This window comes from Stenotrophomonas ginsengisoli, assembly GCF_001431485.1.
Lineage (GTDB): Bacteria > Pseudomonadota > Gammaproteobacteria > Xanthomonadales > Xanthomonadaceae > Stenotrophomonas > Stenotrophomonas ginsengisoli.
The window spans coordinates 56,643-97,290 of record NZ_LDJM01000026.1; the positions used below are offsets into that span (position 1 = coordinate 56,643).

A 40,648-nucleotide genomic window follows, 5' to 3' on the forward strand; every position below is an offset into this window, starting at 1 on the left:
CCAGCCACAGCCAGGTACTGGCCAGCCAGGCCTGGCCCTACGCCCCGTTCAACCTGCTGCTGGCCGATGCCACCGGTTGCCACTACCTGGGCAACCACCCGCTGCGGCAGGCATCCCTGCCGGCCGGGGTACACGGCCTGTCCAATGCCGGCCTCGGTGCACCCTGGCCGAAGAGCGAACACCTGCGTCTGGCCCTGCAGGATTGGCTGGCCAGCGGCAGCGATGACCACGACCCGCTGTGGCAGGCCCTGGCCGATGAGCACGTACCGGCCGATGCACAGCTGCCCGACACCGGCATCGGCCTGGACCTGGAACGCCAGCTCGGCCCGGTGTTCATCCGTGGCCAGCACTACGGCACCCGCGCCAGCACCGTGGTGGCCATCGACCAGGCCGGGGCCGGCTGGCTGATCGAACGCCGCTACGGCAGCGATGGCCTGTACCTGGGCCAGAGCCACTGGCATTTTGATGGCCACGGGGCATTCACCCAGGCCTGAGCCGGCACCGGCCAACAAAAAACGCCCCGGCAATGCCGGGGCGTTGGAAACAGGAGGCGGAGCCGGCCGATAAGCCGGGTTCTGTCGTGGACAGTCATTCCTCTAGGCGCCACGTCACCGTGACGCTCAAGCAACCTACCCGGATCCAGCGCGGGCCACGCCAATGGATCCCTATTTGGTCTTGCTCCAGGTGGGGTTTGCCGTACCGGTCTGTTGCCAGACTCGCGGTGCGCTCTTACCGCACCATTTCACCCTTGCCACGCCTCCTGCCTCAACCTTGCGGTTGTGCGGAAAACTTGGCCGGACATTCGTCCGGCAAGTACCCGCAGCGGCAGGAGCGTTCGGCGGTATCTTTCTGTTGCACTTTCCGTCGGCTTGCGCCGCCCAGGCGTTACCTGGCACCTTGCCCTGTGGAGCCCGGACTTTCCTCGGCACCCTTAGAAAGGATGACGCGACTGTCTGGCCGGCTCCGCCAGTGTGTATTGTCGCATGTCAGCAGCCGCTTTGACTGTCTGCCACTGCAATCAGCCGATCAGGCACGCTCGACCGCACGAGCACCATCGGCCTGCAGACTCCACACCACCTGGGGATGCACGATCGCCACCTGCTGCCAGTCGGCGAAGGCGTCCTGCGCCAGCAGCTGTTGATGCAACAGTGCCACCCGCTGTTGCCAGTGGCGTGCCGCACCCCCTTGGTCCAGCGGCGCACACGGCAGGGCCGGCAACGGCCAGTTGTCATGCAGCAGCAGGACATTGCGTGGCTGGCGGTTGAAACCCTCGCGGGCGATCACCTCGCGCTTCTTGGCCACTGCCCAGCGCATCACCGCCAGCCACAGGCCTTCGGGGTCCTCACTGTCATAGCCGGGGCGGCCACCACGCGGGGCGAGCAGGCGTTGCAGCATCGGGTTGGACCAGTCCCAGTCGTGTTCACCCGGGGCCAGCACCGGCCGCACCCAGCCGGAGTTGATCTCGCGCAGCTGGGTCTGCAGGCGCTTGAGCTCCTCCGGCACCACTTCCATGCACTCCACGCCAATGGCCAGGCCCGGCGCGGAGAGCAAAAAATCCGGACGTTCGCTGCTGTGCACCCGCAGCGGGTAGGCCAGCTGGCCGGCATTGACCGCCAGCCAGGCCGCCATCAACCAGCGCTCGCGCGGCTTCTTGTCCAGCAGCGCGGCCTGGGTGGCAGGCAGGCTTTCCAGCCCGAGCTGGGCCTGCAGGGCCAGGGCGCTGTCGGCGCGCCAGCTCAGCTCGGCCACCGTTTCCCGGCTCATGCGCCCTGATCAGCCGCCTGGCCATACAGGGCCTTGCGCGGGGCGCCGCTGAGTTCGGCGGCCAGCTTGGCCGCAGTGGAGGGCGGCAGGTGCTCATTGAGCTTGGCGTACAGGCGGCGGCCTTCGGCAATCTGCGCGGCCTGGTCATCGCCGGCGCCCTGCACCATCACCACAAACTCGCCCTTGCGCTGGTTGGGGTCGGCCTGCACCTGGGCCAGCAGGCCGGCCAGGTCACCGTCGAGCACGGTCTCGAACAACTTGGTCAACTCGCGCGCCAGCACCGCCGGGCGGTCAGCACCGAACACGGCCACCATGTCGGCCAGCGATTCCTCGATCCGGTGCGAGGATTCGTAGAACACCAGGGTCGCCGTGGCCCCGGCCAGACGCGACAGGCGCTCGCGGCGGCCACTGGACTTGGCCGGCAGGAAACCCTCGAAGGCAAACCGGTCGCTGGGCAGGCCGGCCACACTCAAGGCAGCAATCGCCGCACAGGCGCCGGGCACCGGGCTGACCTTGATCCCGGCCGCACGTGCCGCGCGCACCAGCTTGAAGCCCGGGTCGGACACCAGCGGGGTGCCGGCATCGGACACCAGGGCCAGCGATTCGCCGGCCAGCAGGCGGGCCACCACCTTGTCGGCGATGGCCTCCTCGTTGTGGTCATGCAGGGCGACCAAGGGCTTGTCGATGCCGTAATGGGCCAGCAACGGGCGGGTATGGCGGGTGTCTTCGGCACAGACCGCTGCAACCGCGCGCAGGGTGTCCCGGGCACGGTCAGACAGATCGGCCAGGTTGCCGATCGGGGTAGCGATCACATACAGCGTAGCGGTGGACATCTTGATAAGACGGCTTTGTCATGGTCAGGGTTAGAATCCTACCGCTTCCTTGCCTCCACCCTGCGGCGCATCCGCGCAATGGACCTCGAGATGAAAAACGCCACCCTGCGGTTGTCCGCCCTGTCCATCAGCCTGGCCCTGCTGGCCGGCTGTGCCACCACGGCCACCACCCCGTCGGCCAGCCCGGCCCAGAGTGCGGCCCTGGCACAGCTCGATGGTGGCCAGCCGCGCGAAGCGGCCATTGCCCTGGAGACCCTGGCCGGCAGCCTGCGCGGTGCGGCACGCAACCAGACCCTGGCCGATGCCGCATGGGGCTGGCACCTGGCCGGCGACAGCGCGCGCGCGCAGTCCCTGCTCACCCAGGTCAACCCGCGCCAGCTTGCCGGCGCCAGCCAGCAGCGCTACCAGCTGCTGCAGGCCATTGCCGCGCTGGCCGCCAACCAGCCGGCCCAGGCCCTGAGCCTGCTGGCCAGCCCCCAGGCCGTGCACGCCCCGCTGCAGGCACCGTGGCTGCAGACCAGCGCCGCCGCCCAGGAAGCGCAGGGCGACCTGTTTGCTGCCGCCGCCAGCCTGCACCGCGCCCTGCCCCTGCTCAGCGGCGCCGCGCGCGATACCGCCCAGGCCGATATCCAGCGCCTGCTGGCCCGCGTCGATGACACCACCCTGCGCAACCGCAGCGCCGCCCTGGCCGCCGATGACAGCTTCTACAACCTGGCTGGCCGCGCACTGATTGCGCGCGGCCTGAGCCTGCCGCGGCCGTTGCAGCTGGACCCGGCCAGCCTGCCCGATTTCAGCCAGCGCGCGGCGGCCGAACGCGACGGTTACCGGCCGCCGGCCCATATCGCCGTGCTGTTGCCGCTCAGTGGCCAGCTGGCCACTGCCGCCGGCCCGGTCCGTGACGGCCTGCTGGCCGGTTACTACGCCGAACACCGCCGCCGCCCGGAACTGCAGTTCATCGATACCGCCGGCACCGCCGCCGGCGCCCTGAGCGCCTATGACAAGGCCGTGGCTGCCGGCGCTGATTACGTGATCGGCCCACTGGGACGTGACGAGGTCGATGCCCTGTTCGCGCGCAGCCAGCTGCCGGTACCGGTGCAGGCGCTCAACCATGGCCGCACCCTGCCGCCGGCCGGCCACCTGGCCTTCTCCCTGGCGCCGGAAGATGACGGCCTGATGGCCGCCGAATACCTGCTGGCGCGCGAACGCCGCAATGTGGCGGTCATCCACAGCAGTGATGACAACGGCCGCCGCGCCGCGGCCGCTTTCGCCAACCAGTTCAAGCAGCGTGGTGGCCAGGTGGCCGCCAGCATCGCCGTCAGTGACAGCCCGACCAACATCGGCAGCCAGCTGCCGGCCGGGGTTGATGGCGTGTTCCTGGCCGTGCGTGGCCCGCAGGCGCGCGCCCTGGCCCCGCAGCTGGCCCTGGCCGGTCTGGGCGGCGCTACCCGCGTGGGCAGTTCGCAGCTGACCTCCGGCACCGGCAAAGCCGAAGAAGACCAGGCCCTGGACGGTATCGCCTTCCCTACCGAGCGCTGGGCCAGCCATGGCGTCGCCGGCCTGCCGGCCGCCAGCGAACTGGCCGGCCGCCTGCCTACCGCCCGCGGTGGCGCTGCGCGCCTGCTCGCCTTCGGCTTTGATGCCTGGAAGATCAGCGCCTACCTGCCGCACCTGGCCACCAGCACCGACCAGGGCCTGCCGGCCGCCACCGGCCTGCTGTACCTGGACGGCAGCGGCCAGGTGTTGCGCCGCCCTAGCTGGTCCACCTTCAGCGGCGGGCACAGCCAGCCGATCATGGATGGCCGCTGAGCACCTGCAACGTGGCGCGGCGGCCGAAACCACCGCGCTGAACCTGCTGCGCAGGGCCGGCCTGCAGCTGCTGGCGCGCAATGCGCGCAGCCGCGCCGGCGAACTGGACCTGGTCATGCTCGACGGCGACACCCTCGTCTTTGTCGAGGTCCGTCAGCGCAGCAGCGCCGCCTTTGGCGGCGCCCTGGATTCCATAGACGCCCACAAGTGCCGGCGTGTGGTCCGCGCCGCCACCGGCTGGCTGGCCGGCCATCCGCAGTACGCGCAAGCCCCTTGCCGCTTCGATGTGGTGCTGGCCGATGGCCAGCCGCCACAACTGCAGTGGCTGCGTGATGCCTTCCGCGCCGACGATTACTGAGCCCCGCCATGTCCGAGTTGCCCGCCGCCTTTCTTGCCGACCTGCATGCCGCCCTCGGCGATGCACTGGATTGCCGCCCGGCCAGCCTGCAGGCCCATGCCGGTGACAACTCCTGGCGCCAGCAGCTGCCGCTGGCGGTGATCAGCCCGACCAATATCGAACAGGTGCAGGCCGCCCTGCGCTGCTGTCAGCGCCACGGTGTGGCCGTGGTACCGCGCGGTACCGGCACCGGCACCACCGGCGCGGCCGTACCGACCCCGGGCAGCGTGGCCCTGTCGCTGGCACGCATGGACAGCATCCTGGCCATCCGCCCGGCCGACCGCTGCGCCATCGTCCAGCCCGGGGTACTCAACGGCACCCTGCAACAGGCACTGCAGGCACACGGCCTGTTCTGGGCACCGGACCCGTCCAGCTTCGAGATCTGCAGCATCGGCGGCAACCTGGCCACCAATGCCGGCGGCCCGCGGGCGGTGAAATACGGCACCACCCGTGACAACGTGCTCGGCCTGAAGGCCGTCACCGCCAACGGCGAGCTGATTGTCTGCGGCGGGCCATGGACCAAGGATGCCACCGGCTATGACCTGACCCACCTGCTGGTCGGCAGCGAAGGCACCCTGGCGGTGATCGTGGAAGCCACCCTGCGCCTGCAGCCACTGCCCGCCGACCGCGCCGGGCTGCGTGTGTTCTATGCCGATGCGGCCAGTGCCGCTGCCGCCGTGGCCCGCCTGATGGGCCAGCCGGTGGTACCCACCGTGTGCGAATTCCTCGACGCGCGCAGCCTTGAACTGCTGCGCGGCAATGGCGCCCAGGTGCCCGAGGCCGGCGCGATGCTGTTGCTGGATGTGGAAGGCGACAGCGACAGCCTGCCCGGCCTGCTCGCCGCCCTGGGCAAGGCCTGCGAGGGCGAGGGCCTGCTGGACATGGATGTGGCCACCGACGGGATCGCGCGTGAGCGCCTGTGGGCCGCACGCCGGGCCCTGTCGCCGGCCCTGAAGACCATTGCCCCGGGCAAGATCAACGAAGACGTGGTGGTGCCGGTCTCGCGCATCCCCGAGCTGGTGGCCGGGGTGCAGGCGCTGTCGGCACGCTTTGCGCTGCCCATCGTCACCTTCGGCCATGCCGGCAACGGCAACCTGCACGTCAACATCCTCTACCACCCCGACGATACCGAGGAGAACCAGCGCGCCCACGCCGCCCTGCCGGAGGTGTTTGCCCTGGTGCTGGCCCTGGGCGGCACCCTGTCCGGCGAGCACGGCATCGGCCTGGCCAAGCGCGACTTCATGGCCGATGCCTTCAACCCGGCCACCCTGGCCTTGATGCGGGCTATCAAGCAGGCCTTCGACCCGGCCGGCATCCTCAACCCGGGCAAGGTCCTGCCGCCGGCCTGAGCCGGCGGCAACCCACCGGAGTTATCGCATCGGCACCTTCAGTTGCGACGGGGCACTGGCCGGCGAGGAGAAGCTCACCGAGCCGAAGCTGCTGGTACGGTCGGCATAACGCGCATCGTTGGTGTCGATCACCAGCACCAGCTTGCGCCCGGCCGGGATCTCGGCCGCGGCCGCTTCCATTTCGATGTCCAGCGTCTGCGCGCGGCCGGCAGTGACATCACGCAGGGTCACCGGCTTGTAGCTGAGCAGCTCGCCCACGCCCAGCGCATTGACGCTGTACAGATAGGCAAACAGCGAGACATTGCGCTGGCTCGGGGTCACCGTGACGCGCAGGCTGGGCGCACCGCCAAGCACGCGCGCACTGGTCAGGGCAGGGGTGCTCCACACCGCCGCACCACTGCGGTTGACCAGCGGAATCGAGGCGGTGGTCGGCAGGCCCAGGCCCTGGAACAGGCCACTGATCATCACCACACCCGATTCGGACACCGTCCCCACATTGGTCAGGATGCCGTGGCTCCAGCCGGTGGCATTGGCGTTGGCCAGGTTGCCGGTCGGGCTGATCAGGCCGCTGGGCTTGGTCAGCCCGTACACCGTGGGGTTGGCCTGTACCGCCGCCCAGCTGGCATAGCCCAGCCACTGCCCACCGGTAGTGGACAGGCGTACCGGCTGCTCGGCCGGCACACCGTTGGCCGCACCCTTGAGGTGGTGGTCAAACCAGCGGGTGGCGGCGGTGTAGACCTGGTTGTCCAGGCCCAGCGCGCCGGTCAGTTCGGCGGTGGCATGGTCGCCTTGGCTGAACAGCATCTGCTTGGGACCGCGCAGGCCGCTGTAGAAGGCGGTCAGCTGGCTGGGCGGAAACAGCGCGTCGTTGTAGGCATTGGCCAGCAGCACGGCGGTGCCGTTGGCATTGATGTTGGCCAGTTCGCTGGCCGCGCCGCGCTCGGCGGCCACCGGCATCACCGCATCCACCGCGCCCTGGAAATCACCGACCAGGGACCTGCTGATCACCGCCGACAGCTCCGGGCCCGGGCGTCCGGTCAGGCCGCCGGCCCCACCCAGCAGCAGGATGCCCTGCCTGGACGGGGTCTGGTTGGCATACAGCGAGGCCTCCAGGTCAGCCCAGCCACTGAGCGCGGTGACCGCCTTGATGCGCGGATCGCGCCCTGCCGCCAGCAGGCTCACCCCGGCGCCGTAGGAAATGCCCGAGGCGCCGATCGCCTGCGGGTTGGAACGGGTGTTGGCCAGGGCCCAGTCGATCACCGAGGACACATCCTCCACCGTGGCCGCGCCGGCCACGTCGATCTTGCCGGCCGAATCCCAGAAGCCACGCGAGGTGTAGCTGACCACCACATAGCCGTCCTGGGCCATCTGGCTGGCCCGGCCCAGATATTCCAGGTTGGGCAGCGACCAGCTGGCCGGCATCACCACCAGCGGGAACGGGCCATTGCCCTGGTTCTTCGGCTCCAGCACCAGGGCGCCGAGTTCGGTGCCATCGAAGCTGGCGATGCGCTCGTAGCGCTTGCTGTACTCACCGGCCCAAGCGCCGGCACAGACGGAAAAGGTCACGGCGGCCATCAGCAACCGTTGCACGCTGCGTTTCATGCGGGTTTCTCCGAGGATCGTTGGCAGCCATCCCGGACGGGAGCTGCACGCCGTGGGGAACGCAGGCAAACCCTACCAAGCCGTACGGAGCCGCTCACGCCGCAATGCGGCAGAGTATGGAACGGCCCTCACACTCCGGAGAAATGGGTATAACCCGGCCGTGACGGATGCCAGGCCGCGCCCTTCCCATCGACCCAGTGCACCCCATGGCCTGCCTCTAGCCGGCCAATGCAGCTGACCGGGACAGCGGCCTGGGCGGCAGCGGCCAGCACTTGGGCGTGGGCGGCGGCCGGGGCGCAGAAGCACAATTCGTAGTCATCCCCACCGGCCGTCTGCAACGGCCACGCCGCCTCACCGGGAGCCAGCTGCTGCAGGGCCGGCGAGGACGGCAGATCGGCCAGCTGCAGATGCGCCGCCAACCCGCTGCGACGGCAGACATGGCCCAGGTCGGCACTCAGGCCGTCGGAGATGTCGATCGCAGCCGTGGCAATACCGCGCAGGGCCAGGCCCAGGGCATTGCGGGGAGCGGGCTGCAACAGGCGCAGGCGCACTGCTTCCAGATCGGCATCGGCCTGCACACTGGCCACATCCAGCTGCCCCTGTTGCCACAGGCGCAGGGCCAGCGCTGCCTCGCCGGGCACCCCGCTGACCCAGACTTCGTCACCGGCGCGGGCCAGGTCACGGCGCAGGGCCTGCCCGGCAGGCACCCAGCCCATTGCGGTGACCGACAGCGACAGCGGGCCACGCGTGGTATCGCCACCGACCAGGGTGATCCCGGCCCGGTCGGCCAGGGCGAACAGGCCGTCGGCAAAGGCGTCCAGCCAGGCCGCCTGACTGTGCGGCAAGGACACGGCCAGGGTGCACCAGGCCGGTTGCGCGCCCATTGCGGCCAGGTCGGACAGGTTCACCGCCAGGGTTTTCCAACCGATGTCGAAGGCTGGGGTTTCAGCCGGGAAATGCACCCCGGCATTGAGGGTGTCGGCGGTGACCGCCAGCACTTGGCCGGGCGGCGGGGCCAACAGGGCGCAGTCATCACCGATGCCCAGAAGCACGTCGGCGCGGGCGGCGGTACGCGCCGCGATGCGCTCAATCAGCGAAAACTCGTCCAGACTCATCGGCAGGCACCCATCGGCAGTACGGCAGATACAACAACGCCGGAACCATCACGGCCCCGGCGCTGCAAGGGCAATGCACCGCAAGGTGCCTGCCCGCACGGATCAACGGCCGGATTCGGCCTTGCGCCATTCCAGCGCGGCATGGTCCAGCACACCGTTGACATAGGTGTGGCCATGCTCGGAACCGAAACGCTTGGCGGTTTCGATCGCTTCGTTGATCACCACGCGGTACGGCACGTCCACGCGGTAGCGCAGCTCATAGGCAGCCACGCGCAGCACGGCGCGTTCGATCGCATCGACCGCTTCCATGTCACCACGGTCCACGAACGGGGCCAGGGCTTCATCGAGCTCACGACGGTTGTCCAGCACACCGTGGACCAGGGCCTCGAAATAGGCCAGGTCGGCCACTTCGTGAGCCTGCTCGTGGGCGAACTGGGCCAGCAGGGTCTGGGCGTTGCCGCCGGAAATCTGCCAGGCGTAGATCGCCTGCAGGGCACGACGGCGGGCGCGCGAACGCAGCACCGGGTCCACGCCATCGCGGCGTACCGGCTTGCCCGACGGCTTGCCGTTCTTGGGGGTGTTCATGGGAGCTTCTCCAGCAAATTGACCATTTCCAGCGCCGCCAGGGCGCACTCTTCTCCCTTGTTGCCATGGCTGCCGCCGGCGCGTGCCTCGGCATCCTCGTAGCGCTCCACCGCCAGCACCCCGTTGGTCACCGGCAGGCGGTGGTCCAGCTGGGTGCGCATCAGCGCTTCGGCACAACGGTCGGCCACATGCTCGTAGTGGCGGGTATCACCGCGCACCACGCAGCCCAGCGCGATCACCGCGGCATGGCTGCCGGCGCCGGCAACGCGCTCGGCGGCCAGGGCCACTTCCCATGCACCGGGAACACGGATCACATCCACCGCGGCGGCATCGATGCCGTTGGCGGCCAGACACTCACGCGCGCCGGTGACCAGCACGTCGGTAATACGGGCGTTCCAGCGCGCAGCGATGATCGCAAAGCGGGCATTGGCGGGGGCGCGAAGGTCGCCTTCGTAATGGCTCATGGGGTCTGGGGACACAAAAGGTGGGTAAGTTTAGCGCGGTCTTGCTGAGCGCCGGCCCTCACGGGGCCGGCAAAGCGACAGTTTCGACAATTTCCAGGCCATAACCGGCCAGACCGACCTGCCGGCGCGGGGTGCCCAGCACCCGCAGCTTGCCCAGACCGAGGTCGGCCAGGATCTGCGCGCCAGCACCATTGCGCCGCCACTGGCCCACATCCTTGCTGTTGCCGGCCGGGCCCGGCTCGGCGCGCAGGCGGGCCAGCAGGCTGGCCGAATCACGCGGCGCGCTGAGCACCACCATCACCCCGCTGCCGGCGGCGTCGATCGCACGCAGGGCATCGGTGGCGGCCACGCCGAAGTCATCCCGGCGCCAGTGCAGCAGGTCGGCCAGCGGGTTTTCCACCTGCACCCGGACCAGGGTCGGGGTGTCCTTGTCCGGGGTGCCACGGACCAGGGCGAAGTGCAGGTCGTGGGCAATGCGGTCACGGTAGGTGATCAGGTTGAAAGCACCGAACTCGGTATCGATGGCGCGCTCGTCCACCCGCTCCACGGTGTGCTCGTTGGCCAGGCGCCAGGCGATCAGGTCGGCGATGGAGCCCATCTTCAGGCCGTGCTCGCGGGCGAACACCTCCAGCTCCGGACGGCGCGCCATGGTGCCGTCGGCATTGAGGATTTCCACCAGCACACCGGCCGGCTCCAGCCCGGCCAGACGCGGCAGGTCACTGGCCGCCTCGGTATGCCCGGCGCGGGTCAGCACCCCGCCCGGCTGGGCGGTGAGCGGGAAGATATGGCCCGGCTGGGTCAGATCAGCCGGCTTGGCATCCGGGCGCACCGCAGTGCGGATGGTGTGGGCGCGGTCGTAGGCCGAAATGCCGGTGGTCACGCCTTCGGCAGCTTCAATGCTCACGGTGAAATTGGTATGGAACTGCGCGGTGTTGTTGCTCACCATCGGCGCCAGGCCAAGCTGGCCGGTGCGCTCGCGGGTGACCGACAGGCAGACCAGGCCACGGGCGTGGGTGACCATGAAATTGATGTCGGCCGGCTTGACCAGCTCGGCGGCCATGATCAGATCGCCTTCGTTCTCGCGGTCCTCGTCATCGACGATGACCACCATGCGGCCGAGACGGATTTCTTCCAGCAGTTCGGGGATCGGGGCGAAGTTCATGCGTTGTCTCCAGCGCCCATCAGGCGTTCGGCGTAGCGGGCGATCACATCGATTTCCAGGTTCACCGCATCACCGACACCGGTGTGGGCAAAAGCGGTGTGCGACACGGTGTGCGGGATCAGGGCGACCTCGAAACCGGCGTCATCCACGGCATTGACGGTCAGGCTGACGCCATCCACACAGATCGAGCCCTTCTTGGCCACATAGCGCAGCAGCGCGGCCGGGGCGGCAAAGCGCCAGCGCAGCGCGCGCGCGTCTTCGCTGATCGCTTCCACCGTGCCCACGCCATCGACATGGCCGCTGACGATATGCCCGCCAAAGCGGTCGGACGGGCGCATCGCCCGCTCCAGGTTGACCTGCGCGCCTTCGGCCAACTGGCCCAGGGTGGTCAGGCCCAGGGTTTCGGTGGAGGCATCGGCCTGGAAGCTGCTGCTGTCAAAGGCAATCACGGTCAGGCACACGCCGTTGACCGCGATGCTCTCGCCCAGGGCGACGGCATCAAACGGCAGGCTGCCGACATGGATGTGGAAGCGGACATCGCCGCCGATCGCTTCGCGCCGGGCAATGCTGCCGACGCCTTCAATGATTCCTGTAAACAAAACGTTCTCCGCAAAAAGTCGAGCGAAAAACGCCGCAAGGCAAACAGGCAAACCTCCCCATGCAGGGAGGAAAAGCCATCTTCTTTCATCCGGACTGTGACCGTCGGCTCCGGCATCGGACCGGATCTGCTGACCATCCGGCAGGCCGGATGCGCTCGCGGGCTCGGGTCTTGCGACCCCTACCGCCGGTGGGGAATTGCACCCCGCCCTGAAGACGTTTGTGTGGTGTCGGCCAGGCCAACACGCCGAAGTATAACCCGTGTCACCACATTCACCTTGATGAATAAATACAATGCGCCCCCACTCCCACCTTGCCCCTTGTCCGTGACGCCTCCCAGGCCCTGCGACGGGCGAGTTTTTGCCTGAAGGAAAACCCATGCGTCTGTCCCTGATTGCCCTGGCCATGCTGGCCACCGCACCGCTCACCGCCCGTGCCGCCAGCCCGGTCAACTACACCTATGCCGAAGCCGGCTACACCCACCTGGATGCCGATGCCAATGACTTTGGCAGCCTCAAGCTCAACGGTGCCTACCTGCGCGGCGCCTGGGCCATCAATGACAGCTTCCATGCCTTTGCCAGCTACAGCCGGGTGGCCGACAGCACCTCGGCCGGTGTGGTCAGCGGCAAGATCGACATCGACGAACTGGCCGTGGGCGGTGGCTGGCAGATGGCCCTGAGCGAGCGTGTGCACTTCACCACCGACCTGGCCTGGGTACGCCTGGCGCAGAGCGAAAAGCTCAGCGGTTTCCCCACCGGCAGTGGCTACGAGCACCTCAACGGCCGCTGGGAAGACAGCGTCAATGCCGGCCGCATCACCATCGGCCTGCGCGGCAAACCCAGCGCCCGCACCGAAGCCTGGATCAAGGCCGGCGTGCTGGATGGCAACCGCATCGACGGTGAATTCGTCGGCACCCTGGGAGGCCAATTCAACCTGACCCCGACCTGGGGCATCGTCAGCCAGGCCGAGTGGACCGGTGACTTCACCCAGTACACCACCGGCGTGCGCGCCCGCTTCTGATTGCACACAGCACCGCAATGACGACGGGCCCTGCGCGGCCCGTTGTTGTTTGGGGGCGGACTGGCGGCCCACTTAACATTTGTGATGCATTTCACGATAATGCGCACCACTCGAACATGAGGTTCGGGTTTCCCGGCCGAGGATGGCCGGGCCAAATGGATCTTCCCCCTACAAGGAACTGCAATGCGCAAGACCCTGATCGTGGCCGCCCTGCTGGCCGCCTGCCCGCTGGCTGCCCATGCCAATGACGCCCTGAGCTACACCTACGCCGAAGCCGGCCTGACCCGCGCCGAGCTGGACCAGGGCGATGATTTCAGCACCCTCAAGGCCAATGGCGGCTACCTGCGCGGCAGCTATGCCCTGACCGGCGCCACCTACGTGTTCGGCGGCTTTACCCGTGTTTCGGACAGCGAGTCGGCCTACGGCATCAAGCTGGAAGGCGATCTGGACCAGTACGAACTGGGCCTGGGCTGGCACATGCCGATGAGCGATCGCGTCGACTTCCTGGCTGAAGCGGCCTATGTACGTCTGGACCTGACCATCAAAGCCAGCTACATGGGCTACAGCGCGCGCGAAAGCGACGCACTCAATGCCGGCCGCGTCAGCCTGGGCCTGCGTGGCACCCCGTCTGCGCGTACCGAAGCCTGGGTCAAGGCCGGCGCGATGGACGGCAGCGACATGGACAGCGAATTTGTCGGCAGCCTCGGCGGCCAGTTCAAGTTCAACCCGACCTGGGGCCTGGTCGGCGACATCAACTGGATCGGCGATGTGACCCAGTATTCGGTTGGCGTGCGCGCCAGCTTCTAAAGCCACCTCGGCGGCGCTCTCTCCGCCGTGATGGACGGGCCCTGCGGGGCCCGTTTTGCTGTCTGCGCTTCAGCCTTGCGGGCGCAGGCGCAGGCGCAGGTCGGCTCCGACCATCAGCACCTCATGCAGGTGCAGCCGTCGCTGCTGTTCCATGGCCTGGATGCCCAGGCCGGACAGCAAGGGCCGGGCCTCATCGCCCATCAGGGTCATGGCCTGATAGAGCAACAGCTCGTCACACAGACCGGCCGCAACCAGCGCGCCGCACAGCTGCGCGCCGGCCTCCACATGCACTTCGTTGATGCCACGCCCGGCCAATGCCTTCATCACTGCCTGCAAGTCCGGCCGGCCATCACTGCCCAGCGCCACCGCGGCGAACTGGGCCTGGCCCCAGTCACCGGCCGGCACGTCTGCGTGCGGCGCATGCAGGTACAGGGTCGGGGTGTTGCCACTGCGGATAGCCACCTTTGCCAGCGAACGCAGCGAGGCATCCAGCACCACGCGCAGGCTGCCGGCCACATCCACCTCGGGCGGCAGGCGCACATCCATGCGCGGATCATCAGCCAGCACTGTGCCGGCACCGGTCAGCACCGCCCCGGCGCGGGCGCGCCATTGCTGCACATCGGCGCGCGCGGCGGCACCGGTAATCCACTGTGAAGTGCCATCGGCCATGGCCGTGCGCCCATCCAGGCTGGATGCCAGCTTGATCCGCACGAACGGCCGGCCCTGCTCGATGCGGGTCAGAAAGCCGATATTGAGCTCACGCGCAGCGGCGGCCATCAGGCCGACCTCCACCGTGATCCCGGCCTCGCGCAGCAAGGCAAAACCACCGCCTGCCACCTGCTCGAACGGGTCGCCCAGGGCGCAGACCACCCGTGCCACACCGGCCTGGATCAAGGCCAGCGCGCACGGCGGTGTACGCCCGTAATGCGCACACGGCTCCAGGGTCACATAGGCGGTGGCGCCACGGGCCTGCTCACCGGCCATGCGCAGGGCATGCACCTCGGCGTGCGGGCCACCGGCGCGGATATGAAAGCCCTCACCCACCACCTTGTCAGCGTGGGCAATGACACAGCCCACCACCGGGTTGGGATGGGCGGTGAAACGGGCGCGCTCGGCCAGCAGCAGGGCTCGCGCCATGTGCGCATGGTCAGCGGCCGAAAACACGCCGGTCATTTCTTGTCGCCAGCATCGCCGGCATCACCTTCCAGGGTGGCAATGGCATTGCGGAAGTCGGCCACGTCCTGGAAGGAGCGATAGACCGAGGCAAAACGCACATAGCCGACATGGTCGAGCTTGCGCAGCTCGTCCATCACCAGTTCGCCGACCTTGATCGAGGGAATCTCGCGCTCGCCGCCCATGCGGATGCGGTGAATCACCGCGCGCACCGCCGCTTCAACCTGCTCCTCGGCCACCGAGCGCTTCTGCAGCGCGCGGTCAAAGCTGGTGCGCAGCTTGCGTGCGTCGAAGGCCTCGCGCACGCCATCGCTCTTGATCACCGGCGGCAGCTTCAGCTCCACCGTTTCCAGGGTGGAAAAGCGCTCGCCACAGGCCTCGCAGACACGGCGCCGGCGGATGGTGGCGCCATCTTCGGAGACGCGCGAGTCGATCACGCGGGTATCGGTGTGCTGGCAGAACAGGCAATGCATGCGAAGGAACTCCTACCGGGGATGGTGCGCGACGATCAGCGTGTCCGGTAACGCAGATACAGCAGGTACAGCGATGACAGCTGGGCCGTCAGCACGCCATACACAATGATGTTTGCCCGGCCCTCCCGCAAGGTCGATACCGCCTCGGCAAGGAAGAACCACAGCGAACAAAGGATGGCCAACTGCAGCAGCCACCACCAGACCCGCGCTGCATCGCGCAGGCCGGCGCTGCCGTGGCGCCAGAAGGCCACCGTCAGCCGGTACCACGCCAACCAGCCGGACAGCACCAGGCCAAACACCGACAGGAACCACCATGACAGCGGTGATGGAAATTCGGCCAGCATGGGCAACCCGCCGAACACCACGGTCACCGCGATGATCGGCAGGCTCAGCCCCGCCGTGACCAGCGACAGCCCCTTGTAGAGGCTGCCGGCCCAGTCAGGCGACGGGACGCAGGTCACGGATCAACCGTAGACCGGGTACTTCTTGCACTGGGCCGAAACCGCCTCGCGCACGCGGGCGATCACGGTTTCATCGGCCGGGGCATCGAGCACGTCGGCAATCCAGTTGGCCAGTTCCACGCAGTCCGCTTCCACGTAACCACGGGTGGTGATGGCCGGGGTGCCCAGGCGCAGGCCCGAGGTCACGAACGGCGAACGCGGGTCGTTGGGCACCGAGTTCTTGTTCACGGTGATGTGGGCCTGGCCAAGAGCGGCTTCAGCATCCTTGCCGGACACATCCTTGCCGATCATGTCCACCAGCATAAGATGGTTCTGGGTGCCGCCGGAGACGATCTTGTAACCACGGGCAATGAGGGTGTCGGCCATGACCTTGGCGTTCTTGACCACCTGCTGCTGGTAGGCGGTGAAGCCCGGCTCCAGCGCTTCCTTGAAGGCCACGGCCTTGGCCGCGATGACGTGCATCAGCGGGCCGCCCTGGATGCCCGGGAACACCACCGACTGCAGCTTCTTGGCGATCTCTTCGAACTTGTCACCGGCGCCAGCCTGGCTGGCGATGATGATGCCGCCGCGCGGACCGCGCAGGGTCTTGTGGGTGGTCGAGGTGACCACGTGGGCATGCGGCACCGGGGTCGGATAGACACCGGCGGCCACCAGGCCGGCCACATGGGCCATGTCCACGAACAGATAGGCACCGACCTTGTCGGCAATGGCACGGAAACGGGCCCAGTCCACGACCTGCGAATAGGCCGAGAAGCCGGCCACGATCATCTTCGGCTGGTGCTCGACGGCCAGGGCTTCGACTTCGTCGTAATCGATCAGGCCGGCTTCGTTGACGCCGTACTGGATGGCGTTGAACAGCTTGCCCGAGGCATTGACCTTGGCGCCGTGGGTCAGGTGGCCGCCGTGGGCCAGGCTCATGCCCAGGATGGTGTCACCGGCCTGCAGCAGGCCGAAGTACACGGCCTGGTTGGCCTGCGAGCCCGAATGCGGCTGCACGTTGGCGTAATCGGCACCGAACAGCTGCTTGAGGCGGTCAATGGCCAGCTGCTCGGCCACGTCCACGTATTCACAACCGCCGTAGTAGCGCTTGGCCGGATAGCCTTCGGCGTACTTGTTGGTCAGCTGGCTGCCCTGGGCCTCCATCACCGCCGGGCTGGTGTAGTTCTCGCTGGCGATCAGTTCGACATGGTCTTCCTGGCGCTGGCATTCAGCGGTAATGGCCTTGGCCAGTTCAGGATCGTAGGCGGCAATGGATACGTCACGCGAGTACATCAGCTGCTCCGGAGGGTGAGGATGCTCAAGTGCCCATTGTAGCCGTTGCGGCTGCCCGCCTCGCTGGCCGAAGGTCACCTTTGCCCAGCCAGGATCCACTTGCCTGCCGCCAAAACCGGACAGGGCGCCCGAGGGCGCCCTGTTGGCTTGTAACTACGCCGCTGCCACGGCTCAATGATGCAGGAGCAGGTCGGCGATGATGCCGGTGGCCACGGCGACCAGCAGCATGTTGCCGCGGTCATCGCGGATCCAGTGGTGGCCACGCGGCGGGCGGCGCAGGTCATAGCGGCTGTAATCGTTGACCACATAGACCGGGCCACGATAGCCGCGGCGGTAGTCGTGACCGCGCGCCCAGCCGTGCGGCGGCGGGCCGTTGCGGTAGACCGCGCGCGGCGGGGCGTAGTAATCGTTGCGGCGGGCGTCACGGTAGCCCTCGCGGTAACCGGCCGAGTAATGGCGACGGTCATCGCGGCGCTCATGGCCACGGCCGCGGTCGTGGCCGCGACCCCGGTCATCCCAGCCATGGTGGCCACGACGGTCGTCGCGGTCACCGGCGGCCTGGGCAGCCGGGGCAGCCATGCCCAGGGCCAGCACGGCACTCAGGGTTGCTACGGCTAGGGAGGTCATCTTCATGGTCAGGACCTGATGGGTGGGTGTGCTGACGTTATTGCGCAAAACAACTGAACCGGGGAAGTACCCTGCCGGGGCGGGGCCGTTTTCGTTCACCTTGCGGCAAGCTGGAGGTCTCAAAACCTTCAGGCAAGCGGCGCGGAACAGCTATAATCAGAGGTTGAATTTTCCTGCGCTGAGCCTGCCCGATCCCCGGGACGGGTGCCGGCGTGCGCTTACGGAGACGCCATGTCTGGCCAATACATCTACACCATGAACCGCGTGTCCAAGGTGGTTCCGCCCAAGCGGCAGATCATCAAGGACATCTCGCTGAGCTTCTTCCCGGGCGCCAAGATCGGCCTGCTCGGCCTGAACGGCGCCGGCAAGTCCACGGTCCTGAAGATCATGGCCGGCGTGGATACCGATTTCGAGGGCGAGGCCCGTCCGCAGGCCGGCATCAAGGTCGGCTACCTGGCCCAGGAGCCGGAACTGAACCCGGAGCACACCGTGCGCCAGGCCGTGGAAGAAGGCGTGGGCGACGTGCTGCAGGCACAGGCCGCGCTGGACCGCATCTATGACGCCTATGCCGAGGAAGGCGCCGATTTCGATGCGCTGGCCAAGGAACAGGAACGCCTGGAAGCCATCCTGGCTGCCGGCGATGCCCACACCCTGGAAAACCAGCTGGACGTGGCCGCCGATGCGCTGCGCCTGCCGCCGTGGGATGCGGTGATCGGCAACCTGTCCGGCGGTGAAAAGCGCCGCGTCGCCCTGTGCCGCCTGCTGCTGCAGAAGCCGGACATGCTGCTGCTCGACGAACCGACCAACCACCTGGACGCCGAGTCGGTGGAGTGGCTGGAGCAGTTCCTGCACCGCTACACCGGCACCGTGGTGGCCGTCACCCATGACCGCTACTTCCTGGACAACGCCGCCGAGTGGATCCTGGAACTGGACCGCGGCCGCGGCATTCCGTGGAAGGGCAACTACACCGAGTGGCTGATGCAGAAGGACGAGCGCCTGAAGCAGGAAGACAACCAGGAAAAGGCCCGCCAGAAGGCGATCCAGAAGGAACTGGAGTGGTCGCGCCAGAACGCCAAGGGTGGCCGCACCAAGGGCAAGGCGCGTCTGGCCCGCCTGGAAGAGCTGCAGAGCGTTGACTACCAGAAGCGCAACGAGACCAACGAAATCTTCATCCCGCCGGGCGAGCGCCTGGGCAACTCGGTGATGGAGTTCAAGAACGTCACCAAGAAGTTCGGCGACCGCCTGCTGATCGACAACCTGTCCATGATCATCCCGCCGGGTGCGATCGTGGGCATCATCGGCCCGAACGGTGCCGGTAAGTCGACCCTGTTCAAGATGATCACCGGGCAGGAAAAGCCGGATTCCGGCGAGATTGTGGTTGGCCCGACCGTGCAGCTGTCCTACGTGGACCAGAGCCGCGACAAGCTGGAAGGCAACCACAACGTCTTCCAGGAAATTTCCGGTGGCCTGGACATCCTCAACATCAACGGTGTCGAGATCCAGTCGCGTGCCTACATCGGCCGCTTCAACTTCAAGGGCCAGGACCAGCAGAAGATGGTCGGCTCGCTGTCCGGTGGTGAGCGTGGCCGCCTGCACATGGCCAAGACCCTGCTGCAGGGTGGCAACGTGCTGCTGCTGGACGAACCGTCCAACGACCTGGACATCGAAACCCTGCGTGCGCTGGAAGATGCACTGCTGGAGTTCCCGGGCAACACCTTCGTCATCTCGCATGACCGCTGGTTCCTGGACCGTATCGCCACCCACATCATCGCTTTCGAAGGCGATTCGCACGTGGAGTTCTTCCAGGGCAACTACCGCGAGTACGAAGAGGACAAGAAGCGTCGCCTGGGCGACGATGCCGGTCCGAAGCGTCTGCGCTTCAAGGCCCTGAAGTAAGCCATGGCCAGTGCATGCGCCACCTGTAACCAGGCCCATGGCGAGCTGCCGTTTGGCTACGGTGCGCGTGCACCGCTGGCCGCCGAGTCCATTCCGGCGGCCGAGCGGGAAGAGCGGCTGGAGCTGGGCAGCGACCAGTGCGTGATCGATGACGCGCGTTTCTTCCTGCGCGCGCATCTGCAGATCGCCGTCACCGATGCGCCACAGCACACCTTCACCTGGGGTGTCTGGGCCGAGGTGACCGAGCTGCAGTTCGACCGTGCGGCCGAGCTGTGGGAAACGGCCAGCAAGCAGCCGCCGATGCCGGGCAAGCTGGCCACCGACGTGCCCTGCTTCGAGGATACCGACGGCCTGCCCGTGCACCTGCACTTCCATGCCCCTGGGCAGCTGCCGACCGTGGTCCTGGAGGGTGATCACCCGCTGGCACGGGAACAGCAGCACGGCGTCAGCCTGCAGCGGATCAAGGCCATTTACGACGCACTGATGGCCTGAGCCAGCGTGCCCGCACGGCGTTGACCTCGCCCATGTTCCACTTCACCGGCTGCCCTTGGCGGCCGGTGTCGTTTCCAGCCCCTGCCCGGCAGCACCGCCCGGGGCTCTCCAGACTGCAGTGAAAAAACCATGTCCCTGCCCGAACGCCTGTTCCAACTCTCCGCCCACGGCACCTCGGTACGCACCGAACTGCTGGCCGGGATGACCACCTTCCTGACGATGTCCTACATCGTCTTCGTCAACCCGGCCATCCTCGGCACCACCGGCATGGACCCGGGCGCGGTGTTCGTGGCCACCTGCCTGGCCGCCGCGCTGGGTTCTGCCATCATCGGCCTGCTGGCCAACTACCCGGTCGGCATGGCCCCTGGCATGGGCCTGAATGCCTTCTTCGCCTTCACCGTGGTCGGCGCGGCCGGGCTGCCCTGGCAGCAGGCGCTGGCTGCGGTGCTGATCTCCGGCATCGTGTTCCTGATCCTGTCGCTGACCGGCGTGCGCCAGTGGCTGGTGGCCGGCATCCCGCCCTCGCTGCGCAGCGCCATCGTGGCCGGCATCGGCCTGTTCCTGGCCATCATCGCGCTGCAGAAATCCAGCGTGGTCATCGGCGATGCCGACACCCTGGTCCGGCTCGGGCCGATGGACAGCCCCGAGCCGCTGCTGGCCCTGGGCGGCTTCCTGCTGATCGCGATCCTGGAGGCCCGCCGGGTGCGCGGGGCGATCCTGATCGGCATCCTGGGCATCACTGCCATTGCCTGGGCCATGGGCCTGGTGCAGTGGCAGGGGCTGATGTCCCTGCCGCCCTCGCTGGCGCCGACCTTCGGCCAGCTGGACCTGGCCGGCCTGCTGCACTGGGAGGACGGCGCCACCTGGTCGGTGCTGCTGCACGTGGTGCTGGTGTTCGTGCTGGTGGAAGTGTTCGATGCCACCGGCACCCTGTACGGGGTGGCCAGCCGCGCCGGCCTGCTCAAGCTGCCCAATGGCGACAAGCGCTTCGGCCGCGCCCTGTTCGCCGACAGCGGTGCGATCACCGTGGGTGCGGTGCTGGGCACCAGCTCGACCACGGCTTTTGCCGAGAGCAGCTCGGGGGTGGAAGCCGGTGGCCGTACCGGCCTGACCGCGCTGGTGATTGCCGCCCTGTTCCTGGCCGCCCTGCTGTTCTCGCCGCTGGCTGCAATGGTGCCACCGTATGCCACCGCCCCGGCTCTGCTGTACGTGGCCGGGCTGATGCTGCGCGAGCTGGTGGAAGTGGACTGGCAGGAGCTGACCGAGGCGGTGCCGGCCGCGCTGTGTGCGCTGGCCATGCCCTTCACCTATTCCATCGCCAATGGCCTGGCCTTCGGCTTCATCGCCTATGCCGTGCTCAAGGCCGGCACCGGCAAGTGGCGCGACGTGCACCCGGCGGTGTGGCTGGTGGCCGCCCTGTTCACCCTGCGCTACGCGCTGGAGTAAGCCGGTAACCATCGCCAGCGATCCGGTGCAGGCGCCAGGCCTGCCCGGATCAACCTGCCCTGCTCAGCGGGCAAACACCTTGCGCAGCAACTCACTGCTGCGCGCGGCCGGGTCATGCCGGATCTGCTTTTCCTGCTCGGCCATTGCGGTGAACAGGGCCTCCAGCGCGCGGTCGGTGACATAACCGTCCAGATCCAGCGCATTGGCATCGATGCCGCTGCCCACACCCAGCTGGTTGGCCAGGGCGGCCAGGCCGGCCGCACGCCCGTTGCTGGCCGAGGTCAGCTCCTTGTAGCGCTTGGTCACCCCGACCTGGTCGGTCTGCTGGCTGACCAGCGGCAGGAAGCGTGCACGCAGGGCGCTGCCGGAGGTGCGGCGGAAATACTGGGTGGCGGCATCATCGCCACCGGCCAGCAGGGCCTGGGCATCGGCCAGGCTCATGTTGCGGATCGACTCGCCCAGCAGTTCGGCCGCCACCGGCACAGCCGCTTCCGCGGCGCGGTTGAGGCTGAGCTGGAAGGCATCCACACGCTCGCCCTGGCCGAACTGGCGCGCCGCGGTTTCATAACGGGCCAGGCTGGCCGGCAGGCCGATGCGATACTGGCTCGATGCCCAGAAACCATCGGTACGGCCCAGCTGGTTGACCGCCTTGGTCGCACCGCTGGCCAGGGCCTCCTTCAGGCCGGCCGCCACTTCGCTGTTGGACAGCGCCTGACTGGCAACCGGCGAGGCCGCGGTAGCCGCAGCGATGGACTGCAGGCGTTCGCGCCAGTTGCCGGCAGCAGCCGGGGGGCTGGCAACGGCCAGCAGCACACTGGCGCCAAGCAGGCACATCACGGGATTTTTCATCGGGACATCCAAAAAAGTGGAACAGGACAAGGCCGGCGCTATGGCAGCGCCGGCCGTATTTCAGGCCGCCGGCTCGGCAGGCAGGTTGAACACCTGGCGCAGGTAGGCCAGATAGCCGGGGTCATCGCACATGCTCTTGCCCGGCGAATCGGACAGCTTGGCCACCGGCTGGCCATTGCAGCGGATCATCTTGATCACGATGTTCAGCGGGGTCGGGCCGAGGTCATTGGTCAGGTGGGTACCCACCCCGAAAGCCACCTGGCTGCGGCCACGGAAGTAGTCATACAGCTCCATCACCTTGGCGATGTTCAGGCCATCGCTGAACACCAGTACCTTGCTCAGCGGATCGGAGCGGTTGGCCTTGAGGTGCTCGATGATGCGGTCGCCCCAGCTGAAGGGGTCGCCCGAATCATGGCGGATGCCATCAAACAACTTGCAGAAGTACATGTCGAAATCACGCAGGAAGGCCTCCAGCCCGACCACGTCCGACAGCGCGATGCCCAGGTCGCCACGGTATTCGCGGGCCCAGCTCTCCAGCGCCACCGATTGCGAATCGATCAGGCGCGGGCCCAGGGCCTGGAAGGCCTGCAGCCACTCATGGGCCATGGTGCCGTGCGGGGTCATGCCGTAGATGCGGGCGAAATGCACGTTGGAGGTGCCCACGAACTGGCTGCCCAGCTGCTGGCGGATCAGCGGCAGCATGTGCCCGTGCCAGGCACGCGAGTAGCGGCGGCGGCTGCCGTAATCGGCAATGCGGCAGTTCTCGAAGCCCGGTGCATCGCGCAGCAGGGCGGTCTTGGCCGCCAGCCGGCGCTCGCCTTCGGCAAAGTCCGCTTCACTGGTGTTGCGGAACCAGACCTCGTTGATGATCGCCAGCAGCGGCACTTCGAACAGGATGGTGTGCAGCCACGGGCCGGTGATGTCCAGTTCGATCTCGCCGGGCACGCTGGCCGAGGGACGCAGGCTGATGTACTTGCGATCCAGCCGGAACAGGCCGAGGAAGTCGACGAAATCAGCCTTGATGTAGCGCAGCGAGCGCATGTACTCCAGCTCTTCGTCGGAAAAGCGCAGGCTGCACAGGTGATCGATTTCTGCGCTGATCTGGTCGATGTAACGGGCCAGTTCAATGCCCGGGTTGCGACATTTGAAGCGATACTGGACGATCGCGCTGGGGTACTGGTGCAGCACCGCCTGCATCATCGTGAACTTGTACAGGTCGGTGTCGAGCAGGGATTGGATGATCATGCCGGCATTATGCCCGGCACGTTTGCCCGGCAGTGTGAGCCGCAGCTCAACGTTTGAGCGCGATCTTTGGCACCAGCAACAGGGCATGGGCCCAGATCGCACCCCACACCGCCGCGCGCAGCAGCGGGCCGCGCGAGGGTGCTTCAAAGCGCTGGAAATAGCGCCACAGGCCGCGGTGCTTGTGCCACTCCACGAAGAACGGGCGCGAGCGGCTGGAGACCCCGCGCACATGCACCACCTGCAGGTCATTGGCGATGGCGATGGTGGCCCCGGCCTGGCGCGCACGCCGGCACAGGTCCAGGTCTTCGGCATGCAGGCGGTAGCCGGCATCCCAGCCATCGAGGCGGTCAAACAGGCCGCGCGGCATCAGCAGCAGGGCACCGGACAGCGCCGGCACCGGCTGCAGGGCCTGCGCCGGGTCGGCCGGCAGCGCCAGCTGCATGCCGCTGCGTGGATTGCGCAGCATCGCGGCAAAATCCGGATCGCGCCGGCGCACCGCCGGGTCCGGCCGGCCGTGCACATCGACCTGTTCCACACCCAGGATGCAGTCCCCCAGCGCCTGGCCACGTGCCACCAGCGCGGCCAGGGTATCGGCCTCCACCATCAGGTCCGGGTTGATGAAGGCCAGCCACGGCGCACTGCCATCGGCCACACCCTGGTTGTTGGCCGCGGCAAAACCCGGGTTGTCGGCATTGGCAATGAAGCGCACCCGCGCATCGGCCGCGGCATGGCGCTGGGCGATGGCCACGCTGGCATCGACCGAGCCGTTGTCCACCACCCGGATCTGGCTGATGCCGTCAGCGGCGCGCAGGCGCAGCAGGCAGTCCTCCAGGGTCGAGGCGCTGTTGTAGGTGACAACCACGGCACAGATGGCAGCAGGCAAGCGGTACTCCGATCCCTTGCGGGCAAGACAATGCAACAGGGCCGGTATTATCACCGGCCCTGCCACTCATTGCCGCGGCGGCGCGATCGGCTCCAGCGCGCGGAAGCGGCTGCCGTATTCGTCGGTCAGCCGGCGCGCCTCCTCCGGGTTGCGCACGATGGTCGGGGTCAACAGCACTATCACCTCGCTGCGTCGGCTGCTCTGGCTCTTGGTACCGAACAGGCCACCGATCACCGGCAGCCGGCTCAGGCCCGGCACCCCGCTGCTGCCGGCGGTAGTGCGGTCCTCGATCAGGCCGGCCAGCATCACCGTGTCACCGGCGCTCACCGCCGCTTCTGTCTTCATCCGGCGGGTGTTGACCCGCACGTTGCCGTTGGCATCAGGCTGGCCTTCCGGCGAGCTGACTTCCTGCACGATGTCCAGGAACACCATGCCGTCACGGGTCACCCGCGGGCGCACGTTGAGGATGGTGCCGGTGTTGAGGTACTGCACCTGGCTGTACTGGTTGTCACTGATGCCCGAGACCGAGACCGAATACACCGGGATCTTGCTGCCCACGTTGAGGCTGGCCACCGCGTTGTTGCGCACGAAGATGGACGGGGTCTGCAGCAGGCGCACATCGGTGACCTCGTCCAGCGCGGTGATCACCGCGGCGGCATTCTTGCCCAGGAAGGTCCAGCCCAGGCCGGCCCCACCGGCAATCCCGCTCAGGTCACCCCAGATCCGCCGCCCCAGTGCCGAGGGCAGGCCGGCGCCACCGGCATTGGTGGGCGCATTGACCGCATTTTCGAAATACCAGTTGACCCCGTAGCTGAGGTCGCCTTCCAGCGCCACTTCCGCCACCTGGGCCTCGATGTGCACCTGCAGCGGCATCACGTCGAGCTTGTCGATGACCTCGCGGATCGAAGCCCAGGCCTGCGGCGTGGTGCGCACCAGCAAGGTGTTGGTCTCCTCCACCGCCGATACCCCGACCCGGTCGCCCTCCACTTCCAGGCTGACCGCGCCATTGCCATTGCTGCGCTGGGGCAGGCTCATGCTGCCACCGGCCATGTCCTGGCCGGTGCCGCCCTGGCCGATACCGCCACTGCTGCTGCCCAGGCCCTGTTCGTTGCCCAGGCCACCGCTGCCGGCGTCACGTCCACCGCCGGCGCCGAGGCCGCCATCGATCTGCATGGCATCGGCGCCCGGGGCCAGCGAGGCATTGTCAGCGCCGCGCGACTGGCCGCTGCCACTGCCGGTGCCGAACACTTCAGACAGGCGCTCGGCCAGCTCGCGGGCCTTGATGTACTTCAACTCATAGGAAAACAGGCGCGGCGCACCGCCGGCGCTGTCGATGCGCTCCAGCCATTGCTGGATCTGGTCCAGATAACGCGCCTGCGGGGTGATCACCAGCACCGCATTGGCATTTTCCAGCGGCAGGAAACGGAACATGCCGGCACTGGGGGTACCGCTGTCGGCGCCGAAGACCTTTTCCAGGTCATTGGCGACCCGGTCGGCCCGGCCGGTCTGGATCGGGAACACGCCCACGCTCATCCCGGCCAGCCAGTCCACGTCGAAGATTTCCACCGTGCGCAGGTAGTTTTCCAGTTCGGCGCGGGTACCGCCGATGGAAATCACGTTGCGGCCGTCATCGACATTGACGATGGCATTGGGCCGCGCATACGGCTCGAGCACCTTTTTCATTTCGGTGGCCGAGATGTACTTCAGCGGCACCACCCGCACTTCGAAGCCACGCGCGGCCGCCGGCGAGGCGGTGCTCGGCGCGACCGTGCCGGCCAGGGCCTGGTCGGCCGGCACCACGTTGTAGCGGCCACCGCTGTAGACCAGGCGGGCGTTGTTCCAGCCCAGCACCATCTCCAGCAGGTTCAACGCCTGGCTCGGCGATACCGGACGCGGCGTGGCCAGGCTGACCGTGCCGCTCACCCCCGGCGCAATCACATAGTTCTGGCCGAGCATGTCACCGAGGATGGCCTTGACCACCGCATGCACCGATTCGCCTTCGAAATTGAAGGTGGCGCTGCCGGTGGAAGCACCGGCCAGCGACGGCGACGGACGGGCGGCGGCATGCTCGTTGATCATGCTGCCACTGCCACGGCGCAGTACCGCGCGGCTGCCCGCCACCTCGGCCGTGGCTTCCGGCGTGGTCAACGCCTGGGTCTGGGCGGCCGCGCCGGTAACCACCGGTGGCAGCTGCGCGGCACGGGCAATGTGCGGGGCCGGCACGGTGGTGCAGCCGGAGGCGGCCAGGCAAACGGCCAGTGACGCGGAAAGCAGTTTCAATTGCATGACATTGCTCATCGGTTCTGGCCAGTTTGCTGGCCGTTGTTGTTCTGGCGCATCTGCTCACGCCGCGCCTGGATGCGCGCACGGATGGCCTGCATCTGCGCGGCACTGGGTTCATTGGCCGCCGCTGCAGCGGCAGGCGCGGCAGTGGCAGGCACGGGGCTGGCGCCGGGCTGGGGCTGGGGCGGTGGTGGCGCCGGCAACGGCCCGGTATTGCCCCGGGAAACCGTTGCGGTCTCGGCCGGCGCGCTGGCGGTGGCCGGCGCGGCTGCAGCGCCAGTGCCGGCATACACGGCCAGCGGCAGGATCTGGCTGCCCGACGGGCCCAGCACGGTGGCCTGGCGTTCGGAAAGCTCCAGCAGCTGCCAGCCCTGCACCGCCGGCCCGCCCAACTGCAGGCGCAGCGACAGCCCGCCCTCGCCGGACAGGGTGGCCATGCTCAGCTGCGGGGTGATCAACACTCCACTCAGGCGCACCGCCGCGGTCTGCTCCTGCCCGTCGCCGCCGATGTAGTACGGCTGTGGCCGCCGGCCTTCGTTGAACAGCGGGCGGCTGACCACCTGCGGGTAATGGGACAGATCGGCCAGGCGTTCGTCCGCCAGGGTCGGCACCTGTGGCAGCGGCGCCGGCGGGCCACCGCCTTCGGCCGGTGGCAGGCGGCTGCCCAGGCCCAGCCAGGCAGCAACGGCCAGGGTCAGCGCCCACACGGCGAACACCACGCAGCCCAGCAGGCCGGCTGGCATCGGATCACGGCGCATGCTCACCTCCTGCCACGGCGGCGTGGGCCGGATCCAGATAACCGGACAGCTCGAAGGACACATCCAGGCCGCTGCCGGTCTCACCGGGCAGCGCCTGATAGCGCTGGGCCAGGATCACCAGGTTGTCGACAAACAGGCGCGGGCTGCCCGATTCCAGCGCATGCAGCACGCTGAGCATTTCCGGGGTGCCACAGCGCAGGCGCGCCTGTACTGCCACCCGTGCAAAGGCCGCATTGCCGGCCTGCCCAGTGAGCGGTGCACGGCTGGAAATCACGCAGCTGCGGTTGCCCGGGCTGGCCTGGCTGACCGCCTGTTCCAGCTGCTGCACCAGTGCCGCAGACGCCTGTTCGGCACTGCCCTGGTGCAAAAAGCCGGGGCGGCCACCCAACTGCTGGCGGGCCCGCTCCAGGGCTGCAGCCACGGCCGGGCCCTGGGCCAGTTCGGCCTGTACCCGGGCCTGGCGCTGCTGGCTCTGCGCCAGTTCGCTGTCCAACTCGCGCATGGGCTGCACCCACAACGGATGCAGCAACAGCGCGTAGATCGCGCCGAGCACCAGCAGCAACAGGCCCAGGGCCAACCAGCGTTGACGGCGCAGATCAGCGTCCATCGGCGCCTCCCGTAGCGGGATTGCCCAGGGTTGCGGTCAGGGTGAAGCGGTCACGCCGCTGCCCCGGTTCGGCCTGCAGTACCCCGTTCAAGGCCGGCCGGCTCCACAGTGTGCTGCCTTCCAGTGCCGCCACCAGGCCAGCGGCCTGGTCACTCATGCCGATCAACTGCAATTGTTCGCCCTCGATGGACAGCTTTTCCAGCACGGTGCCATCAGGCAGGCGGGCCGACAGTTCCTCCCACAATTCCACCGTGGTCGGCTTGCTGCTGCGCTGGGCATCAAAGAAACGGGCGCCATCGACCAGGCTCTGCAACTGCTGGCGCTGCACGGCCACCTCGCGGGCCTGCCCGGCCTGCTGCTGGACCTGCTGCTGCAGGGCCTGCAGTGCCTGGGAACGGTTGTCCTGGATGCGCTCGCCAGCCAGGCCGAGCAACACCAGCCCGGCCAGCAGCAGGGCCACATGCAGCCAGTACGGCCCCTGCCGGGGCCGGTTGCGCTGTGCGGCCGGCAACAGGTTCACCCCCAGCGTGCGCTGGCCGCCGGCATCGACATCGATACCGGCCAGGCTGCCGGCCAGCGACCCGCACTGGGTCAGCAATGCCGCCACGGTGGTCAATGGCAGCACCACCAGTTCCACCTGCAGATGGTCATCGTGCTGGCCCAGCACATGTACGTCATGGCTGACCTGGTCGGCCGCAAACGGCGTCTGCCGGTCAATCTCGAAACCCACCACCGCCTGCAGGCGTGAGCGCGCGGCCAGCGGCAGGCGCAGCGGGCGGCGCAGCACCTGGCTGGCCGGCAGCAACCAGTAGCGCGGCAGTTGCCGTGCCGGCCCTTGCAGGGCCGTATCCAAGGCTCCCTCGGCCAGCGGCCAGGGCAGGCGGGCCAGTGCCTGTGCCGGCCCGTCGGCGGCCAGCCACAGCTGCAGCTGGTCGCCCTGCTGCTGCAGCAACACACGTTGTGGCGCACGCACCAGGCGGGCGCGCCAACGCGCCGGCAGCCAGGCCAGCAGGCCATCGGCCCACCAGCGTGCGAATCCCCGCAGACCCGGCAGCTCCCGCCCCGGTACGCTTGCCGCTGACTTCATGGTGTCCCCGTTGTCTGCTGCCACGACAGCACTGTGTAGGCGCTCTGTGCCGTTTCGGCACGACCGCGTCGAACCACGGCATCCAGCACCAGGCTGCGCTCGTCCCCCAAGCGCACCTGGCTGCGGATGCTGAAGGTATCCCCGGCACTGGCCAGGGCGTTGCCACTGTCCAGCGCCATTTGCCGCTTGCCCTGTTGTAACACTGGATCAATGCCCATCGCACGCAGCACCGGGTCGGCGGCCAGCATCGGCTCGGGCTGGCTGCGCTGGCTCCAGATTGTCAGGTACGGGCGCATCGCCTCGAACAACGGTGCCGGCATGGCCAGCACCCGGCGCAGCTCCTCGATGCTGGCAAAGGCATCGTTGGAGGGCCCGTAAGGCAGGCCGGCAGCGGCATAGTCGGCCGCCTCGCTGCCGCCCGGCTGCGGCAGGTCATCGCTGTCGCGCCAGTCCAGCATGGCCGCGGCCAGACGCTGGGCCTGGGCCTGCTCGGCACCGAACTGCTGCATCAGCGCGGCCAGCAGGCCGGCATCGGCCTGGTTGATGTCCACCTTGGCACTTTCAGACAACACCCGCAGCTCCAGCTGGGCACCGGCGAACTGCCAGGGATAGGCACGGCCATCGCTGACCCAGGCCGGCTGCCCGGGCTGGGCCGGTTGTGACTGCCGATACAGCGCGTACTCCAGCCCGGCCTGGGCCAGCTGGCCGGCGCGCAGCGATTCCATCCCGACATGGCCCTGCAGTTGTTCCACCCGCGCGGTCAAGGCAAAAGCACCGATCAGGCTGGCCAGCAGCACCACCAGCCACAGCACCAGCACCAGTGCCGCCCCGCTCTGGCCACGGCCGCTCATGCGCCGGCTCCCGGGCGTTGCTGCGGGATGGCCACGATCATCTCCGGCCAGGCCGCGCCCTGCAGGGGCTGCACGAGGATGCTGACAAACTGCGGCGGGCGCTGTTGCTCGGCCCAGTCCCACTGCTCCTGCCACTCACCGAGGCGGCCATTGAGCGCATCCCAGCCGCGATAACGCAGGCTGACGCTGCGCAATTGCCCGGCGATCACCTCGGCCGGGCGCGGCGGTGCTTCCTCCACCACCTCGCCGGCGCTGACCAAGGCCAGACGCAGGCGCAGCTGCATGCCCTCCCCGTCCGGATCATCGACCACATCCAGCTCGTGCAGATAGGGACCGCCGCGGCCGAAATACCCGGGCACATCGGCGACAAAACGCAGACGCTGCGGCGTGCCGTCAAAGCGCACCGGCGGCTGCCCCTCGTTGTTGTGCTCAAACCCCAGTGGCAGGGCCGCCTGCAGGCGCGCGCGCAGCACATCCAGCACCGCCCGCATCTGTTCGTTGGCCGCTGCCCGGGCCTCGCCACGGGCGCTGACCGCCTGCGCGCTGCGCACGCTGGCAAAGGCCAGCGACAGACCCAGCGCGAGCAAGGCGGTGGCCACCAGCACTTCGAGCAGGGTGAAACCGCGTTGGCGCCTGTTGCTCATTGCAGCGCCTCGGCGGTGGCCAGGCGCAGGGTCTGCAGCTGCAACTGCTCGCCGGCACGCTCGCCCCAGCGCACCTGCAGCTGCAGCTGCAGCAGGCTGTCACTGCCCTGTGCGGGGCCGCTGCCATTGCCCTCCCAAGGCTGGATCTGCAGCTGCCAGCGATAACGGCCCTGCTCCCATTGCCCACTCTGGCTGCCCGGCTGCAGCGGCTGCTCCACGCCCAGGGTGGTCAGCAGGCTCTGCGCATGCAGACGCGCACGCCCGGCATCCTCGCCCATGCGTACCTGGCGCGAGGCGGTGGACAACGCGGACAGCAGCACGGTCAAGGCCCCGGCCAGCAGGGCAAAGGCCACCAGCACCTCGAGCAGGCTGTAACCGGCATGGCGTGATGTCATTGCCCGGCCCCGGCAATGCCCTGGCCAGTGACCTGGCCGGTGATCCAGGCCACGTCCAGCTGCCAGCCGGCACGCGCGCCGAGCAGCTCGATCCGGCCACCGCTGGCGCCGCCATCGGGATAGAACGCAATCACCCCGATCCCGGCTGCCGGTTGCAGCTGGGCTGCGCCGGTGAAACGCACGCGCAAGCGTTCGGGCAACTGGCCATGGCGGCCGTTGGCTGCTTCCCAGCGGCCATTGCCCGGATCGATGCGGAACTGCTGTGGCTGCCCGTGGACGATGGCCTGGGTGCGGGTGTAACGCAGCTGGGCCGACAGCTCACGCACGGCCGAGCGCAGCTGCTGGCCCTCGCGACCACCGCCCATGGCCATCACTGCCAGCGCCGCGCTGATCGCCACCAGGGCAATCACCAACAGCATCTCCAGCAGGGTCATGCCGGCCGCCGAACGCGGCAGCGGCCGATGGCAACGGGCAGCAGCCATCATTCAAAGCGGATGTCGGCGTCGTAACTGCTGCCGCCTTCGCGGCCATCCTTGCCCAGGCTGACCAGGTCAAACGGCTGGCCCTGGCCCGGGTTGCTGTACTGCAGGGGGTTGCCCCACGGGTCATTGAGTTCGGCCGTCTTGGCATACGGGCCGAGCCAGCCGGCACTGCCCGACGGTGCACTGACCAGATCCTCCAGCCGGCCCGGCAGGCGGCCGGTGTCGAGCTGGTAGTTTTCGATCTTGCCGGCCACGGTGGCGATCTGCGACTTGGCCAGGTTGGCCTTGCCACGGTCGGCGCCGCCCAGCACGCGGCTGCCGACCAGGGTCAGCACCGCGCCGATCAGCACGATCACGATGATGATTTCCAGCAGGCTCATGCCGGCCTGGCGGGTGCCCAGTTTCGGGGTGGAGCGCATGTACGGCTTGCTTGCCATGGTCAGGACTCTTCGTTGGGGATACGTGTTGCGAAAACAGGCCGGCCGCTCATCCGATGGCACCGGTCAGGTCGTACAGCGGCACCAGCACCGCGACGATGACCAGGCCGACGATCGAGGCCAGGACCAGGGTGATGGCCGGCACCATCGCCGCCAGCAGGCGGTCAATGGCGCGCGCGGTTTCTGCCTCGAAGGTATCGGCCGCACGCAGCAGCATGGCGTCCAGGGCGCCGGACTCCTCGCCCACCTGGACCATCTGCACCGCCAGACGCGGGAAGTTGCCGTTGCGGGCCAGCGAGGAGGACAGGCTGTGGCCGTCGCGCACGCGCCCGGTGGCCTGCGCCACATCAGCCGCCAGCACCCGGTTGCCGAGCACGTTGCCGGCGATGCCCAGGGCCGACAGCAACGGCACACCATTGCCGAGCAGGGTGCCCAGGGTGCGCGACAGGCGCGCCACATCCAGCTTGCCCAGCAGTGGCCCGAGCAGGCGCACACGCAACAGGGCGCCATCGACGCGGCGCATGAAGGCGGCATCGTGGCGCTTGCGCTCACCCCACAACAGCAGCAGGCACGGCACCACGATCAGCACGATCCACCAATCGGCCACCAGCGCACCCAGCGCCAGCACTGCCGCGGTGAACCAGGGCAGCTGCACATCCAGGCTGTCATACATCTGGGCAAACTGCGGCACCACATAACCGAGCAGGAACAGCAGCGCCGCTCCCACCACCAGCAGCAGGATCACCGGGTAGACCAGGGCGTTGATGACGCGGGTGCGCAGCTGCTGCGCACGCTCCAGATAATCGGCCAGACGCTCCAGGGTGCTGGCCAGGTTGCCGCCGGCCTCACCGGCGCGAACCATGTTCAGATACAGCCGCGAGAACATGCCGTGCTGGCGCTCCATGGCCACCGACAACGGCGCGCCACCGCGCACCACTTCGCGGATCTGGCCGATGGCCTGCTGCGCCTTGGGCGCATCGGGCAGCTCGATCAGGATGCCCAACGCCCTGTCCAGCGGCTGGCCGGCAGCCAGCAGGGTCGCCAGCTGACGGGTGAACAGCAACTGCGCATCGGCGCCGAAGGCCGGCTTGACCAGCCATTGCCGCCAGCCGGCACTGGCGCTGCCCAGCGCATCAAGCGGGCGTGCCTCCACCGGCAACTGCCCCTGCGCCTGCAGGCGGGCAATCACCTCGGCCTGGTCGGCCGCTTCCATGACCCCGTCCACGCGCTGGCCGGCCGCATCCAGGGCAATGAAACGGAACTGCGGCATCAGCCTTCCTCCGTGACGCGCAACACTTCCTCGATCGTGGTCTGGCCACGCAGGGCCTTGAGCAGGCCATCCTCGAACATGGTGCGCATGCCGGCATCGCGTGCCACCTGTTCCAGCTCACCCATGCCGGCGCGGCGCATGATCGCCGCGCGCAGGGCGTCATTCATCACCAGAAACTCGACGATGGTGGTGCGCCCGCTGTAACCGGTGGCATTGCCGGCCGATGGCTGCGCCTTCCACAGGAAGATCTCGCCTTGCGGCTGCAGGCGGCGCAGGTCGAAGCGCGCGATCTGCTCGGCCGTGGCCGGGTAGCGCTGGGCGCTGGCCGGATCCAGCCGGCGCACCAGGCGCTGGGCCAGGATGCCGTTGATGGTGGAGGTGAGCAGGTAATCCTCCACCCCCATGTCCAGCAGGCGGGTGATGCCGCCGGCCGCGTTGTTGGTATGCAGGGTGGACAGCACCAGGTGGCCGGTCAGGGCCGACTGGATGGCGATACGCGCGGTTTCCACGTCACGCATTTCGCCGATCATGATGATGTCCGGGTCCTGGCGCACGATCGCGCGCAGGGCATTGGCAAAATCCAGACCGATCTGTGGCTTGGCCTGGATCTGGTTGATGCCCTCGATCTGGTATTCGACCGGGTCTTCGACGGTGATGATTTTTACATCGGTGGTGTTGAGCTGGCTCAGCGCGGTGTACAGGGTGGTGGTCTTGCCCGAACCGGTCGGGCCTGTGACCAGCACGATGCCGTGGGGCTGGGCCAGCACCTGCTGGAACTGCGGCAAAAACTCGCCATCAAAGCCCAGCCGGCCGTAATCAAACACCACCGATTGCCGGTCCAGCAGGCGCATCACCACGCTTTCTCCATGCGCGGTGGGCACCGTGCTCACGCGCAGGTCCAGCTCCTTGCCCTGCACCCGCAGCATGATGCGGCCATCCTGCGGCAGGCGGCGCTCGGCGATATTGAGCTTGGCCATGATCTTGATGCGGCTGATCACCGCCGCGGTGAGGTTGGCCGGCGGGCTTTCGCCATCCACCAGCACACCGTCAACGCGGTAGCGCACCTTGAGCCGGGTTTCGAACGGCTCGATATGGATGTCCGAAGCCTGCAGCTCGACCGCACGCTGGATCACCAGGTTGACCAGGCGGATCACCGGTGCTTCGGAGGCCAGGTCACGCAGATGCTCGATGTCATCCAGGTTGCCCTCGCTGCCTTCGGCACCGTCGGCAATCTGGCCCATCTCGCTGCGGCCCTGGCCGTAGCGGCGCTCGATCAATTCATCGATCTCGCTGCGCAGGCCAACCAGCACGCATACCGGCAGGCCACAGGCCAGGCCAACCGCCTGGGCCGGATACGGATCATGCGCATCGGCCAGCCACAGCTGCACCACGCCGTTTTCAACGGCCAACGGGCAGGCATGGAACTGTTTGAGGAAACGCAACGGCAGCTCGGGCAGTTCGGCCAGCAGCGCCGGGCTGTCATCGGCCACCTGACGTGCATCGAGCAGCGGCAGGCCGAGCACGCTGGCCGTGGTGGCAGCCTGGTCACGCTCGGACACCAGCCCCAGGCGCACCAGCAGGGCCAGCAGGCTGCCGCCCTGTTCGTCGTGCAGCTGACGCGCACGGGCCAGGTCAGCATCCTTCAGGCGCGAGGCAGCCACCAGGGCAGCAATCACCTGTTGTTCGGCGACGGGTACTACCGGTTCATCCACTGCCACTGCACTCACGTTGGGCCTCCCGGATCATGCCATGACTCTACCAGTGTTGATGGCTCATTCACGCCCGGTCAGACATCCACAGGCAGGCCGTCCGGCCATGCTGTGCAGCGGGTCACAACTACCCCGCCCAACCATGAAAACGCTTGCCCACACACCAATGAAACGGGGGAGGGCCATGCCCTCCCCCGCTCTTGTCACTACCTCGAACCGGAAGGCTTACTGACGCGCCGTCACGGTGACACCGCTGTAGGTGCCGCTGAGCTTGATGTAGTAAGTACCGGCCACCGGCGCGGTGATACGCACGGTTTCGGTATTGCCGGCACGGGTGGAGAAGCCATCATTGGCAGCGGCAGTCGGCTCGGCACCGGCCTTGACGTGGACCGAGACATCACCAGTACCACCGTAGGTCATGATGGTCAGGGTCTTGCCGGCTTCGGCAATGAAGCTGTACAGCTTGTCGCCACCGCTCTGACCCACCAGGGCCACCTTGTTGGTCAGCGGGGTGGCCTGCGGGCCGCCCGGCTCACCCGGCTGGCCCGGATCGGTGTCATCACCCAGCGCTGCGGCCAGCGCAGCCACCGGGTCGACGATACCGGCACCGATCGGGGTGCTGGTCGGAATGCTGACCGGGAACGCACGCGCGGTGTCCTTGAGCAGCTGCTCCATCGCCGCCGGGGTCAGCGGTGCCTGGTCATTGGCGACCAGCGCCGACTGGACCAGGGCAACCACGCCGGCCACGTGCGGTGCGGCCATCGAGGTACCGGCCATGCCACCGTAGGACAGCGCCCCGTCAGTCGGGCCGGTGTCACTGAGGGACATTGCCTGCCAGACATAGCCGTTCGGGTTGCCATCGACACCGCCACCACCACCAGGAGCGGAGATGTCCACCGAGGCCCCGTAGTTGGAATAGCTGGCGCGGCCACCGTTGATGCGATTGGCACCAACATTGACCACGTTGGCACAGCTGGCCGGGCTGTAATTGGCCGCATTGGCATTGCTGTTGCCGGCAGCCACCACCACGGTGGTGCCACGCGAGACCGCGCCATTGATCGCCAGCTGGGTCGCGCCGCTGGTGGAACAAGCGCCGCCGCCACCCAGGCTCATGTTGATGACCTGTGCCGGGTTCGGGTTGGCCGGCATGCCGGCCACGGTGCCGCCGGAAGCCCAGATGATGGCATCGGCGATGTCGGAGGTGTAGCCACCGCAGCGGCCCAGGGCACGGATCGGCAGGATGGTCGCCTTCGGCGCGACACCGGCCATGCCGATGCTGTTGTTGGTGGCTTCGGCCACGGTGCCGGAAACATGGGTGCCGTGCCAGGAGCTGCCGCTCACGGTGCACTCGTTGGCATCGTCATTCCAGTCGCCGTAGTCCAGTGCCCCCGGCACGCGCTCGGCGGTCGGGCGGCGGGAAACGAAGGTATCGGTGATGAAGTCATAGCCTTCCAGCAGCGCACCGGCCTCAAAATCCGGGTGCGCCGGCAGGATGCCGGTGTCGATCACGGCCACGATCACGCCCTCACCCTGGCTGGTTTCCCAGGCGGCCGGGGCATTGATGCCACCCGGGGTGGCCTGCAGGTGCCACTGGTACTGGGCGAAGTACTGGTCGTTCGGGGCTGCCGCCGGACGCATCATTTCGTCGATTTCGGCAAATTCCACCGCCGGATCGGCACGCAGCGCGCTGACCAGCGTCTGCAGCTCGGCACGGCTGGGACGGCCGCCGACAGTGAACAGGTCCGCGCCCACGGCCAGCTTGCGACGATGCTGGAAGCTGGCCGCCTTCAGGGCGGCACTGCTGGTGCGGCCGGCCGCCTGGCTGAGCACGCGCGACTTGCCGGCGCTGGTGGCTGCAGCGGCGGTGTTGTCCTTGTAGCGCACGATGATGCGGGCCGGTGCGGCGCTTGCAGCAGCGGCCACAGTGGATGCGTCACGGCTGACCGACAGCGGTGCGGCGGTGGCCGAGGCCATGCCCAGCGATGCCAGCACGGCCATCGCGGTGGCGCTGGCCAGCAGGTTCTTGTTGATGGAAATCTTCTTGCTCATTGCGTGCTCCTCTCCAAAGGCAGATGGTGATGCGTGGCGCTTGCCTGCCACAGGCCGGATTGCCTGCCTCCCTGCATCCGGTCATTGCATCGAGCTGATACTGCTTGCCTCCCGTACGGCCTGCGCCGCACGGGAGGCCTGACGGGTTTACCAGCCGAAACCGGCACCCATGCCGACCGACTTGTCATCGCCACTGAAAGCACCACCGAAGGTGACCGTGGCGCGCTCGCTGACCGCACGCTGGTAGCCCAGCGACAGCGCGGCCTCACCGGCCTGGAAGCCGACGCCGACACCGACACGGTTGGTGGTGCTGATGCCGGCGGCGCTGGTGGCCATGTTGAGCATGGCCGCGTTCATGGCGCCCTGGCGGTCCAGACGACGGTCCATGCGGCGGAAGCGGTCATCCATCTGGCCCTTGTACATCTGGAAGGTGTCACCCAGCGACTGGATGCGGTTGTCGGTATAGGCATTGGCCTGGCTCACCGCACTGGCCATGCCGCTGTCCAGCTGGCCCTTGTTGACCGCGTCGGTGGCAGCGGTGCCGGCGGCCACATTGGTCAGCTGGCGTTCGCTGCCGGCCGCACCGATGGACACGCTGTTGGCACGGTCAGCCACCGAGCCCTGGCCCAGCGCCACCGCGTTGGCCGCCGTGGCCGAAGCCCCCTGGCCGATGGCGGTGGCATTGGCGGCCGTGACGCTGCTGCCCTGGCCAATGGCCGTGCCGTTGGCAGCAGTGACGCTGCTGCCCTCACCCACGGCAACAGCCTGCGTTGCAGCAGCCGCGATGCTGGTGTTGGCACCCACCGCCGTACTCTGGTCGGCATCGACACGGGCGTTGTAACCCAGAGCGGTATCACCGGCACCGTGGGCGTAGCTGTCCACACCACCGGCGGTACCGGTGGCGTGGTTGGCGGTGCCCGACGGGAAGGAGCTGCCCACCGGCAACGACGGGGTCGACACTGCTGCCAGGTTGCTGATGTGGCCATCCAGTGCCGACAGTGCCGCGCCCACATTGCTGAAGGTCTGGCCCTGGATCACATAGCTCGGGGCGACAAAGCTGCCCTGCAGGCCGATGGCCGCACCACCACCAAGCAGGCCCGCAATATCGGTGAGCGACTGGAACAGCTGGCCACCGTTGATCGCCTGCAGCGAACCGGCAGCCACACTGCCTGCCGAAAGGTTGCCGATCACCGTGCCACTGGCACCGCCCAGGGTCACCGCCGACTTGCTGGCATCGTCATAGGCAATGGCATTGGCAGCCACCGCGCCGACGTCACCGATGCGGGTATCCAGGTCATCGACGCGCCCTTCCACCACCCCAACACGGGTGTTGGTGGCATGCAGCTGATTGCCGGTCACTGCCTCGGTGCTGCCCTGGGCGATGGCACCATCGGCCACATTGACCAGCTTGCGGCTGGCAGCACCATCGATACCCGTGCCGTTGCCGAAGGACACCACACCGTCAGCGGCAGCCACTGCACCACGACCGATGGCCACCGCATCCACGCCGCTGGCAGTGGCGCCATTGCCCATCGCCACGGCACCTGCGCCGGAAGCAATGGCCACCACGGCGGTACCGCTGTCATCGGCCTTGAAGTACTGCGAGGTGCTGTAGGCGTTGAGATTCACATCGGCAATGGCCGTGTTCATCTGGTCAAGATTCACTGCGTCGGTGCCGGCGGTACCCGCCGCAACGTGGATGATCTGGCGCTCGTCACCGGCAGCACCCACCGCCACGCTGTTGGCACGATCCGCTACCGAGGCATTGCCCAACGCCACACTGTTGGCGGCAGCGGCGTAGCTGCCGGCACCAATGGCCGTGCTGTAGTCACTCTCGGCCCAGGCCTCGGCACCCAGGGCAATACTGCCCTCGCCACTGGCCGTGGCCAGCCAACCCTGTGCCTGGCTGCGATCGCCTTCTGCCAGTGCACCGGCACCCAGGGCAATGGCACCCTCGCCGGTCGCTGCGGCATTGATGAAGCCATAGGCCGTACCGCCGATGGCCACGCTCTCGTTGCCGGCGGCATCACTGTATTCACCCACGGCTACCGCTCCGGCACCATTGGCCAGTGCGCTCTTGCCCACCGCCGTGGCGAACTCGCCACCGGCTTCGGCCTCCTGGCCCAGTGCGGTGGATGCCAGCCCGGCAGCCGTTGCTCCCTGGCCCAGCGCCGTGCTGGCCTGGCCCATGGCCCATGCATCAGCACCGAAGGCCGAGGCATCAGCTTCAAAGGCGATAGCCGAATTGCCCACGGCAGTGCCGTTGGCGGCCAGAACCTCGGCCCAGCCACCGATGGCGGTGCTGTAGTTGCCATCAGCCACTGCGCCATAACCCACCGCCGTGGCGGTCACGCCACCGGCATAGGTCTCTGCACCCAGCGCGCTGCTGCCATCGCCCAGGGCATTGGCCGCAAAACCGTTGGCAGTGGACTCAAGGCCACTGGCCAGGCTCTCGGCACCCACCGCCGTCGCCCCATCGGCATCGGCCGTTGCATAGAAACCGATGGCACTGGATTCCATGCCATTGGCTTCGGCCAGTGTGCCCGATGCCAACGAACCATCACCGTTGGCCGCCGCCGCGGCACCGAAGGCCGCGCTCATTTCGCCAGCGGCGATGCTGTCTGCACCCACCGCCACGCTGTACTCACCCATGGCCTGGGCATTGGCACCGAAGGCGGCTGCATTGCCGGCCGCTGCCAGGGCGTTGAAGCCCACCGCGGTGGCGGCATCGGCCAGCGCATTGGCACCACCACCCAGTGCCGAGGCGCCGTTGCCGATCGCATTGGCCGCCTCACCGGCTGCCAGCGCGTCATCACCTTCCACATAGGCACCGGCATCGCTGTTGGCGCTGCCGCTGGCCTGGAAGTACTTGTTGGTGGTGCCGGCCACATCGGCCACGGCATTGAGCTGGTCCAGGTTCACCGCATCGGTGCCTTGCGTACCAGCAGCCACGTTGGTGATCTGGCGCTCATTACCGGCACTGCCCACCGAGACACTGTTGTCGCGGTCAGCCACCGAAGCAGCACCCAATGCCACGCTGTTTTGGCCGGCGGCGTAAGCGTTGTAGCCAAGTGCCGAAGAGGATTCACCCTCGGCCCAGGACAGGGTGCCAACGGCGGTGGCCAGGTCAGCCGTCGCGCCCGCGCCCGCACCCAGGGCCACTGCGCCAAGGCCAGTGGCCTCTGCGCTGAAACCACCCGCCACACCACCGACTGCAGTGCTGTAGTCGCCATCGGCAATGCTGCCCTGGCCGACCGCGGTGGTGTTGGCACCGGCAGCCACGCTGTCCGCACCCACCGCCACGGCATTTTCGCCGCTGGCCTCGCTCCAGCTGCCAGCGGCCGTGCTGTTGAAGCCCAGCGCCAGCGCCTGGCTGCCAACAGCCGTTGCATAGTCATCCGAAGCCTGCGCGCCAAAACCGACAGCCAGGCTTTCCAGACCATCAGCCGTTGCCTCGGCACCTACTGCCGTGGCGCCATCACCGTTGGCGGTGGCGAAGAAGCCCACCGCACTCGACTCGACGCCATCGGCGGTGGCCATCGCACCGCTGGCCAGCGAACCATCACCATTGGCCTCGGCAGCTGCACCGAAGGCAGCACTCAGATAGCCCGCTGCCGCACTCTCGGCACCGACTGCCACGGCGTATTCGCCGACGGCCTGGGCATTGCTGCCGAAGGCCGCTGCATTGCCGGCTGCGGCCAGGGCGTTGAAGCCCACGGCAGTGGCCCCATCGGCCACGGCATTGGCACCGCCGCCCA

38 protein-coding genes, 1 other RNA gene and 1 riboswitch (1 of these 40 running past the window's edge) are annotated in these 40,648 nt (G+C 67.9%); of the genes, 9 read left to right on the forward strand and 30 right to left on the reverse strand.

Going from position 1 to position 40,648, the window contains the following annotated elements; all coding sequences use genetic code 11:
• Positions 1-494, forward strand: the 3' portion of a protein-coding gene (locus ABB30_RS10800) for an NRDE family protein (RefSeq protein WP_057638320.1). Its footprint begins 283 nt before the window's first position; only the last 494 of its 777 coding nucleotides appear in the window; the start codon falls outside the window, past its left edge; its stop codon occupies positions 492-494.
• Positions 495-548: 54 nt separating this feature from the next.
• Here the strand turns inward: ABB30_RS10800 and rnpB are convergent.
• The 3 genes from rnpB to rsmI form a co-directional block, all read right to left on the reverse strand.
• Positions 549-965: RNase P RNA component class A (gene rnpB, locus ABB30_RS10990), an RNA gene on the reverse strand.
• Positions 966-1,026: 61 nt separating this feature from the next.
• Positions 1,027-1,764, reverse strand: coding sequence for a hypothetical protein (locus ABB30_RS10805; RefSeq protein WP_057638321.1), 738 nt, complete (start codon positions 1,762-1,764; stop codon positions 1,027-1,029).
• Complete coding sequence (gene rsmI, locus ABB30_RS10810) at positions 1,761-2,597, reverse strand: 16S rRNA (cytidine(1402)-2'-O)-methyltransferase (protein WP_057638322.1); 837 nt, start codon at positions 2,595-2,597, stop codon at positions 1,761-1,763. Before rsmI ends, ABB30_RS10805 begins: the two co-directional genes overlap by 4 nt.
• 90 nt (positions 2,598-2,687) lie before the next feature.
• Here rsmI and ABB30_RS10815 point away from each other — a divergent pair, with 90 nt between their 5' ends.
• The 3 genes from ABB30_RS10815 to ABB30_RS10825 are packed head-to-tail and all read left to right on the forward strand — an operon-like array spanning position 2,688 to position 6,149.
• The gene (locus ABB30_RS10815) at positions 2,688-4,403 is read left to right on the forward strand and encodes a penicillin-binding protein activator (RefSeq protein WP_057638359.1); all 1,716 of its coding nucleotides are present in this window, start codon (positions 2,688-2,690) and stop codon (positions 4,401-4,403) included.
• Positions 4,393-4,761, forward strand: coding sequence for a YraN family protein (locus ABB30_RS10820; RefSeq protein WP_057638323.1), 369 nt, complete (start codon positions 4,393-4,395; stop codon positions 4,759-4,761). The genes ABB30_RS10815 and ABB30_RS10820 overlap by 11 nt, the downstream gene beginning before the upstream one ends.
• Positions 4,762-4,769: 8 nt before the next feature.
• Positions 4,770-6,149, forward strand: coding sequence for an FAD-binding oxidoreductase (locus tag ABB30_RS10825; RefSeq protein WP_152980705.1), 1,380 nt, complete (start codon positions 4,770-4,772; stop codon positions 6,147-6,149).
• Positions 6,150-6,170: 21 nt separating this feature from the next.
• Here the strand turns inward: ABB30_RS10825 and ABB30_RS10830 are convergent, their stop codons facing one another.
• The 6 genes from ABB30_RS10830 to ABB30_RS10855 form a co-directional block, all read right to left on the reverse strand.
• Positions 6,171-7,751 carry a CocE/NonD family hydrolase gene (locus ABB30_RS10830; RefSeq protein ID WP_057638325.1) on the reverse strand — a complete coding sequence of 527 codons (1,581 nt, stop codon included), beginning with the start codon at positions 7,749-7,751 and terminating at the stop codon, positions 6,171-6,173.
• A gap of 128 nt (positions 7,752-7,879) precedes the next feature.
• Positions 7,880-8,860, reverse strand: coding sequence for a thiamine-phosphate kinase (gene thiL, locus ABB30_RS10835; RefSeq protein ID WP_057638360.1), 981 nt, complete (start codon positions 8,858-8,860; stop codon positions 7,880-7,882).
• Between the two features lie 108 nt (positions 8,861-8,968).
• Positions 8,969-9,451 (reverse strand): transcription antitermination factor NusB, encoded by a 483-nt coding sequence (gene nusB, locus ABB30_RS10840; protein WP_057638326.1) that lies wholly within the window; start codon positions 9,449-9,451, stop codon positions 8,969-8,971.
• Complete coding sequence (ribH, locus tag ABB30_RS10845; protein WP_057638327.1) at positions 9,448-9,915, reverse strand: 6,7-dimethyl-8-ribityllumazine synthase; 468 nt, start codon at positions 9,913-9,915, stop codon at positions 9,448-9,450. Before ribH ends, nusB begins: the two co-directional genes overlap by 4 nt.
• Positions 9,916-9,973: 58 nt before the next feature.
• Positions 9,974-11,077: a 3,4-dihydroxy-2-butanone-4-phosphate synthase gene (ribB, locus tag ABB30_RS10850; protein ID WP_057638328.1), complete on the reverse strand. Its 1,104-nt coding sequence runs from the start codon at positions 11,075-11,077 to the stop codon at positions 9,974-9,976.
• A complete protein-coding gene (locus tag ABB30_RS10855; RefSeq protein ID WP_057638329.1) occupies positions 11,074-11,676 on the reverse strand; it encodes a riboflavin synthase in 603 nt (200 codons plus the stop codon). The genes ribB and ABB30_RS10855 overlap by 4 nt, the downstream gene beginning before the upstream one ends.
• A gap of 73 nt (positions 11,677-11,749) precedes the next feature.
• Positions 11,750-11,896: riboswitch (FMN riboswitch) on the reverse strand.
• A gap of 156 nt (positions 11,897-12,052) precedes the next feature.
• Between ABB30_RS10855 and ABB30_RS10860 the strand changes: the two genes are divergently transcribed.
• Together ABB30_RS10860 and ABB30_RS10865 are read left to right on the forward strand one after the other, a co-directional pair.
• Positions 12,053-12,694: a hypothetical protein gene (locus tag ABB30_RS10860; RefSeq protein WP_057638330.1), complete on the forward strand. Its 642-nt coding sequence runs from the start codon at positions 12,053-12,055 to the stop codon at positions 12,692-12,694.
• Positions 12,695-12,877: 183 nt separating this feature from the next.
• A complete protein-coding gene (locus ABB30_RS10865) occupies positions 12,878-13,501 on the forward strand; it encodes an outer membrane beta-barrel protein (RefSeq protein WP_057638331.1) in 624 nt (207 codons plus the stop codon).
• 69 nt (positions 13,502-13,570) lie between these two features.
• On the opposite strand, the gene ribD is transcribed toward ABB30_RS10865, so the two are convergent.
• The 5 genes from ribD to ABB30_RS10890 all read right to left on the reverse strand — a co-directional run bounded on the left by ribD (position 13,571) and on the right by ABB30_RS10890 (position 17,513).
• A complete protein-coding gene (gene ribD / locus ABB30_RS10870) occupies positions 13,571-14,674 on the reverse strand; it encodes a bifunctional diaminohydroxyphosphoribosylaminopyrimidine deaminase/5-amino-6-(5-phosphoribosylamino)uracil reductase RibD (RefSeq protein ID WP_057638332.1) in 1,104 nt (367 codons plus the stop codon).
• Entirely contained in the window at positions 14,671-15,147 is a 477-nt protein-coding gene (nrdR, locus tag ABB30_RS10875) for a transcriptional regulator NrdR (RefSeq protein ID WP_057638333.1), read from the reverse strand. The genes ribD and nrdR overlap by 4 nt, the downstream gene beginning before the upstream one ends.
• 35 nt (positions 15,148-15,182) lie before the next feature.
• Entirely contained in the window at positions 15,183-15,608 is a 426-nt protein-coding gene (locus ABB30_RS10880; RefSeq protein ID WP_057638334.1) for a hypothetical protein, read from the reverse strand.
• A gap of 3 nt (positions 15,609-15,611) precedes the next feature.
• Positions 15,612-16,880, reverse strand: a complete 1,269-nt coding sequence (gene glyA / locus ABB30_RS10885; protein ID WP_057638335.1) for a serine hydroxymethyltransferase — start codon at positions 16,878-16,880, stop codon at positions 15,612-15,614.
• A 171-nt stretch (positions 16,881-17,051) separates the two neighbouring features.
• Positions 17,052-17,513 carry an RcnB family protein gene (locus ABB30_RS10890; RefSeq protein ID WP_057638336.1) on the reverse strand — a complete coding sequence of 154 codons (462 nt, stop codon included), beginning with the start codon at positions 17,511-17,513 and terminating at the stop codon, positions 17,052-17,054.
• A 225-nt stretch (positions 17,514-17,738) separates the two neighbouring features.
• On the opposite strand from ABB30_RS10890, the gene ettA reads away from it, so the two are divergent.
• The 3 genes from ettA (at position 17,739) to ABB30_RS10905 (ending at position 21,341) form a co-directional block, all read left to right on the forward strand.
• Positions 17,739-19,403, forward strand: a complete 1,665-nt coding sequence (ettA, locus tag ABB30_RS10895; protein WP_057638337.1) for an energy-dependent translational throttle protein EttA — start codon at positions 17,739-17,741, stop codon at positions 19,401-19,403.
• A 3-nt stretch (positions 19,404-19,406) separates the two neighbouring features.
• Positions 19,407-19,895, forward strand: a complete 489-nt coding sequence (locus tag ABB30_RS10900; protein ID WP_057638338.1) for a DUF2199 domain-containing protein — start codon at positions 19,407-19,409, stop codon at positions 19,893-19,895.
• Between the two features lie 129 nt (positions 19,896-20,024).
• Positions 20,025-21,341 carry an NCS2 family permease gene (locus ABB30_RS10905; protein ID WP_057638339.1) on the forward strand — a complete coding sequence of 439 codons (1,317 nt, stop codon included), beginning with the start codon at positions 20,025-20,027 and terminating at the stop codon, positions 21,339-21,341.
• 63 nt (positions 21,342-21,404) lie between these two features.
• Here ABB30_RS10905 and ABB30_RS10910 read toward each other — a convergent pair whose 3' ends face one another.
• From ABB30_RS10910 to ABB30_RS10985, 16 genes are all read right to left on the reverse strand, one after another.
• Positions 21,405-22,190 (reverse strand): DUF4197 domain-containing protein, encoded by a 786-nt coding sequence (locus ABB30_RS10910; RefSeq protein ID WP_057638340.1) that lies wholly within the window; start codon positions 22,188-22,190, stop codon positions 21,405-21,407.
• Between the two features lie 60 nt (positions 22,191-22,250).
• Complete coding sequence (pncB, locus tag ABB30_RS10915) at positions 22,251-23,435, reverse strand: nicotinate phosphoribosyltransferase (protein ID WP_057638341.1); 1,185 nt, start codon at positions 23,433-23,435, stop codon at positions 22,251-22,253.
• 46 nt (positions 23,436-23,481) lie between these two features.
• On the reverse strand, positions 23,482-24,318 hold the full coding sequence (locus tag ABB30_RS10920; protein WP_057638342.1) for a glycosyltransferase family 2 protein: 837 nt from the start codon (positions 24,316-24,318) through the stop codon (positions 23,482-23,484).
• A gap of 66 nt (positions 24,319-24,384) precedes the next feature.
• Positions 24,385-26,616, reverse strand: coding sequence for a type II secretion system secretin GspD (gene gspD, locus ABB30_RS10925; RefSeq protein ID WP_057638343.1), 2,232 nt, complete (start codon positions 26,614-26,616; stop codon positions 24,385-24,387).
• Positions 26,613-27,359, reverse strand: coding sequence for a hypothetical protein (locus ABB30_RS10930; RefSeq protein WP_057638344.1), 747 nt, complete (start codon positions 27,357-27,359; stop codon positions 26,613-26,615). Before ABB30_RS10930 ends, gspD begins: the two co-directional genes overlap by 4 nt.
• Entirely contained in the window at positions 27,349-27,966 is a 618-nt protein-coding gene (gene gspM / locus ABB30_RS10935; RefSeq protein ID WP_057638345.1) for a type II secretion system protein GspM, read from the reverse strand. The genes ABB30_RS10930 and gspM overlap by 11 nt, the downstream gene beginning before the upstream one ends.
• Positions 27,956-29,053, reverse strand: coding sequence for a PilN domain-containing protein (locus ABB30_RS10940; protein ID WP_057638346.1), 1,098 nt, complete (start codon positions 29,051-29,053; stop codon positions 27,956-27,958). Before ABB30_RS10940 ends, gspM begins: the two co-directional genes overlap by 11 nt.
• Positions 29,050-29,904: a type II secretion system minor pseudopilin gene (locus ABB30_RS10945; RefSeq protein ID WP_057638347.1), complete on the reverse strand. Its 855-nt coding sequence runs from the start codon at positions 29,902-29,904 to the stop codon at positions 29,050-29,052. The genes ABB30_RS10940 and ABB30_RS10945 overlap by 4 nt, the downstream gene beginning before the upstream one ends.
• Entirely contained in the window at positions 29,901-30,548 is a 648-nt protein-coding gene (locus ABB30_RS10950; protein WP_057638348.1) for a prepilin-type N-terminal cleavage/methylation domain-containing protein, read from the reverse strand. The genes ABB30_RS10945 and ABB30_RS10950 overlap by 4 nt, the downstream gene beginning before the upstream one ends.
• Positions 30,545-30,943 carry a type II secretion system protein XpsI gene (gene xpsI, locus ABB30_RS10955; protein WP_057638349.1) on the reverse strand — a complete coding sequence of 133 codons (399 nt, stop codon included), beginning with the start codon at positions 30,941-30,943 and terminating at the stop codon, positions 30,545-30,547. Before xpsI ends, ABB30_RS10950 begins: the two co-directional genes overlap by 4 nt.
• Entirely contained in the window at positions 30,940-31,425 is a 486-nt protein-coding gene (xpsH, locus tag ABB30_RS10960; RefSeq protein ID WP_338062349.1) for a type II secretion system protein XpsH, read from the reverse strand. The genes xpsI and xpsH overlap by 4 nt, the downstream gene beginning before the upstream one ends.
• Positions 31,425-31,844 (reverse strand): type II secretion system major pseudopilin GspG, encoded by a 420-nt coding sequence (gene gspG / locus ABB30_RS10965; RefSeq protein WP_245626487.1) that lies wholly within the window; start codon positions 31,842-31,844, stop codon positions 31,425-31,427. The genes xpsH and gspG overlap by 1 nt, the downstream gene beginning before the upstream one ends.
• A 67-nt stretch (positions 31,845-31,911) precedes the next feature.
• The gene (xpsF, locus tag ABB30_RS10970; protein ID WP_057638352.1) at positions 31,912-33,132 is read right to left on the reverse strand and encodes a type II secretion system protein XpsF; all 1,221 of its coding nucleotides are present in this window, start codon (positions 33,130-33,132) and stop codon (positions 31,912-31,914) included.
• Positions 33,132-34,859 (reverse strand): type II secretion system ATPase GspE, encoded by a 1,728-nt coding sequence (gene gspE / locus ABB30_RS10975; RefSeq protein WP_057638353.1) that lies wholly within the window; start codon positions 34,857-34,859, stop codon positions 33,132-33,134. The genes xpsF and gspE overlap by 1 nt, the downstream gene beginning before the upstream one ends.
• A 207-nt stretch (positions 34,860-35,066) precedes the next feature.
• Positions 35,067-36,482, reverse strand: a complete 1,416-nt coding sequence (locus tag ABB30_RS10980; protein WP_425477406.1) for a S8 family serine peptidase — start codon at positions 36,480-36,482, stop codon at positions 35,067-35,069.
• A 555-nt stretch (positions 36,483-37,037) separates the two neighbouring features.
• A partial coding sequence (locus ABB30_RS10985) for a YadA family autotransporter adhesin (RefSeq protein ID WP_211263484.1) occupies positions 37,038-40,648 on the reverse strand: 3,611 nt, incomplete at its 5' end.

What these genes read in the sequence shown, in the direction of transcription:
- nusB (WP_057638326.1), bottom strand. Translation starts at nt 9,451, where the DNA reads ATGAACACCCCCAAGAACGGCAAGCCGTCGGGCAAGCCGGTACGCCGC.
- gspM (WP_057638345.1), bottom strand. Translation starts at nt 27,966, where the DNA reads ATGGACGCTGATCTGCGCCGTCAACGCTGGTTGGCCCTGGGCCTGTTG.
- ABB30_RS10900 (WP_057638338.1), top strand. Translation starts at nt 19,407, where the DNA reads ATGGCCAGTGCATGCGCCACCTGTAACCAGGCCCATGGCGAGCTGCCG.
- gspG (WP_245626487.1), bottom strand. Translation starts at nt 31,844, where the DNA reads ATGCGCTCCACCCCGAAACTGGGCACCCGCCAGGCCGGCATGAGCCTG.
- xpsI (WP_057638349.1), bottom strand. Translation starts at nt 30,943, where the DNA reads ATGACATCACGCCATGCCGGTTACAGCCTGCTCGAGGTGCTGGTGGCC.
- xpsH (WP_338062349.1), bottom strand. Translation starts at nt 31,425, where the DNA reads ATGGCTGCTGCCCGTTGCCATCGGCCGCTGCCGCGTTCGGCGGCCGGC.
- ABB30_RS10890 (WP_057638336.1), bottom strand. Translation starts at nt 17,513, where the DNA reads ATGAAGATGACCTCCCTAGCCGTAGCAACCCTGAGTGCCGTGCTGGCC.
- ABB30_RS10825 (WP_152980705.1), top strand. Translation starts at nt 4,770, where the DNA reads ATGTCCGAGTTGCCCGCCGCCTTTCTTGCCGACCTGCATGCCGCCCTC.
- ettA (WP_057638337.1), top strand. Translation starts at nt 17,739, where the DNA reads ATGTCTGGCCAATACATCTACACCATGAACCGCGTGTCCAAGGTGGTT.
- ribB (WP_057638328.1), bottom strand. Translation starts at nt 11,077, where the DNA reads ATGAACTTCGCCCCGATCCCCGAACTGCTGGAAGAAATCCGTCTCGGC.
- ribD (WP_057638332.1), bottom strand. Translation starts at nt 14,674, where the DNA reads ATGACCGGCGTGTTTTCGGCCGCTGACCATGCGCACATGGCGCGAGCC.
- ABB30_RS10940 (WP_057638346.1), bottom strand. Translation starts at nt 29,053, where the DNA reads ATGAAGTCAGCGGCAAGCGTACCGGGGCGGGAGCTGCCGGGTCTGCGG.
- ABB30_RS10980 (WP_425477406.1), bottom strand. Translation starts at nt 36,482, where the DNA reads ATGATGCGTCCGGCGGCAGCCCCGAACGACCAGTACTTCGCCCAGTAC.
- gspD (WP_057638343.1), bottom strand. Translation starts at nt 26,616, where the DNA reads ATGAGCAATGTCATGCAATTGAAACTGCTTTCCGCGTCACTGGCCGTT.
- ABB30_RS10865 (WP_057638331.1), top strand. Translation starts at nt 12,878, where the DNA reads ATGCGCAAGACCCTGATCGTGGCCGCCCTGCTGGCCGCCTGCCCGCTG.
- ABB30_RS10945 (WP_057638347.1), bottom strand. Translation starts at nt 29,904, where the DNA reads ATGAGCGGCCGTGGCCAGAGCGGGGCGGCACTGGTGCTGGTGCTGTGG.
- ABB30_RS10805 (WP_057638321.1), bottom strand. Translation starts at nt 1,764, where the DNA reads ATGAGCCGGGAAACGGTGGCCGAGCTGAGCTGGCGCGCCGACAGCGCC.
- ABB30_RS10910 (WP_057638340.1), bottom strand. Translation starts at nt 22,190, where the DNA reads ATGAAAAATCCCGTGATGTGCCTGCTTGGCGCCAGTGTGCTGCTGGCC.
- xpsF (WP_057638352.1), bottom strand. Translation starts at nt 33,132, where the DNA reads ATGCCGCAGTTCCGTTTCATTGCCCTGGATGCGGCCGGCCAGCGCGTG.
- ABB30_RS10930 (WP_057638344.1), bottom strand. Translation starts at nt 27,359, where the DNA reads ATGCGCCGTGATCCGATGCCAGCCGGCCTGCTGGGCTGCGTGGTGTTC.
- ribH (WP_057638327.1), bottom strand. Translation starts at nt 9,915, where the DNA reads ATGAGCCATTACGAAGGCGACCTTCGCGCCCCCGCCAATGCCCGCTTT.
- ABB30_RS10905 (WP_057638339.1), top strand. Translation starts at nt 20,025, where the DNA reads ATGTCCCTGCCCGAACGCCTGTTCCAACTCTCCGCCCACGGCACCTCG.
- pncB (WP_057638341.1), bottom strand. Translation starts at nt 23,435, where the DNA reads ATGATCATCCAATCCCTGCTCGACACCGACCTGTACAAGTTCACGATG.
- ABB30_RS10815 (WP_057638359.1), top strand. Translation starts at nt 2,688, where the DNA reads ATGAAAAACGCCACCCTGCGGTTGTCCGCCCTGTCCATCAGCCTGGCC.
- glyA (WP_057638335.1), bottom strand. Translation starts at nt 16,880, where the DNA reads ATGTACTCGCGTGACGTATCCATTGCCGCCTACGATCCTGAACTGGCC.
- ABB30_RS10950 (WP_057638348.1), bottom strand. Translation starts at nt 30,548, where the DNA reads ATGAGCAACAGGCGCCAACGCGGTTTCACCCTGCTCGAAGTGCTGGTG.
- ABB30_RS10820 (WP_057638323.1), top strand. Translation starts at nt 4,393, where the DNA reads ATGGCCGCTGAGCACCTGCAACGTGGCGCGGCGGCCGAAACCACCGCG.
- rsmI (WP_057638322.1), bottom strand. Translation starts at nt 2,597, where the DNA reads ATGTCCACCGCTACGCTGTATGTGATCGCTACCCCGATCGGCAACCTG.
- nrdR (WP_057638333.1), bottom strand. Translation starts at nt 15,147, where the DNA reads ATGCATTGCCTGTTCTGCCAGCACACCGATACCCGCGTGATCGACTCG.
- ABB30_RS10860 (WP_057638330.1), top strand. Translation starts at nt 12,053, where the DNA reads ATGCGTCTGTCCCTGATTGCCCTGGCCATGCTGGCCACCGCACCGCTC.
- ABB30_RS10830 (WP_057638325.1), bottom strand. Translation starts at nt 7,751, where the DNA reads ATGAAACGCAGCGTGCAACGGTTGCTGATGGCCGCCGTGACCTTTTCC.